The following is a 57,671-nucleotide window of genomic DNA, read 5'->3' on the forward strand; positions in this document are numbered from 1 at the left end:
GTTTCCCAAGCAAGTTTCACCAAGCTGATAGGTTTTATTCTCCTTGCGATGATGAACGATATAGCAGTATCTAAGCGTTATTCCGCACTCGCATTTATACGGACGGTTACCATACCCACCATCTAGTATCTCTTTTAGTTCCCAGTCGTTTAATTTTTCCCAAACCTCATCTATTGATACGTTGGAATGCAGCACAATTCCCTTTTTATGAGCGAGTTTCTCTAACCATTTACTTTTTTTACTTTGCTTCAAATAGCTCTGCAAAAAGATTAATTGATTGTCATCCAACAATTGAAATAATCGATTAACTTCCTTTTCAGTTAAAGGGGATGGCATTTCTCTCCCTCCATTCAAAGCTAGGTCTTAGTAACTAAATCGTACCATAAAATTACAATCTCTGCACTCACATCCTTCATGCGAAGGTAACTATGGTATAATATGATTACTACAGTTCCAAGTGAGGTGAAGCCGATGAAATGGGGAGAAATTACCGAACTGCATCCAAGCCGCTTTGTACTTGTCGAAGCAATCAAAGCAAGCTCCAGCAATTGCATACGTCAGTTAGAGGAAATGGCAGTCATTCAGGATTACGATAATCCGCAGGAAGCGTGGAGTGGCTATAAAGAGCTGCATAAGTTACATCCGTCTCGTGAGTTGTATGTATTCCATACGAGTAGAAAAGATATAGAAGTTGTTGAAGAGTTTTTCTCAGGAGTGCGGCAGCAACTATGAAGATAAGACTACAGAATGGTTTACCTATTGTATCCTTGACTTTAACTCGAAATGACCAAACTATCGTGCTGAACAATGTATTATTTGACACAGGCTGCGCGGCAACAGTATTCGATACCGATGCATTAGCTGCAATAGGTATCTACATTGATTTTATCAATGGACGTGCCAAGCGAATGTATGGGGTAGGAGGAACGAGTGAGGTTTGCTATGAACAGCAGATTTCTGAGTTTCGTATTGAAGAGGTCATTTTAGATGAATTTTCGATTCAGCTTGGTTCGATTCAAGAACCCTATGGATTTGATGGAATTGTAGGCATTGATTTTATGATAAGAGCCAAATGCAAAGTGAATTTCGAAACTATGACTATTGAGCTTGAAAAATAGACCAAGCGATACCATTCATCACTGGAAGACATCTATCGCTTGGACTATTTTGCGTTTGGCGCAGTAAACCTAATTGCAACGTTCCTTCTTATCAGCTTCAAGCTCCTTCAACGACAACCCAAATGTCGTCACCACCTGAATCTCACCATCTCGGCTCACTTTAATTTCTGACACCAGCTTTTTCAGAATGAGCTGCATTTCGTCAAACGAATCGAAGTCCAGATCTAGCAGCTCATCCAGCATATCCATTACTTGCTCGTATAGCTCGGTTAAATCTGACTTTTTCTGTTTCTCCTCATTAACCTCTGTCAGCCTCTTCTCCAGTTGAACAATTTCCTGCTCATAGATAGTCTTCTCCATGTTATACTGCTGTTCATCATGGAACCCGCCTGACAGCTTCTCACGACGCAATTCAAACAGACATTTGCGATTATCTGCAATTCGCTTATGGAGCTTCTTCAACTCGCCTTCAAGGTCTGACTGATTAATTTGAATGAGTTTTTTATGCTTTTCTAATAATTCCTCTGCTGAGGTTAAGCGTCTAAAAGCACTCGACAAGGTTTCAATCAGTTCATCGCGAAAAGGGTAATAGGGGAGCCAAAGATCGTTATTACATCCAGAATCTCCTTGTCTTCGTCTCCTTGAGCAAACCAGATACCGATATACTCTGCCGTCACGATCTGTTTTACGACTTTTCGATTTCGTGCTGACCATTGATGAGCCACAATGCGTACATTGCATCATACCGGCGAACACGTTGATTTTTTGCCTGCTCCCGCCTCGCTCACCACCCCCTCGTGCCAGTCGCAATGTTTGTGCTAATTGGAACGTACTTTCGGAAACAATCGGTTGATGCGTAATGATTTTATTGGCATAGCGCCACTCATTTTTCGGCTTTTGCACCAGTACTTTTTTACGCTCAGAGGTATCGTTCACATTCGTATAGACCTTTCTGGTTTCGTATTTTGAGGATTGATTTTTTCCGATGTAGGCCTCATTTTGAAGAATTCGCTGAATCGTCGTAATCCCCCATAGTCCGCCCTTCGGTGATGGAATACTTTTGCTGTTCAAATATTCAACAATCGCTTTTTCTCCGAATTTATTGGCAGTATAGAGCTGAAATATCGTGCGTATAACATTCGCTTGATATTCATCAGGCACTAGTACCTTTAAGCCATTTTTAATATCCTTGCTGTAACCGTACGGCGCTCGACTGCCGGTAAAGTTTCCTTTAAGAGCAGATTCCCGTTTGCCTCGACGGGAGCTGCGACTAATTTGTTCACTGACAGATTGATTTACACTTGATATGATTGAAAACAACATCTCGTCGTCACGGTCCGAGTCATAATGATCATCAATGGAAATAAGTCGAATATTTAAAGCATTAACCATTTTCCGCTTTAAGCTGATTGAATCTCCAATATCCCGAGCAAACCGTGAAAGTGCTGCAAATATTATGACCTGAAACGCACCGTGCTGCGCGTCTCTAACAACTTGTTGAATCGCTTGCCTCTCTGTAATGTTGGTTCCTGATTCTCGGTCTTCATAAATAAGCGCTTCACTTGTGATCCAACCCATATCCTCGGCATAATGCCTGCAAGCGGCAATCTGGTGCTCAGGACTATCTTTCTGACTATCTTTTGTCGTGCTGACTCTTACGTAGATCGCTGCTCTTATCATACACATTCAATCCCCTTATAAAAAGCAATCCCTCTGGCTAATGGATACACCAAAGGGATTGCAATTGTCATAGATTTAGGCTCTAATTGCTCTATTAGCAACTCGGGACGTCCCTGTGCCAAGATTTTCTCTTAACGTAATTGTTATTTTGATACGCATCTACTTGCTTCAGGACAACCTGTCTGGCGAGCTCATTGATTAATGCTTCTAGATCTCCCGTTCCAGATTGAAAATGAATACGGAACATTTTCTTGGCTTCCTTAGGCATGTGCTATCTCTCCCCATCGTCACTTTATATGCTATACCTATGTGTCAGCCATCTTGTACCATAACCTAAACCTTCACAATAAACGACGAAACAGAGGAGATAGAGTAGCCAGTGTGAATAGACACGCAAAAGGTCTGACCACAAGCAATTTATCGCTTGCTGGTCAGACCTTTTTTAATCTCAACATCTTTATTAATGTTTTCAAATACAATTCGTATAAATTCGTGGCACTCTTTTGGATATGCTGCATACAATTTCATACTCAATTGTGTTTAACCACCTAGCCCAATCTGAAGCGGTCACTCCATTCTCATCAGTTCCAAATAAGACCGCTTGATCTCCTATATGCAAATCGATTAGATGCGAAACATCAATCATCGTCTGATCCATGCATATTTTCCCAACAATTGGAGCGGCTTGTCCCGCTATGTCGACATATCCTAAGTCAGATAGCTTGCGATCTAAGCCATCTGCATAACCAATTGGCAAGACAGCTATGGTGGCATTTGATTTCGTTACATATGAACGATTATAGCTAATGGGCTCATATGCTGATATTTGCTTTAGGGAACTGATTGCCGAACGGACTCTCATTGCCTTTTCCAGCTTAGGCAAGGCAATGTCATTTCTCGCCAGCGATATAAAGCCATACATACCAATTCCGAGTCTAACCATGTCCAACTGATATTGAGGAAATCGCCAGATCGCTGCAGAATTGCAGCAATGTGCCATCTCATATTGTATTCCACTGTCTCTTAGAAACTTTAGCATGCTCATAAAACGTGAAAATTGCAATTCAGTAAATGATGGGTCTAAACCATCGGCATCTGCAAAATGCGTAAACACGCCTTCCAATACCGTAAATTCACAGCACTGTACCAAATGTGCGATAGCCCTTGCTTCATCGGGTGTTGTAGCACCAAGCCTAGACATTCCAGTATCCAGCTTCAAATGAATCGACAATCGTCCACAATTCTTTAACGCTGCGATTTCGAGCATTTGACCCAACGAAAACACGGTTACCGATACCCTCAACCTAGCCGCTGTTTCAATAGCGGAAGTTGGTGTATAGCCTAATACTAATATTGGTGCTTGAATGCCATGCTGACGTAATAGTGCTGCTTCGTCCAAAAAAGCAACACCTAAATGTGTCGCTCCTGCATCGAGTGCAACTCTTGCAACTTGAACAGCTCCGTGACCATAACCATCAGCCTTAACAACCGCCATCAAGTACGTTTCTTGCTTAAGTTTGGATGAAAATTGCTTAATATTGTGCTGCAAAGCAGATAATGAAACCTCAGCATAAGTAGGTCGAATATGGTGAGGTGTATTCAGCGTAATCATTATTCTATACTCCGAATGCATTCGGTGTATGAAGCAGCAGTTGCTCCGGTGCTGTATATTTTACTTGCATAGCTTCAGCTACACCAACAAAAGTTACATGCCCATCTGCTGTATTTAACCCTTTGCACAAGGCTGAATCTAATTTGAGTGCTTCTATTAATCCTTGATTTGCAATTTTCATCGCGTATGGCAGTGTCACATTAGAAAGTGCCATAGTCGAAGTGCGTGGCACCGCTCCTGGCATGTTCGCAACGGCATAATGCACTACGCCATGTTTCATATACGTTGGCTCGGTATGGGTTGTCACACGATCAATTGTTTCTATAGAACCTCCTTGATCAATCGCCACATCTACGATTACTGATCCAGCTGTCATCGAAGCAACCATTGCTTCTGTCACTAGCTTAGGGGCACGTTTCCCGGGTACTAATACCGCACCGATAAGCAAGTCTGCTTGCTTCACGGCTTTAGACAGCTCATACGGAGATGAAACCAATGTTTTCACACGACCATCGAACATCTCATCCAGCACTCTTAATCTAGCCGGATTAATATCAAGAATCGTTACGCTGGCTCCAGTTCCAACCGCTTTTCGAGCTGAATTAGTTCCAACAATTCCACCGCCAACAATGACAACCTCGGCAGGACTAACGCCCGGAACTCCTCCTAGCAGAACTCCTTTTCCACCATGCGGCTTTTCAAGAAATTGAGCCCCGACCTGAACAGCCATTCTTCCCGCAACCTCGCTCATTGGAGCGAGTAAAGGCAGCGAACCATCTTCAAGTTGAATCGTTTCAAAAGCTATAGCCCACACTCGATTTTCTACTAGAGCTTTAGTCAAGTCTGGCTCAGGTGCAAGATGCAAGTATGCAAAAATAATTAAATCTGGTCGAAAATAACGATATTCGGACGCAATCGGCTCTTTCACTTTCATTATCATGTCTGCTTTTGCCCATACTTCTGCTGGGTCATTGACGATCACTGCCCCTGCAGCCTCATACTCATCATTCGTAAAACCGCTGCCCAGCCCTCCATTCAACTCTACAAGCACTTGATGACCATGTTGACATAAGGCAGTTGCACCTGCAGGAGTGAGCGCTACTCGATTTTCATTGTTTTTGATTTCCTTGGGTACACCTATAATCATAATGTTTTCCTCCTTATTTGTTTCCTATCTATAGCTCCATTATATGTCATCATTATTAACATGTAATTGTGGCACAATTTAAAATAAAGCGGAGGCTTTTGTGGAACTCCACAAAAACCTCCACTAGAAAACCGCTTATCACTTGTGTTCACATTTCAAATATAAATAACACGTAACTTTGTCTGACATAGATTTCAGATCAATCCCGCTTATTTCCTGAATCCGTTGTACACGATAGCTAAGTGTATTGGGGTGAATATGAAGCTTCTTAATGACTTCTTTCGTTTGACAATCGTAATCAAGCAAAGCTTTCAGCGTTTTCAGCAATTCAGAAGCATGTTCTGCATCGTAGCTTCTTAGAGATTCAATGCCACTGTGAACATAATTGCCTTTACGAACAAATCGCGTAACCTCCGACAAAAAATGAATATACCCGAGATTTTCATAGTAATAAATGTTTGTAGAAGCGTTCGGATAGCTCTTCTTAATGATGATCGTATCATTGGCGCGTTGAAAAGCAACGGACGTCTGGTCATATTGAATGATCTTAGCTGCGCCAACCAATATTGCTGCATGATAACCAAGCGTGTGCAGCTGTCCTTCAAACGATTGCTGAAATGCTTGTAAATGCTTATCATCGATTTGATCAAGCAATAATACGATCATTCCGTTTACAATCGAATACATGCTTTTTTTTCTATCATGCAACTCAAGCCATCTCTTTACTTCCTTTCGCAATACGCCTTCTCCAATAACTTCCTCTAGTTGAATAACGACCACTGCACCATTTCCAGGCAATTGTACTTGAAGCTTGCTTGCTTCTGATTGAATAACAGCATTAGAAGAAAATTCTCCTTGAATCAAACGCAAAAAAAACTGTTCGCTTGCTGATTTCAAATTACGCTTAGCTGATTCCAACCGCAGAAGCTCTTTAGCTACTAATGCTGTTGCCAGCTCTAATTGATCATACCAGGCTTCAGACATGCTCTCTTTATTATCAACTAAGGCCCAAATATAGCCAAGCGGTCGCGCACCATGCTTAACCGCTATTGCAATCCGGCTCGTTATGGTTCCCCCATGCTCTACTTCTATATATGTTGCTTCACCTGTGTGATTTAATGCTTCAATTACTCCATTATTTTTCAACTTTTCTGTAACATGCTCCGGAACTCTTCTGCCCACAATCGTCGCAATACGCACTGGGTCTACACTCGTCACATGTGAACTATAGCCAAGCAGCCGATGTTCTAAATCTTCAATCGTAATCGGACACTGCAGCATGATGCCAATTTCATCAGCCAGCTGTTCCAAATCGTGATATGGAAGGTCGTTTTGTAATGCCATACTCATATTGAACCTCCTCCAAAAATCATTGAGTAACCTATCGAACAATAAGTAGGAGATAACCTATTATGATGAACCCCATAAAAAACGTAAAGCGATAATTATATCTTGAAAACTGAAACACGTCTTTATGCGTCAGCGACGCTAATATATTATTGACGGCAGACACTGGTGATATCGGATTGGATATAGACCAAGAGCCTAATAGTAAAATAGCCACAAAATAAGGACTAACACCAACCGATTCAGGTGAAATGGTCGAAGCTATGATCGTGACAAGGACAATCGGATGTAAGCCTAATGCAGCCGTGATGACGATAAGCAGCATCGTTGCAATAGAAAACGTAAAGGAAAGCGGCAAATTTATCATGGCAAGCAGCTCAACCAATCCAGTACCAAGGTTCATCGTCTTAATTGCACCGCTTATAAAGCCGGCTGATAGAAATAACGTAATTTCCTTTTGCATAGAGGGAAGTGTAACGGTTAAATGATTTTTTACACCTTGCTTAAAATTACTTAATTCACGAACTAAAGCACTCCACATAAAAGGAAATACGATTGCAGAAAAACAAATAATAACAACCATAGGATAAGAGATTGACTGCTCCAACAGCAAAACAATTGAAATCGTGAGCAGTAAGTACAATGCTAGTGAAATATAGGTATTTCGATAGTTTTTTTGAATAGGCTGTTTTTCCTCCTGCTCGATGCTGGCCTCCTCTTTAGTAAAAAGCAGCTTCCATTCCACCAGCACACTAACGACAATTGTAGCTGCTGCTAAAAATAACATCCATGGCAGAATCGTTGACCAAGATAAACCGAGCTGACTTGTCATCAACGCCATTCCTGCAAAATACGGTGACCATAGCATAGCCCCGCTAAAGCCACGGTTTAATGCGGTAGAGAGTAAGCGAAGATTACGAGCTGCAGGATGCACGGTTATCAAGTTATACATGATAGATATAGAACCAACATTGACAAAAATAGCAATTAACTGGGTCATCACTTGTACAACCGAAAAAAACGCCAATCTGCTTCTAAATCGTGATTGATAGAGCTGCTTCAATGATTCCGAATAGCGGGCAGCTCGTATCGGTATACCAAACAATGGGGCAAATACAAATAACGTTACAAGTGTGACATTTACATTGGCTGCAGCTGTCCACTCCGTAAAGCTAGCACCATTTACTACAAAAATTCCAACTCCACTTAACATAAATAGTAAAGAAAGCAGCAGAGGCAGTCCCTTTAACTTTCTCATATAGAGCGAAATTGTAACTAGCACCATAATACCCATCAGTAAATTTAAATACTCTATACCTGTCAAAGCATGAAGCAGGTATAGGAACGCTATAGCAAGAATCAGACCTTTTTCAAGCGCTCCTAATCGCGCCAACATATTACGCTCCTTCTTTCCACTATTGAGTTAGTTTTACGATCATACCATTTTTAGGATTAAGAAATTGTCCAGCTCGATATGCAGTTTTCCCATTGACCAAAACCGCTTCTATTCCTTTGCTGTATTGATGAGGATCAGTAAATGTAGCCATGTCCTTAATAAGCTCCGGATGGAATATTACGATATCTGCGTAATATCCCGTTTGCACTACACCTCGCTTATCAAGCTTTAGCTTTTGAGCAGGAAGAGCAGTCATTTTGTGGATCGCGGTTTCCAAGCTGAATACCGCTCTTTCCCTCCAGTACTTATTCAGGGCACGTGGAAACGTTCCATAACTGCGAGGGTGAGGCTTGGATTGAGACAATACACCATCCTTGGCAAGCGCCAAGCCGTCAGAAGCTATAATGGCTAGCTCACATGCAGCAGCTAGCTCAATATCATCTTCACTCATCACGAACAGAACCATGCCTATTGCTCCATCCTCTTCAACTAATAGGTCCAGCATAGCCTCCACTGGTTTCTTTCCGATTTCGAGTGCATACTGCTCGACATTCATCCCTTCAGCAAATCGGTTTTTCTCATACTTAACAGAAGCAATCATAACTCTATCCCAGCCTGCATTGCGTGCTGGGCTTAACCAGTTGGACGTACCCTGATCAATTTCCATCATCATTTGTTCTCGCAGCTCTAGATCTTGAATTTTTGCTTTACTCAATTCCCAGCCACCTTCCTGTACCCATGGAGGCAGCAAGTATCTCATATTGGTAGAGCTTGCTTCATAAGGATAAAAGTCAAAATGAACATCTGTTCCTTCAGCCCTTGCCTGCTTTATTTTATCAATTGCCTGTTTAATTTTTCCCCAGTTCCGCGTTCCTGTTGATTTTAAGTGTGAGATTTGCAGAGGAATGTTCGCTTCTCTGGCAACATACAGCGCCTCATCAATCGAATCAAGCAAATAATCTGACTCATTCCGCATATGTGTCGTATATATGCCCCCGTACTCCGCTGCAACTTTTGCAAGCTCCACGATCTCGTCTCGCTCGGAAAATACACCAGGATTGTATATTAATCCTGAAGACAACCCCAGCGCACCTTGCTGCATCGCTTCAGCAACAACCTCTCTCATTCGCTGCAGCTCAGTCTCACTAGGCTTACGGTTCTCATAACCCATAACCTGCGCTCTGACCGTACCATGTCCAATAAAACAGCCTACATTGATTGATATACCTTTGTTTGTGAACTCTGCTAAGTATTCTGCGTAATTGTTCCAGTGCCAATCTATTAAATGACTATACAGAAAAGAAGAGCTTGCTTTTATCTCATCCTTGTAAGTTCCACAGCAATCAACAACCGACAATCCACAATTTCCAACTACTTCAGTCGTTACCCCTTGCGATACTTTGCTCGCGCCCCGCGAATCAAGAAGCAGCGTTAAATCAGAATGAGTATGAATATCTATAAAACCTGGCGTGACAACCATGCCCGTTGCATCGATCGATTCTACTGCCTTGTATTCCCGAACCTTTTCGTGCTCAGCAGGATATATTGCAACGATTCGATCATCCTTAATAAATACATCTCCACGATAACCTGGCTGCCCGGTACCATCAATAATTACCCCTGAGTGAATATGTTTATCTGCCTGCATGCTTATGCCTCCTCGTATAAAAAACACTCAACAAAATGATTATCGCTCACTTGAATCCGATGTGGCACTTCCTCACGACATCTCTTAGTAACAAACGGGCAACGCGATTGATAAGCACAGCCTTTCGGTAAATCTAGCGGTGAGGGGGTTTCTCCTGAGCGGACAAACTCTTTTTTTTCTCCTCTCAAGGACGGGATAGCGGATAATAATTCTCTCGTATAGGGGTGCAGTGGAGTTTCATATAGTTGTTCCGTCGGTGCTTCTTCCACCATCCTTCCCATATACATAACCGCAATGCGATCAGATATATGCCGAACTACTCCGAGATCATGCGATATGAAAACATACGTTAACAGCTGCTGCTCTTGCAGTTCCTCGAGCAAATTTATAATTTGAGATTGAATCGATACATCAAGCGCAGAAACCGGTTCATCACAAACTATAATTTTAGGCTGTGCAGCTAATGCACGTGCAATGCCAATTCGTTGGCGCTGACCTCCGGAAAATTCGTGCGGGAAGCGATAATATTGCTCTGGATGTAACCCAACCCGCTCCAACAATTCGAAAGCACGATAGGTTCTTTCACTTTTAGAGCCTATCCTGTGAATATCAAGTGGCTCCTCTATCATTTCACCTACTCGCTTGCGTGGGTTTAAAGATGAATAAGGATCCTGAAAAATCATCTGCATTTCCTTGCGCAGCACCTTCATCTCTTTCGCTTTCAGTGTGCACAAATCAACGCCCTTATATAGAATTTGCCCTTCCGTAGGCTCGATAAGCCTCAATAACGCTCGTCCAGTGGTGCTTTTGCCGCAGCCAGACTCTCCTACGATCGCAAAGGTTTCTCCTTCATACAGCTTAAATGAGAGATCATTTATCGCTTTAACTACCTGGTTATTGCCCTTTACTTTTTTTCCTGTAGAAAAATATTTTTTTAAGCTCTTAATCTCAAGTATAACGCGCTGGGCTTCTGCTGACTCACTATTATGCGCCGAGCCATTTTTCATTAACGCTGTCATTTTGCTTCTCCTCCTTGAGCTTGATCTCGTTGTAATGCCAGCAACGCACCGAATGCGTTTCTGTTGCTTGAATTAAGGATGGGGCTGCCTCAATACATAGCTTCGTAGCATACTTGCATCTCCCTGCAAATCTGCAGCCTTGTGGCACATTAAACAACGTAGGAACAGTTCCAGGTATAGAACTCAGCTTGCCCTCTCGTTTTCCTTCAGCTTTGGGCATGGATTGTATTAACCCTTGCGTATAGGGATGCAGAGGATTTTGGAATAATGACTCTACTGTCGTTTCCTCAATTACCTGTCCCAAATACATGACAACCACTCTAGTGCATACCTCTGCTACTACACCTAAGTCATGTGTAATCAGCATAATGCTCATATCCATTTTCTTTTGCAGGTCACTAATAAGCTGCAAAATTTGGGCTTGGATCGTCACATCCAGCGCTGTAGTAGGCTCATCTGCAATTAACAGCTTGGGCTGACATGCCAAAGACATCGCAATCATGACTCTTTGTCTCATTCCACCTGACAACTGATGTGGATATTCATGTATTCGTTTGGAAGGATCAGCAATTCCAACTGCATTCAGCAGCTCAAGTACTTTTTGCTTTACCTCTTTTTTGCTGTATTTATGATTTCGACGTACAGCCTCTCCGATTTGATTGCCTATCGTATATACTGGATTAAGCGAGCTCAGCGTATCCTGAAAAATCATTGCGAGCTTGCTGCCTCTCATATTTCGCATTTCTTGCTTCGTCAAGTTCAGTAATTCGATATCCTCGAACATAATGCTCCCGTTATGTGAAACCAGCTTGTTCTCATCATACAATCGCATTAACGAGCGAGAGGTTACACTTTTACCGCAGCCTGATTCTCCAACAACACCTAAAATCTCGCCTTTATGAATCGAAAAGCTGACTCCGTCGACAGCTGTTACGGTTCCACGAGCCGTTTCAAACTGTGTTTTTAGCTCCATTACCTGCAGCAAAGGCTCCATAGCTGTTTGTGTCACCATTCTAACCTCTCCTCATCGTCACTTATTTTTTCCGTGGGGATCTAATAAATCACGCAACCCATCACCGGACAAATTCAGTCCCAAAACAGTCATCATCAGCAGTATTCCTGGAAATAAAACCATCCACCAACCATTATAGATATACATTTTCCCATCATATAAAATATTGCCCCAACTGGCAGTAGGGGCTGGTATACCTGCACCCAGGAAGCTTAAGGCTGCCTCTGAAATAATGGCATCTGCAAAAATAAACGTTCCTTGAATAATGACAGGAGTCCAGCAATTGGGAGCAATATGCTTGAACAGTACTCTAAAGTGGCTGGCGCCAATAGAATGCATAGCCTCCACATACGTTTGCTCCTTAGCGATTAACGCAACAGAACGCACTGCTCTTGCAACATTCGGCGTGTAAACGACACTAAGCGCAAAAATAACGTTTTGAACTTTCGGTCCCATTGCAGCCATTATTGCAATGGCAAGGAGAATGGCCGGGAAAGCCATCAAACCATCGCATATTCTCATCAACACATAATCAAGTCTCTTGAAATAGGAAGCGCACAGCCCGATAATCATGCCAAGTGTTCCCGTAATTAAAGCTACAGCAACCCCGACAAGCAAGGAAATTCTTGCTCCATACGCAGCTCGTGAAAAAATATCTCTGCCAAAATTATCGGTTCCAAACCAGTGCTCTGCCGATGGTGCTTGAAGCCTGTTCACAACATCGACATCCAAGGGATGATACGGCGTAAGTATCGGTGCGATTAAAGCAAATAAGCCAACAATCGAAATTACGATTGACCCGATAAGCGCTAATTTATTTCTGTAGAAATTTCTCAAAAAAAGGATTCGCCTCTCTTTGTTGTATGCAGTTTTAGCAGCATGCAATCGTCCCTCCGGAGACAAATCGTTTGCTTGTGCTTGAGATAAAACATCCATACGCTCGAACCTCCTTCTACCTGTTGTTTAATCGAACACGAGGATCCAATAATCCATAGAGCAAATCGATCAATAAGTTTATTGCCACGTACAAAGCAGCGATGACAAGCACGACGCCTTGAATCACTTCATAGTCGCGACGTTCAACTGAATTCACGATTAATTGGCCGATTCCTGGAATATTAAATACGGTCTCGGTTACCGTTGCGCCGCCAATAAGCAAGGCAAAGGACTGTCCTACCACCGTTAGAATAGGAATAGCTGCATTACGGAAACCATGCTTCAAAACAATAATGATTTCACTTACTCCTTTAGCTCTCGCAATCTCAATATAGCTTTGATTCAGCACCTCCAGCATCGTTGCCCTTGTCATGCGGACAATTAATGCAGCCTGCATGAAACCAAGGGAGATTGCTGGCAAAATCATAAACTGCAAATGACTAAAAAGACCGCTCTCCAAGGTTTTGTAACCAGATGCAGGCAGCCATTGCAACTCCACAGCAAATAACAAAATTAAAAATAAACCGATTAGAAAACTTGGAGTTGATATTCCTAAAAATGATACCCCCATAACTGCTTGATCTGTGATGGAGCCCTTCTTTTTGGCCGCAATAATGCCTAAGGGAATGGCTACAATCAACGCAATCAATTGTGCACATATAGTTAGCGACAATGTCGGACCAAAATGCTCTGAAATAGCTGTCGCTACAGACATTTTCATAAAGTAGGATTCACCTAGATTTCCAGTTATCACGCCACCGATCCATTGCACGAATCGAATAAGAATTGGCTTGTCCAGTCCCAGCTCAGCCTTCAGGTCATCAATCTGCTGTTGAGAGGCTTCAGGGCCCAGCATAATGCTTGCAGGATCACCAGGCGTGAGATGAATGATAAAAAACACTGTCGTGCCTACTATTAATAAGATTGGAATCAAGGATAGTAGTCGTTTCGCGATATATCCGATCATGGTGTTTCCCCTCTTTCACGAGCATTTTCATTGCTTTCAATGTATGCAAAGGCGTATTTTCCTATCTCAGCAATCTGCTCGAGCGCCACAGCCTGTGTGCTCTCGTAGTTGGCTAGAACAGTAATGGTATGCACACCTACATGAGTCGTTTGCAAAATGCCGGCATCATGCTGTATTCCAGCGATCCAACCTGTTTTATTAGCGAATTCCCAGTCAGGCAACTCAGTGGCAAGCTGCTTGCTGCGGCCTTGAAAATACCGAGGGAGCCCATCTCTATACAGCTGTTTCTGCATAATCGATATCATTTGCTGGCACGCATAGCTATGCAAAAATTTCCCTTCTGCGAGCATCGCCAGCATAGAGGCAACATCGTTTGCTGTAATGACATTGCGCAACTGTTGTCCCGTATAAAGCAGGCCAAGCCGATGTTCCAGCTTGCTATTTTTCATGCCCAGCACTTGCATGATTTCATTAATTCTATCGAGGCCTATCATATTGATTAATAGATTTGTTGCTGTATTATCGCTGGTGACAATCATCAATACGATAAGGTCATATATTGTAAATGTCGCGCCTGGATTTAGAAATTGAATAACACCTGATCCCATCGCAAGATCTGATTGTCGAATTAAGACACGCTCGTCCAGCTGTATTTTGTTGTTATAAACCTCTGCGTATGCAGCCGCCATAATAGGCAGCTTAATAATACTCGCAGCGTTAAAGACGACATTCTCATTAAGAGCAACCCTCTGTTTTGTAGCCACATTTTCAACAACGACTCCCCATACGCCATTATTTGCTGTGCAGGCAGTGATTTTCTCTAGCAACTGCTCTTTGTTCATATCGCATCTCCTTACTGCTCTCTAAACCTAGCAATCTTGTCTGAGAACAACTTCTGCAGCTCTCTTGTCACAGTTCCAGGCTTCCCATCCTTAATTGGAACATTTGCTACACTTAATACAGGACAGATTTCAATAATTGTATTGCTCGCAAACACTTCATCCATCGCCTGTAAATCCTCTAGTGTAAATTCTGCTTCTATCCATGGTATATTTGCTTGCTTTGCTAATTTCTTCGTTACTTGCCTTGTAATCCCATTCAAAATCAGATGGTTACTTGGATGGGTGTAAATGCTGCCATCTTTTACTCCATAAATATTGGAGGCGCTGCATTCGGTGACAATACCGTTCCGCACAAAGATTGCCTCTACCGCTCCCCTCTCCGCCGCCTTTTGCTTTGCAATCGTATTCGGCAATAAATTTAGCGACTTAATGTTGACACGAAGCCAGCGATCATCCGGCACAGCAATCGCATGTATGCCATTGTCCAACTGCTCGAAATTACGCTTTGCTTCACTACAATAAGCGATAAGCAATGGAGGGACTCCTTCTGGAAACGAATGTATTCGTGGATGGACTCCTCTTGTAACCTGTAAATATATTTTCCCCTCCTTATAATCAGCAGTTTCTACAAGCTCCTGCAGTTTGCTTAACATGACATCAACCGGTAAAGGTAATGCGATTTCAATTGACGACAAGCTGCCAAGCAATCGATTCAGGTGCTCCTCTATATGGAACAGCTTTCCATCATAGAAACGGATAACCTCGTATACGCCGTCACCAAATTGATACCCTCTATCTTCAATATCTATGTGTACTAGATCTCTAGGCAGAATTTCATCATTTCTTAAAACATATTGCATCGTATCAGCTCCTTATTTGTGTATCCGCCTATGCTATGCTAATAAGATCACGCTTTATTCTCAAGCAGACTTGAGAATAAAGCGTAATTCTTTACCGTCTATTCAGCTTTTTGTGCATTCCAGAATACAGGTCCTTCGAAGTACGTAAAACCCTGTACATTTTTATGCGCTGCTGTCATCGTATATTTATCACCGATTTTATAGACTGGAACTGTGTTCCAAAACTCTTGTTGAATCTCTTCAAACCATTTCTTAGAGTCCTCTTGATTCGTTGACTGACGAATATTATCAAGCAACTCATCGATCATTGGATTACTATGCCAGCCTGCCCATTGATTTCTCGAATCAAGGAACAAAATTTGCGTAGGATCAGTTTTAGAGGAAAAAGTCGTAATAAACATGTCCCATACTTCAGGTTTTGGCTGATTGCCTACTACAGTCCCCCAATCATATAACTGAAGGTCTACAACCATTCCAATTTCTTCGAGCAGTGCTTTTACAACAACACTGGAATTATACAAATCCTCATATTCACGGCTCGTCATCATTTTAATCGGTTCGCCGTTATACCCAGCTTCCGCAAGCAATTGCTTCGCTTTCTCCGGATCGTTCTGATTATAGTTTTCAAGCCCAGCTTCCGTATACCAATCTGTTTGCTCTGGAAGCATTAACCCGCCATCGGTACGATAAAATTGCTTGTTTCCATATGCACCCATCATAATTTTTTCTGCATCTAATGCAGCGGCAATAGCTAAACGTATTTTTTCATCTGAAAGTACACCCATCTTGTTGTTCATAATAAGCGGATTATATCCTGCAAAGCTGACGTATGAAGCAAGATTGCTATCTCCTTCAATTTGACCTAAATAATCCGGCGGCAATTCAACGGCAATATCGTACTGACCGCTCTTCAGACCAGCAATGCGCGTAGATGCATCTGTTACAAACTCCATCATTAGCGTCTCTGTTGGAGCTTCCTTCTTACCTGCTACACCAGATGCCTCTGTTGCAGAAGAAGCATATTCATCATAACGAACTAGACTAATATATTGATCCTGTTTCCACTCTTGGAACTTGTACGGTCCAGTACCGATATATTCCTCAATTAGTCCTTCACCTGCAGCTTCAATAATTTCTTTAGGCATAATGGCTGCGTATTGATTCGTATTAATCATGACCTGCAAAGCATTTCCAGACGGTTTATCCAGCACCAATTCAACAGTATATTCATCAACTTCGGTAAATGTTGCATCGCCAAAGGTCGCGGCACCTACCGTAGTCGATGCGATCCATCGGTTCATAGAAGCAACAACATCCTCAGCCTTCATTTCCTTGCCATTATGGAACTTGACCCCTTGTCTTAACTTAAACGTAAACGTTTTTGCATCCTCACTTACATCGAAGCTTTCAGCCAGCAAAGGTGTAACGCTGTAATTTTCATCTGCTGCTACCAGCGTTTCAAAAATCGGACGAGACACATCCTTTGTAATCCAGGCTGTCGTTTTGTGTGGATCTAGCGTCGTTGGTTGAGCATTAAAAGCAATTCTGAGCTCCTTTGCCACGGATTCTACATTGTTAGAAGCTTCAGGTGAAGCTGTGGGTAAACTGGCACCATTCGTATTGCCGGAATTTCCAGAATTCCCTGTTTTACTGCCGCATCCTGCAAGCAGAACAGCAAGCAAAGTCAAGCCCATTACTACCATTTTCGTCTTTCTAAACTTCATCATTATAACCCTCCATCCATTTTTGTCGGAATATTCCGACTTTTATTTATTTAATATCCCTTGGCTGGATCAACCGTGTTTTCAAGTGACATTCCCTGCTGATATCGAACTAAATTTTGCAGAAACTGTTCAAAAACACGGCTCCAATGCTTAGGAGAAGCAAAGGCATTATGCGGTGTCACGAATATTCGGGGGTTATTCCAGAAAAAATGTTTTTCCGGCAATGGCTCTTGCTGAAACACGTCAAGAATTGCGCCTCCTAGATGTTCCTTTGCAGCAAGCAACAGTGCATGCTCATCGACTGTACTGCCTCTGCCAACATTTATAAACAGAGCCCCTTTTTTTAATAGAGAAAAGCGATATTCATTCATATAGCAGAACGTCTCCTGAGATTCAGGAAGACAATTGACGACGTAGTCGGCATCAGCAACAACTTCACTGTATTGCTCATTAACAAAATAAGCATCAACCAGACTTGTATAGGATGAATCGTGCTGAGAACGCCCCATTGCCTTTACAATCATCCCCAGTGCTTTTGCTCGTTCCGCAATAGCTCGTCCAATATGACCGAAGCCTAAAATCGCGATTGTGCTTCCGCTTATTTCTTTTACTTCCCTGGTTTGCCATATCCGTTGCCGCTGCTGACTCCAAAACTCAAAATAGCCTTTAGCATAGGTTAAAATACCTGCAAGTACATACTCGCTTATTGGGATTGCGTTAATTCCTTTTACATTGGTAACGACAATGTTTCGCTTAGCCAGCGCTGGAAGCGGCAGCTTCTCTACCCCTACAGTCAGAGAATGCACCCACTTTAAGGATTTTGCTTCCTGTAACCAGCTCATATTATCGATTAATCCTCTTGTTAGCACCACATCAATCTCTGAAAGATCAACGTCCATTGGTGGCATTGCTTGTCCCGCAACCCAAGGCTCGACAATCACTTCCTTAGATAATGAAGCTATTCGATCAAGATACGGCTCTGCTTGCTCACAGCGTATATAAACAATTGGCTTACTCAAAGCTTTACCCCCTTTATTGATCCATTGCAATTGAATAAGCTGTTATCGAGTTCATCATATGCACTCTTACTAATGGTTCAATGCTATCGAACGCCTCTTCTTTAATATTCATTATGATTTGTCTATGCTCGTTTACACTTTCTAAAAGTCTAACTGGATAAAACATAATATTCAGCTCACGAATCGTTTCCAGAATAGCAGTCTGATCTTGAATGGATTGCAACAAGAAATCATTTTGGCAACGACTGTTCAGAACATTATGAAACTGTCTATCAAGCTTGCCTGCGTTCTGATATCGCTGCAATTCAATACAGGCATTCATCTCCTTATTGATGTTCTCCAGTTCCCGAATATCTTCATACGATAAGTTCGGAGCACTAAGACCCGCTGCGCTGCTATCCAATATACCGAGCACGTGCATTCGATTAATGCTTTCACTAAGTTCCATTGAAGCTACAATCACACCGCAATAAGGCTTGTTAATTAAAAAACCTTCTGATTCCAATTTTCGTATTGCTTCTCTTATTGGACTCTGACTTAATCCGGTTTGGCTGGCTATATGATCAACGATAAGCCGTTGACCAGACCGGTAGGACCCGTCAACAATTTGTTCATAAATAAACTGATACGCAATTTGCGCTTTACTTACTCCTTGTACGGTCATTACACTCACCCAAATTCTATAAAATATTTTATATATTATTTATATCAAGTTAATTTATATTACGCAATAAGGTATATTTATTGACAAATACGAAATAACACCTATTTTTTTGTGAAAATAAACAAAGCACAAACAATCGAATTAGCCATTCAACTAGAAAACTTCAATTTAATGTAACGTTTTATTACACGAATTTGAGTCTGATGGGGAGTTTCCAAAAAAGAAATATGTTCAACCTTTTCAATCGATCTGTGCAGACATATAAATTTTATAAAATTCGAAATTAATTTAAATGTAAATCATTTTCATATATCTAAGTTCTTGTTGAAGCCGAGTAATTTAAACATAAAAAAAGGAGCTTCACCCCAAATCTTGAATAGGTAAAATGATCAAACTTTACCAAAGAAAGATAGGAGGTGAACTCCAAAATTATATATTTAGCGTATTTCTAACTACATCTCCTTGGAGATGTGGTTGCGTACAGTTTTTTCACTAATGAAAAGCTGCTGAGCAATATCTCTTGTCGTCTTATCCTGCACGAGGAGTTCAAATACTTCGCGCTCGCGATGAGTTAAAAGAAACTTGCTTTTATGGTCGTTGTCCCTCAATGTGTTTCAGCCCTCCTTGCCAGGGTGTTATGGTTTACCAAGGTCAAGGGATACAGTCAACATATAATATGTCTAAGTCGAGATGTTTGTTACCTCTCAGACAAAAATAGGCGTAGGCCAATCATTGACGAAACACCCATTTCTTCGTACCAAGGAACTGAAGCACAACAATAAGAATGGTCGTTATCACTTTGCTCCACAGTTCCGACCAACCCACACTCTCCACCATAAGTAAAATGAGCAGGCTCGAAATCAGCAGCGTCAGCAGATTCCAGATGACAAATCGCAGCCTGACGGCGTGTGGGCGACGAATTGCTGAACGAAACGTCACAGCGCTATTCCATATGTAGCTGTTTAACATGCCTGCACCGTAGGCAGCGATGTTCGCCACTATATAAGGAACGGATAGCTGAAGCAGCAGCCAATAAACAGCTACATCCACTGCTGTATTCAGCCCCCCTATAGCAGCAAACAAAATAAACTGCAGCAGGCTTCTCTGTCCAGGCAATACTTTTCGCTCTTCCATTATGTTTCCTCTTGCTGGCCGCTCTGGAGCTTCACATGCGTATCCGCTACGGGCGATTGCTCGTCCTGTCTGATTGTTTCACGAACAATATATAGCGGTCTGTTTTTTGTTTCTTCATAAATTCGCCCGATATACTCTCCAATGACACCAAGCAGTATTAAAATAATCCCATTAAATAGCAAATTGATTGCGACAATACTCGCCCAGCCGACCTGAGTCGTATTCGTAAATAAACGCTGATATAGCACGATTAACAAATAAATAAAGCTGACAAATGAAATCGTAAACCCTATATAGCTTGCAATCCGCAGCGGCTTATACGAGAACGACGTTATCGCATCCAGCGCAAATTTGATCATCCGCTTCAGCGGATATTTTGTTACACCGGCAAAGCGTTCCTCACGTACGAACTCTACACTCGTTTGCTTGAATCCGATCCAGCTGATCAAGCCTCTCACAAAACGATTTTTCTCCTTAAGTCCCTTCAGCACATCACATACTTTTCGATCTATTAATCGGAAATCGCCCGTATCCGTTGGTATATCCACGCTGGTCAATGCGTTCAATGTACGATAGAACAGCTTCGCAGTAGCCTTCTTAAACCAAGTTTCGCCCTTGCGTTTAATTCGTTTACCGTAGACAACCTCATAGCCTTCCCGCCATTTTGCAATCATTTGCAGCATAATCTCAGGCGGGTCCTGCAGATCCGCATCTATTATAATAATGGCATCGCCACGCGCATAATCCATCCCAGCAGTGATTGCGATCTGATGACCAAAGTTTCGCGAGAAATCGATTAGAACGACTTCTTTGTGCTGCAACGACAGCTCTTGAATAATTACCGCAGAGCGATCCTTGCTGCCATCATTGACAAAAATCAGCTCATAACGATCACCAGTTGAGTCCATTACTTCTTTAAGTCGTGTAAACGTTGTTCCGATGACCTCCTCTTCGTTGTACATCGGGACGATAACGCTTATTAACGAGCCTGACATCGTTTGCCTCCTTTTATTCATCGTTTTCTAGAATACCCATGAAGGAAACCAGCGCAGCAGCATAATATAGCTCTCTGGGGCCGGCATACCCGACAGAACAGGGTAAAACATTACAAACAATACAACCGCAGCACTAATATAAGCATAGCGTACGTAGCGACTCCATCTGTACTTCTCCTCCAGCAGCTTAAATATATACAAAATGCTCACGATCATAAACGGCACCATTGCAAAATAATGGTACAGGAACGTTTCGCGCGGCACAAGCATCCACGGTACATATTGTGAAAAATAAGCGATACCAAGCATCCAAGCCATCTGATCGTTGCGCCTTATGCTAATAATTGTTGTAGCCAGCATCGTAAAAATTCCAATCCACCATATTAACGGATTACCCAATACCGCAATCGTAGAACGCATACCCTCCATCGGCGCAGAATCAAGGAAATACCATACAGGCCGTTTCATAAATGGCCATTCCCACCACGTCGAGGAAAACGGATGCGCAGATACAAGATTGCTATGATAGTTGAACATATTTACTTGATAGTCAATTAGCGCCTTAATGCTAAATCCACCTTCGAGCGGCTTAAGCACAGGGATATTCGCTAGCGCATAGATGCCGAAAGGAATCACGATATAAAACAATACGCATATCGCAATCGTAGAAATGGTATACGGTACGAATTTGCTCCGTATCGAACGCGCTTGTTCACTGAGCTCCAGTCCCCCAGCTTGCTCAGCATCTCCACTGCGCAGCAGGAAGCCTGCGCTTCGGTATTCCAGATAGCGGCGAATTAAGGAGATTACAAGCATAATTGCAAGTCCCGCTCCACCATATAGCACAATCCATTTGGAGGCTGTGCCTAAGCCGAAAAACATCCCCGCCAGTCCTAGCGGAATGAAGGTTTTCAGCAGCCGATCACGATAGAAATTCATAGCAAAATAACGATTCATACAATAGAACATCAGCATAATAAACAGCACTGCATACACATCAATCGTCGCGATCCTCGTCTGAGTAAAATGCATAAAATCAACCGCGTACAGCAGCATCGCACCTGCTGCATAGGAGGTTTTTCGCAAAATAGCTTTAGCCATCATATAAATAATAGGCAGCATCACTGCACCACACAGCGCACCAACTATGCGCCAGCCAAACGGGCTTAAGCCAAATAGCTGAATGCCAATGGCAATAAGCAGCTTGCCAAGCGGTGGATGTGTGCTTTCATAGGCTTTAAGCCCCTCCAAATGCTCATAAGCAGTTCGTGCATGATAAATTTCATCAAAATAGCTGCCAACCATATAAGTATGATGGTATGGGACTATCGTTTGTTCATCTATTAAATGTGCAGCGGCACCACGCGCAGCTCCTTGCGGCTCATGTACATCGGAAATGCGCAGTGGTAGCGGCGTCTCTGAGCCCTGCTCAAATATACCGATCTCATGCAGGCTGAAGCCTGTCGTTGCTGCTTGCAGCTTCATATATCGCGCAGTAATGGCAAGATCCGCTTCCTTCCATAAAAACACTGCAACATGATCATGATTGATCGTCTGTTCGCCATTCCAGTTTACCCCATCGTTTGAAAAAGAATAACGATACTCGCCACTGCCTACACCGCCGAAGCTAATAACGCGCTGCAGCGGCTTGGACTCGCCGAGATCAAACACAATATAATCATTATTCGTCGCAGGCTGCCAAACCGTTTTCGGACCATTCATACTTCCGAGATTGAAAAGTGCAAGCACGATGTAAACTGCCGTTACGGCACCGACAATCATCCAGTCTTTGCGAGTCATACCAATGTGACGCCACGGATCCAGCAGCTTCCCCTCAGTCTCCTTCACAGACAAGACAAGCTTTTGTGCGCTTTCCAGTTGCTCTGGCTTTTCACGAGTTTGCAGCCTTTTGATACGCTCCTTTACATAGACATCATGACCAACGTAGAGCAGAAGCAGCGTCATCACCACATTTGCAATAGAGCATAGAATGGCAACTCCATCATTAGGCACAAATGTCGTCGTATTGCTGAAGGCAAGCACAACATACAGATTGAGAGTGTTCGTCATCGTAAAGCCGTAGCTGATATACAGGAGGCGACGATCACCGCTTTGGATGAATGCCATAATAAGCAGCATAATCGCTGCAAACATATATCGCTCATGCATTTTCGTTACAAACATAAAAACAATGACGATCAGCGCAGCGCCGACAAAAAACAATGCGCGGTGCTTCGCCTTTGCCATCAGACCGATATAAGCCGCATACGCAACCGCAGCAAAAACAGCAAGCATACCGTAAACAGCCAGAGGCACGCCTGCAAATGTGTGATCATTCGAAACCCAATTGAAGTTCAGCAGCATATAGCTATTGAAGGCGTTCAACGTCGCATAGGAATAAGAGGACAACGTCCCCCGATACAAGTCAATGAGCTGAAGTAGGCCACCGCCCCTAAGAAACAACGGCAGCGAAAACAGCAAGAAGGTGCCAAAGCCCCATGCGGCACAAGTCGCAACGGCTTTCCAGCGTTTGCTGTACAGTAGGGCAAGCAAAACGACCGGCATAAAGATAAAGGCCTGCGGCTTCGTCAACGCCGCCAGTGCAAATACAAACGAGGCTTTGCTCATTTTCCCATCTATAAACAGCCCGATACTGACCACAATGAGAAGCGTGAAAATGGAATCGACCTGCCCCCAGACAGCACCGTCTAGAAGCACGACAGGATTAAACAAATAAAGCAGCATCAGTCCAAACGATATCGGGAAGGAGAGCTTTTTAATAGCCTGCTTGTATATGTAATAAGAAGCAATTATATCAATGAGGAGCGTCGGGAGCTTGTACAATACAAGAAATTCAGCTCCTCCATATGTAATCTGAAACACATGCTGCAAAGCAGCTATAACATACAGTACATAGATATAACCAGGAGGATAATCTAAAAAGAAATCACCATGATAAAGGTTCAGGAGACCTTCACGAAAGGCATAGTTGCCCCAATAATGAAATAAGGCCAAGTCATTCACATAGCCCTCATTCGTTGCAGCCAAATACAATCTGAGAAGAAAACCAACGCCAAGCGCTGCACCTATTAGAAGTACACGCTTTTCCAGCATGGATGTCTCATGAAGCTTGTAGTCTCGAAAAAACACATTATGGTTAAACAGTATGAATAATGAATATAACCCAATGGAAAAAAGAGGAATTAGAATTGAAATGCGAGGTACTGCCTCTGTCTCCTGCGCAAACGCCGGGAGTGCATACAGCATTAGTGCAACCAATAGCATGGATGTCGTTACGATTCTAGTCGATTGCGGCTGCATCAATGCAATGAGCCTTTGCTTCATGAATATGACTCCTTTTCATTATCTACTAGTTGAACACTCTAATACTATACCACGATTCACAAAAAATAAATAATGAATAGACGCATTCGGCTATCTTGTAAGAAATAGCGAATGCGTCTATATATTTTAGACCTGTTATAGCTTGATCGAGGTTGGAATAATGCCAGCCTGTCTGCAAGCTTTATAAATAATAACTACGAGCGGACCAAGAAATACGCCAATAAGTCCTACCAATTCCAGACCTACGTACAGACTGATCAGAACCGAAAGCGCACTAATGCCGACAGAATCACCTAATACTTTAGGCTCGACAATTCTTCTGAACACCGTTATGACTAGGAATAGAAGCAGCAAACCAACTGCTGTAAACACATCCCCTACAAACAAGCAATAGATCGCCCAAGGCACAAGCACAGAGCCGGTACCCAAAATTGGCATAATATCCACTATAATAATCAACAAGGCAATAGCAAGCGGATATCTAATATCCAAAACCAATAAGCCAACCAGTGAAATAATATAGGTTAAGGCACTTAAAATAAGTTGAGAACGTAAAAATCCGAAGATTGATCTTCTAAGACTTTCAATAACTGTACTTACTTTGTCTCTCGATTCTTCATGGAAAAACGAAAGCACCGATTCCTTTAGCGTATTCAAGCTAAAGCTAAACATATATACCGCTACAATAAATACGATAAAGAAAATAAACATGCTTGGAACACTCGACAGTATCCCACCTAGCTTGCCTGATAGCCCCATTGCTTGCTTAGTCAGCCAATCCAGCAAGGTCATGACATATTGCTCAATCGATTCTACCGTCTCAGGAGGTAAATTTTCATACGTTTTGCGAAGCTGTGTCAACCAATCATTTGCAATCAAGCTTAAATTGGAGAAGTAGCGAGGCAAACGTTCCACGAAGGCAATAACCTCATTCAATACCTTTAGTCCAATAAGAAACATCAGACCAAGCAGACCAACCGTAAACAGCGTACATGTTATGACGGCAGAGACAAGTCGATTAAAACGAAGCTTTTTCATAAAAAAACCGTTAATAGGCTCTAAAAAGATTGCAACAACAATAGCTAGCAAAAAAGGTGCGCCTGCCGTGAATGACAGGTACAGAAAGCCTAATGCTACTGCAATCGAGAGCATAGCGCGTACGGACAAAGGATCACTTCCCATTATTTAATCTTCTATTGCGCGTCGCGTTAGGAAATCTACGTCTTTATAGTACATATCCTTAACGAGTAGATTAGGACCACAGCAGGAAACCGCAGGGCAATGACAATTCACACTCTGTGCAAGCGGATGCTGAAGCCATTGCTCGAATATATCATCAAGTTTTGATTGATAAATGCTCCCGAACGAAGAAACATCTGAAAAATCAGTAACAAATACGTCACCTGTAAACAGATTTACATTTAATCGATTGCGTCCATCGGGATCATTTCGAACCGTTACATTTTTTTCAGAAGCTAACCGCTTGAGCAGCTTGCGCTCTTCCAGATCTGTGCTGCAATGATAGAAAGGCAGCGTACCAAACAGCATCCAGACGCTTTGGTCTCTTGTGGCAAGCAATCGCTCAATTGCCTTACGCATATCCTCCTTCGACAGCATCGGCAAATCCTTTGCGAAGGAGCTTGGGTACATTGGATGCACCTCATGTCGCTGACAGCCCATTTCCACAATCAGTTCATGAATACGAGAAATTTTTTCATGCGTTCGGTAATTAATCATCGATTCAGCCGATACTAGCACGCCCGCATCACTTAATCGTTTGGCATTGTCGATCATCCGATCATATAGCTTTTCAGCAACCTCTAATGGTACAGGATGCCCAGATTTGGCAAATCCAACCTCATGAAAATCTTTAGCCTCCGTATAATTGAATGAAATATGCATCACATCCAAGTAGTTCGCTATTTTCTCATAGCGCTCGTACGGCAGCGTCACATTCGAATTGATCTGTGAGCGAAGACCTCTGCTTCTTGCGTATTGCAGCAGCGGAACGATGTACTCATCAACCGTTTTCTGCATAAATGTCGGCTCTCCGCCTGTTATGCTGATCGTTTTCAGCTCCTTGATTTCTTCCAGACGCTGAATCATAAGCTCAAGCGGTATTTTAGTCGGTTCTTTGAGGACAAGCGTATCTCCTACTGCACAATGCTCACAGCGCATATTGCACAAATTGGAGACTGTCATTTCGACACTAGTTAAACGATGTCTTCCATACTGTTCAAGAGAATGTATCGTTTCCCACGGATCATAGCTTGGAGACAACGGAATTAAAGTTTTAGTCATTATCGTAATCGCACCTTATTATTCAATTATTACAAGTATATTGTATAGGCCCTGCTTAATAGAATCAATGCACTCTATTTTTTCAACAAGAAAAACCGCCTGTACGGCGGTTATTTCGCTAATGATATCGAATCATCATTAACCTTGATGATCATAATGCTTAGCTCCTTAGACATGTTAATCTCATACGGCACAGCCAAATTCTCACCGAACTCATTCGTGATTACTCTCACAATCGGACGGTGAGGATAGCTCGGATCAAAATCGACGACGACTGCTGTTTCACCAGTATGCAGGGTGACAGTAATGCCTATAGGATATATAACAACCTTATCTCTAAAATGCGCGAGCATCCATTGCTCATACAAGGTCCCGGAGCCAGCATATAGCCGTTCCAATGCCAAATGTGGCAGCATCGGGCTGCTGTATACGCGAGAAGTAGTCATCGCATCATAAGAGTCCACGATGCCAATCCATTTCGCATGCTCCAATATTTCATTGCCCTTCAGGGCACGCGGATATCCACTTCCATCAATACGCTCATGATGCTGTAGAGCGCAATGCGCAATAGACAGCGGGAAATTAGGCTCTTCCTTTAATATTTCAAAGCCTCTGGTCGTATGCTGCTTCATTTCCTCATATTCCTGAGCAGTCAGCACATCAGGCTTTTTTAATATATCTTCATCAACCTTCGTTTTCCCTATATCATGAAGAAGCGCACCTAGGCCAAGATGGATCGTTTCCTCACGAGAATAGCCGTGACTAATGCCTAACAACGTTGTATACACGCATACATTTAAGGAGTGCTGATACAAATATTTGTCAACTATCCCCATATTCATCAGCATGATCATTGCATCCTTATTGTTGGATAAATCATCAATTATAAGCCCCATCATTTCCTTTAAAGGCTTTGCTATAAATGGTCTTGTTGACCCTCGCTGATTCGTTACGGGTTCCATCATCACTGAAAAATTCCTTCGAATTTCCTTGACTGCGTGACGAAAGGTCTCTTCGCTAATAAGTGAATCATGTTGAATATCATCTGTACGAGGATCGTGAATATACACGTATTGAACATTGCATGCCTCAAGCCTAGCAATTAATCTAGCGGTCAGCTCCATGTTTTCCCCAAGGAGTACAATCCCATCTTCTGTGAAAATCTTTTTTGCCAGCTTCATCCCTGGCCGACACTGCTTTATGGTGAGCAGACGCATACTTCCGATCCCTTCTGTAGGCTAACTATATGTTACTTTCACTCTGTTATCGAGCGGTATCAAACCCTACTAAAATAACTTAAAATAAAGTTAAGGTTTTAGCAACAGATTTCAGATAGATTTATTAAACTTTCATAATATTAGTTTTTAATCCACCTTTTTATTTTGCAATCCGTAATATTTGCAGCACTTTTTAGCTCATATTCCATAATATTACGGATAAATTCTGGTAAAAAGAATTGAACCTCTTGATAATTAGCCAAACTTTTGTAGCCTACATTGAAAGTGAACATATCGATGCTTGCGACTCGATAGATTTTCTCGCGTTCCAATATCTCTCCATTCACGTGCACGGAAAGTATACGTTCAAGCGGTGGATTTTCCAACGAATAATATACCCTCAAGCCATCAACAGCAAGCGTGCCAAGCTGCTCTCCGCGAAATCCATAGCCTTTAGGCTTAAAATCCTGATATTCCCGAAGCAGCGATTGCTCCAGTGCCAGCAGCAGTTCATCCCCTTTAATGAGCATGAGGCAAGGATTAATCGGAGATGGACATATCGCATGCAGCTCTCCTGCTGTAACCGGACCTGTTGCAAGGCTGCCAAGCAGCTGACCAGAATTAACTATTCCGATCTCTGCGTCGCACCAATTTCTTAAGCCAATAGCCAGCAAATTTGCAAGCGGGGATTCCCGGTGATCGCTCACCTCAAGCGGTTCTCGCAATACAGTAATGACTCTGGAAAGCTTGCGCTCCGCATCTTTTCGTCCATCTGCTATAACACCCATAATCCCTGTATGCTCAGGGTGCGCAGTTGTTGGGATGACCTCCCCTGTTATCGCTATTTTATTCTGCTGCTCATCATAAGAGATTACGACCTTGCCAACATAGGAACCAAATTTCTCCGCAGCACACAGCAGCGTTCCACTGCGAAGCTTCGGTGGGTCAAACAGATGATGCGTATGCGAGCCCAAAATAATATCGATATGCTCGCATTCGTCGGCAATTTGCTCATCATAGACAATGCCTAGATGCGACATCAGTACAATGACATCGCAGGCAGAACGAATCCGTTCAACCTCTTGTTTAATTGCTTCAATCGGCTCCAGTGTTTCCCAGCCCATTAACCTGTAAAACTGTACAAAATGCGCCGTAGCTGCAACAAATCCAATCCGCAGCCCTGAACGCTCGATAATGGTGGACCGTGTCAGCCATTTCGGCATCGTCCCGTCTATTCGTTCAATATTACTGCATATGACCTGAAAAGAGCTCGAGCTATATACAGCATCAAGCTGCTCGATTGTGAAGGTCAGCCCTTCATTATTGCCAAGGGTAACGATATCGTAGTCAGTCCCCTGCAAAATATCGCGATGCAGAAAACCATCTGTACCCTCTGTTTCCATCCGAGCACGATCCATATGATCACCTAGATCGACCGCAATCACATGCTCCTTGCCGTGCCTGATGCGTCCCTCTTCAATAATTGAAGCGATTTTAGCCGCCTGCTCCAATCTGCTATGCAGATCATTACTATGAAAAATAACGACCTCCTTGGAAATTTCCGAGTGTTCGCTATATGCCATATCATTACCTCCACTACAACTGCGCTTCACCGTCTGACAATAAGCAGCTATCCACCTATCTGAGACATGCGCCGACTTGTTGGAACATGGCTTTGCTCGCCGTCCTTCAGCTTAGCCGCCATTTCATGATTTTCCGGCTTAACCGCCATCGCTTTCCAGTACATGTCTAGAAGTCCTTGTTCATCACCAAGTATTGGCTTCACGTTCAACTCTTCCTGCCAATACAAACAAGGCTTCAAATGTCCATCTGCCGTCAACCGCAATCGATTGCAGTTTTTGCAAAAATGGTCGCTAATCGGATGAATAAGTCCAAAGGAACCAACACCGCCATTAAATTCCCAGTTTTCAGATGGACCGTTCCCTTTTACCTCATCCTTTTCATGGATCTTATAGCCTTGTTCCTCTGCGATCTCCAGCACTCTTGATAACGGTAAATAATGATTTTTCCATCCTTCATCAGCATGTCCAATTGGCATATATTCAATAAATCGGACATGCAGCGGCTGCTCGTATGCAAGCTTCAGAAATTGCGAAATTTCATCCTCATTAACACCTTTTAACAACACACAATTCAACTTAATTGGAGAAAATCCTACTTCAGCAGCAGCCTCTATACCTGCCAATACACGCTTCAAGTCTCCATTGCGAGCAATGAACTTAAATCGGGTTGGATCAAGCGTATCTAGACTTATATTTACTCGAGTCAAGCCTGCAGCTTTAAGCTGCTTCGCCTGCTGGGCCAAAAATATGCCATTAGTCGTCAATGCGATATCATCGATGCCAGGAATAGCAGATAGTTTTGCAATCAATACGTGCAAATCAGGTCGGATCAGCGGCTCACCGCCTGTAATTCGAAGCTTCGTAATCCCAAGTTTCGCCCCTGCTCGAACAATCTCTTCAATCTCATCGTAAGATAGAAGCGACTCCGAAGCAGCAAACTCCACTCCTTCTTCGGGCATACAATATAAGCAGCGCAAATTACAGCGATCCGTAACCGATATTCGCAAATAATTATGTACTCTTCCGAATGAGTCCGTTAATGGCTGCATGCTGTCACTTCCCTTCTTATGATACTCTTAAGCATAACATTTTTCCGTTGATTATGGTATGCTATAACTACTTAAGATTACAATGATAAGTAGGTAGATTATGACATACATATGGAAACTTCAACTTTTTGCAGGTCTTGCCCAGCGCTTCGGACAAGCTGATATAACACTGGAGCTGGAACAAGAGAAGCTTTTGGCCAACGAACTGAAACAGCTGCTTATTGGGCAGTTTCCAGAGCAGGAGCGCATATTAAAAAGCTGTTTCGTTGCGGCGAATCAAGCCTATCGCAGAGACGATCAGCTAGTTTATGCAAGCGAAGAGCTAGCGCTGCTTCCTCCTGTTTCAGGTGGAGAAAGCAACACAGAACCCGAGCGGCACACAGAGTCACACTTTGATGTGTATTCCATTACCGATCAGCCGATCAACGTAGAGCAAGTGATGAATAAAGTGATAACTCCCGCTTGTGGCGCTACTTTGCTGTTTGTTGGCACGACTCGTGAATTTACGGAAGGCTTGCGAACCGTCTATCTACACTATGAGGCTTACATTCCGATGGCGCTTAAAATGATGCAGCAAATCGGTGAAGAAATTGCAGAACGGTGGGAAGGCGCTAAGGTCGCAATTACTCATCGGATCGGACAGGTCGATCTTGCAGAAATTAGTGTAGTGATCGCAGTTGCTACGGCTCGCCGAGCTGATTGCTATGAAGCAAGCCGCTACGCTATTGAGCGATTAAAGCAGATCGTACCGATATGGAAGAAAGAAATTTGGGAGGATGGTTCTGAATGGAAAGGTCATCAACTCGGCCCCTGGGACCCAACCGCACCAGCCTCTGATTACTAAACATGAGTATCGCTATATTATGAAGAAACTAAGAAACTAGAGGAAACTATCGATATGAAGGAACCACAACAATTGGAGACACGATATGGAAAGCAGATAAAGGTGCACACACTTGGCGTTCGTGCTCAAGAAAAGCTATCTCTTGCTTCATGTGCCATTATCGGCATGGGTGCTCTTGGTTCTGCTATAGCCGATCAGCTCGTTAGAGCCGGAATCGGCTATTTGCGCATCATAGACCGAGACTTTGTCGAGCTAAGCAATTTGCATCGGCAAACGCTATATGACGAACAAGATGCTGAACAGTTTATGCCGAAAGCTATAGCTGCTGCTCATAAGCTTCGACGTATTAATTCTACGGTTAACATTGATCCAGTTATTGCCGATGTACATGCCGCCAATATTGAACAGCTTCTGGATGAGGTCGATATTATCATTGATGGCAGCGACAATTTTACCGTTCGCTATCTAATCAATGACTACAGCGTTGCACATCGTAAACCATGGATATATGGCGCAGTTGTTGGCACAAGCGGCTCATCTGCCACATTTATTCCAAGTCTCACGCCTTGCTTTTGCTGTCTATTTCCCGAACCTCCTGAACTGGGTGCTGTTGACACATGCGATACAGCGGGTGTTATCGGACCTATTGTACAGATGATCGCATCCATACAAGCTACAGAGGCGTTAAAGCTCGCATCGGGTCAGCAAGAACATTGCAATAAGCAGCTAATACAATTGGACAGCTGGACTATGCAACTAATGAAGCTGGAGATCGCACAAGCACAGCAAGCAACCTGTGCTTGCTGTGGACAAGGCAACTATCAATGGCTGAAACAGCCAGAGGAGTTTAGCTCCACAAGCTTATGCGGCCGCGAGACGATTCAATTGACGTTAGCAAAACCGCTTTCCATGACGCTAGAGCAGCTGCAGGAGCATTTTTCCAGAGCCTATGAAGTGAAAGTTAATCGATACTTATTGAAGGTTAAATTCTCAGATCAGATTAACGTTATCTTCTTTCCGGACAATAGAATTATGATCCAAGGCACGGAAGATGTCGATTACGCCGCAACACTAACAAAGAAACTTGTAGAAATTTAACGAAATGTTGGTAATAAATCACATTTTTTGTTGCTGACACCTTATCTGTTTGTTAATATATATTTAAAGTATGGTTATTATTGCCTTTTGTCAGATTTCCAGTAATATTCCTAGCGAGGTGGACTATGCGTATCCATGTAACAGATATTATGGACAGCGATGTGCTAAAAAAAGACGTATTTAATAGCTATGGTCTTCACATTTTATCTAAAAATACCGTTCTGAACAGTAAGGAAATCAGTAAACTGGTTCAACATTCTATCGATTTTATTGAAATAGTTGACCGCAGTTTAACTAGCAACAGTAATATTGATTTTGATCAGTTGGAACGAACGCTTGAGTCAACAGCTACGCCAAAATGGTTACCGCATATGACACCCATTTATAATACCGTTGTCGACAATGTTAAGGATCTATTTGATACTGCACGAAAAAACAATAAAATCAATGCAGAGAAAGCGCTTACAGAGTTTGATCCGCTTATCAATAACCTATCCTTGGAACGTGATGTTGTTTCTTTATTGCTTCTCCTGAACAACTCTGACAGTTATACCTATCAGCATTCCGTTCAAGTTGGAATGCTTTCCTATTATATCGCCAACTGGATGGGGTTATCGGATGAAGAATCCATCAAGGTAGGCCACTCTGGCTTTCTTCACGATATCGGAAAATGCAAAATCGATCATGATATCCTGAACAAACCAGAAAAGCTGACAAAAGAAGAATTTGAGGAAGTCAAGCGTCATACCACATACGGCTATGAAATTATTAAAAACTCAACCGAAGATGAGAATATTGCTTTAGGTGCACTTGACCATCATGAACGTATGAATGGTTCAGGCTATCCTCACGGAAAAAAAGGCGAAGAAATATCGCTATATGGCAGAATTATAGCGATTGCTGATATTTACAGCGCGATGATCTCATCACGTGTATATCAAAAAGAACGCGACTTGCTCTTTGTTCTTAGAGAGCTGTACCGTTTAAGCTTTGACGAGCTTGACCCTGTTGTGACACATTCTTTTATCGCCCATATGATTCCGAATTTCATCGGAAAACGCGTAACACTTAACGATGGACGTACCGGCATTATTGTTATGACTCATCCAACCGAATACTTTAGTCCTCTAATTAAAGTAGATTCAGAGTTTATTGACTTGACGCAGGAGCGTTCTCTTGAAATTATGCATGTATATTTTTAATTGCTCATAGCAAACAAGCAGTGAACGTGTTCCTTAAACGGATTTGCTCACTGCTTTTTATATCTTTGATGTGATTTGCTGTTAGTCAATTACGATTGAATATAACCAGCTTCGTTTCACACATTTCCTCCATGGCATACTTGATGCCTTCCCTGCCTATGCCACTGCTTTTCCACCCACCATATGGCAAATGATCCAGCCGAAAGGTCGGAATATCGTTAATCATTACGCCACCTGCTTGAAGCTTATCTGCTGCATCTAGCGCTATTCCCAGTTGATTTGTGTAGATTCCTGCCTGCAAGCCATATTGCGATTGATTAACCAGCTCAATTCCCTGCTCGATGTTTGAAACGCGATTAATACAAACTAGCGGAGCAAATACCTCTTCTTGAATAACCTTAGCTGATTCGGGCACTTCCACCAAAACAGTTGGCTGCATCAAGCGACCTTCTGCAATTCCTCCTGCCAGCAACCCAGCTCCCTGCTGCATGGCCTCTTTCACCCAGGCCAGCGCTCTAGCTGCAGCTGCCGGATTAATAAGCGCAGAAAGATCTGTATGAGGATCGAGCGGATCACCGAGCACAAGCTGTCTCATTTCTTGCATAAAGTGTTCGATAAAGGATTCATAGATGTCCTCAACGACATAGATGCGCTGCAAGGAAATACATACCTGACCTTGATTGGAAAACGCACCCGCTACACATCTGGCAGCTACTTTAGCGACGTTAACATCACGATCAATAATGACTGCTGAATTGGAGCCAAGTTCAAGGGTTACACGCTTCAGACGCGCGCTGCTTCTTACCTGCTCGCCAACCTTGGGGCTGCCGGTGAAGGAGATATAGTTGACGCGCTCATCCTTAACAATATATTCTGCGATTTCCTTGCCTGGAGCAATTACAACATTCAACGCACCACTTGGCAAGCCCGCCTCATGAAACAAGCCTGCTATAAAGAAAGCAGATAATGGTGTCTGCTCGGCAGGCTTTAGCATAACACTGTTCCCCGCTGCAAATGCAGGGCCAAGCTTATGTGCTACAAGGTTCATAGGAAAATTAAAAGGTGTAATAGCTCCTACTACCCCAACTGGTTCTTTTTTTGTAAACGCAAGTCGATTCTCGCCGCCTGCTACACTGTCTGTCGGGATCGTCTCCCCATATATCCGTTTCGCTTCCTCGGCTGCCAGCTTGAAGGTCGTCGCTGTGCGATCCACCTCGACATACGCAGCCTTAATCGGCTTGGCAGACTCGGCTGCAATCAATCTTGCTGCCTCTTCCCGGCGCGCCATCAATAAGCTGCTTACCTCCTCGAGGATAAGGCTGCGTTCATATGCGGTAAGCATCCGCATTTTTTCCTTGGCTCGAACGGCACTGGTCAGGGCTTGATCTACCTGTTCTAATGAAGCACAGGCGATATCAGCGAGCTTGTCCCCTGAAAATGGTGAGAAAAGCTCAACTTCATAGCTTCCTTCCACCCACCCGCCGTTTATATATAGCTTTTGCTTCATAGCGTTCTCCTCCATCATGCACGACATCGCGGGATTATCGTAAATTGCCATGTTGCACTTCTTTCAGTAGAGCCTGATACTCATCCTCTTGCATATAATTAGTTATTCCACTCAACGCTTCTGCCAAATCACTCGAAACCATTCGATTCGCTCGATAGTATCCCGCAGCCTCGTATTTTGATAAAAACTCAACAACAACCGTTCCCTTCGACTCACCTGCTTCATGACGGACCAAGTCGATCTGTCTGATCCCCATTAATTGAAGCTTGCTTAACGCAAATCGATTCAGCTGCCATGGTGCAATATCGATAAATTTTCGCTTCAATGGGTCAAAGAATCGAATACCTTTAATGTCTGAATGATAAACAAGGAAACCAACTATTTTGGTTTGAGCATGAAGCTTCTTTAAAAAGGCAACCTCCATATTCCTGTCATCTTGACCGAGATTCGATGCACCTGCTGATGAGCCAGCTACATTCCGCTCATAGGTTTTGGGTAAGCTCCCTCTGTCATCCTTATATATTCGAAAGCCGTGCTGCTTATTATTGCTATTATTCATTTTCATCCATCCTATCTGCTTGCTTTCATACTTCTATCATATGTAATTCAATTCAAACGTACAAGGTAAAAAATGAATCATTTTCTTCAAATACATAAATATAAACAAACTGGTTAATTTAACGATGTATCCGATTGTCTTAAAAGGTTCGATGATACAAACAGAAGGGAGAATGGTGGCATGTATTTCTACAAGGAAGATTTAATTAATATGATCGTTCCTGACAAGCCAGATCCAGCTGCAGCCAAAGTCTTGCAGGAGACGCTTGGTGGCCAATTTGGTGAAATGCGCACAATGATGCAGTTTTTTTTCCAAAGCTCGAACTTTCGTGGGAAAGAAAAAAAATATCGTGACTTGCTTCGCGCAGTATTTCTTGAGGAAATTGCACATGTTGAACTCGTGCAAAATACGATCAATCAGCTGCTAAATGGCGCTGGAGATTCAAATGGTGTAGGCAATGCTGGTATTGACGGCGCGCCACTGAACGATGCGATTAAAGACGCGAACCCTCACCATTTTATTATGGGTGCACAAAGCTCCCTGCCTGTCGATGCTGGTGGCAATCCGTGGAATGGTTCCTGGGTGTATTGTCATGGCAACCTGGTTGCGGACATGCTGAACAATGTCGTGCTCGAATCTACTGGTGTACTGCAAAAAACAAGAATATATGAGATGAGCACAAACAAAGCGCTGCGTGAAACATTAGGATTCCTCATTGTTCGCGATAATGCCCATCAAAATGCTTTTGCCAAAGCGCTAGAAACTCTTGGCGTTGAATGGGGTAAAGTATTCCCTGTACCAAATTACGATATCAATAAATATCCGGAGTGCAAAAAGTTTGTTGATATGGGCTTCCACAATGCGTTGTTTAACTTCCGTCTAGATCAAGACTTGCTTGGTGAAATTTTCAACGGTCAAACACCTAGCCGCAATGGGGGCGATCTTAACATTATGCAGCCGCCTGTAGGTTATCCTGTTCCTCAGATGCCAGAAATGCCGAACGAGCATAGCCCTGGACTTTACGATTTGAATAACTAAACTAAAGGGAGACATAAAACAATGGGTATTTTAAGCGGTAATCCAAAAGAACAACCACTGCATTACGGTGAAGTCTATACACTTTGGATGAGTTCATGGGGTGCTAAGGGCTCTGTTTCCTGTTATGAGCTTTACCTTAATCACGCAGGGGACAAGGACCTTAAAAAAATCATTAATGATCTTCTAGATCAAAAGAAGCTTGAAATTAAAGAAATCGACGCAATTCTTTTGGAAAATGGTATTGCTCCACCTCCTGTACTGCCTGAGCGTCCTTCTGTTGAGCTGGACGATATTCCTGTCGGAGCTCGTTTTACAGACCCTGAAATCGCTGCTAAATTATCAGTCGAAGCATCCGCTTCACTTGTCGGTTGCAGCACAGCAATGGGTCAATCCATTCGTGAGGATATCGGTGCACTGTACGGCAAGTACCATTTGACAATGACAGCTCTAGGTTTGCGTATCCTCGAAATGAGCAAAGAAAAAGGCTGGCTTATGCCTCCTCCATTACATGTTCAAGGCAGCGAGGATGCTTAGTGCATAGCCGTACATCGTGATAGCTACTTACAATTGTTCATAAGCATAATCAATGGAACATCGAGGGAAACGAGCCAATACTGGGCTTCATTTCCCTTTTTGTTATACGCTCATAAGAAGCACTTTTCCTTTAACGCCTTCAGCAGCTTCAACGGCATCAATCGCGCTTATGAATTCAGTTAACTCAAATTTCGCTTGGACATCCATTACACGCAACTTATTATGATCGACTAAGGCAAACAAATGATGAAAGACGTCATGCCATTTGCTTAATGAGACAGCGTGATTCCAATTTCTTAGATGAAATATAGTAGCATCAAGCTTTCCCTTATTAATAAGATCTGCCCAGTTAAGCTGTTGCCCCGATAATAAACCGATGGATAAAAATTTCCCATTAGGTTGTACACAGGAAGCAAGAGCCTCCCCTGCTATACCTCCGACAGAATCAATCGCAGCATATGCACCTGCACCTTTTGTTAATTCCATCACGGTATCATAAAGGGGAGCATTGGATGTATTGATGACATACGAGGCACCCGTGCTAAGCAGTCCCTTCGTGTAGTGTTCGTTACGCGTAACAGCAATTAAACGGAATCCAAGCAGCTTTGCCAATTGCGCATAAATATGCCCTATTGCCGAGCCGCCTGCATTGATTATCAAAACATCATTCGGTGTTAATCGGAGTATCTCTGTGCAGGTGACCCATGCCGTTACCGGGTTAATATACAGCTGTGCTGCCGTTGCATCATCAATACCATTAGGTACTGGTACAGCAAAATTAGCTGAGGTCTTAACATAATCTTGCCACGTTCCTTCACCCCGCAAAGGCAAAACACGTTTACCAATCACGCCTTTTGAAACTAAGCGACCAACATCTTCTACCACGCCCACCCCTTCGTAGCCAGGAATATTCGGCAGTGTAATGCGATGAGCATAAGACCCTCTTATTGGGATCAGATCAGATGGATTGATTGGCCTGGCTATCATGCGTACTAGCACTTCATGTTCCTTTGGTGGCTCGATCTGCCTATTCTCCAGTTTCAATACATCCCTCGGATTGCCGAATTTGGAGAATGTAACACATTTTGCGTTCAACATATTACGCTCCTTTATGATGGAACAGTATCTTCATATCACTATGTTAACTGTAACAGTGACATATAAAAAAAGACAAGGGTTTCCCCTTGTCTTAATCCGTTTCGCATCTTATATGATTGAGTTTCTATTACCCGATAGAACCTTCCATTTCGAATTTGATTAGGCGGTTCATCTCAACCGCGTATTCCATTGGAAGCTCCTTCGTAAATGGCTCGATAAAGCCCATTACGATCATTTGCGTAGCTTCGTCTTCAGAAAGACCACGGCTCATGAGATAGAACAGCTGCTCTTCGGATACTTTAGAAACCGTCGCTTCATGCTCCAAGATAATGTTATCGTTCAAGATTTCATTATATGGAATAGTATCGGAAGTAGACTCGTTGTCCAGAATCAACGTATCACATTTGATGTTGGACTTCGCACCATCGGAGTTGCGTCCGAAGTGAGCTAGACCACGATAAGATACTTTACCGCCATGCTTAGAGATTGATTTGGAGATGATTGTAGAGCTCGTGTCAGGCGCTAGGTGAGTCATTTTTGCACCAGCATCCTGAAGCTGACCTTTACCCGCTACAGCAATTGATAGCACTGTACCTTTCGCTCCACGTCCGCGAAGCACAACTGCTGGGTATTTCATCGTTAGCTTGGAACCGATGTTGCCATCAACCCATTCCATCGATGCATTCTCATCAGCAACCGCACGTTTTGTAACCAGGTTGTAGATGTTTGGCGCCCAGTTTTGAATCGTTGTATAGCGAACTGTTGAATCCTTGCGGCAAATAATTTCAACAACTGCAGAGTGCAGGGAATTCGTGCTGTAAACCGGCGCTGTACAGCCTTCTACGTAATGCACAGATGCACCTTCATCTGCAATAATTAGCGTACGCTCGAATTGACCCATATTTTCAGAGTTAATACGGAAGTAAGCCTGCAATGGAATTTCACATCTTACGCCTTTTGGTACATAGATGAATGAACCACCAGACCAAACCGCGCTGTTTAGTGCAGCGAATTTATTGTCTGCAGGAGGTACAATTGTACCAAAGTATTCTTTGAAGATCTCAGGATGCTCGCGAAGCGCAGTATCCGTATCTGTGAAGATAACCCCTTGCTTTTCAAGGTCTTCCTGCATATTGTGATAAACAACTTCGGATTCATACTGTGCAGAAACTCCAGCAAGGAACTTTTGCTCTGCTTCAGGAATACCAAGCTTATCGAATGTTTCTTTAATTTCTTGCGGAACTTCTTCCCATGTTTTACCTTGTTTTTCAGAAGGCTTAACATAGTATTGAATATCATTGAAATCAAGCTCGCTCAAATCTCCGCCCCAAGTAGGCATCGGCATTTTGTTGAACTGTTCAAGTGATTTCAAACGGAACTCAAGCATCCATTCCGGCTCATTTTTCATTGATGAAATTGTGCGTACAATTTCTTCCGTTAGACCTTTACCCGACTGAAAAATCGCTTTATGCTCGTCACGGAAGCCATATTTGTACTCACCTAAATCCGGCATTGACTTTGCCATGATCTGTCACACTCCTTTTTAACTGCCTTAAAATTTATACGTTAATGCGTCTGTGGCTCGATTCCTTTTTTCAGTGCGTTCCACGCAAGCGTAGCACACTTAATGCGAGCAGGGAACTTATTCACGCCAGATAGCGCCTCAATGTCCTCTAGCTCATCAAATTCCACCTCTTCACCCTGCATTAATGCCGAAAAGCGTTCAGCAAGCGACAACGCCTCTTCATACGTTCGGCCCTTAACCGCCTCCGTCATCATTGATGCAGAGCTCATGCTTATGGAGCAGCCTTCTCCTGTGAAGCGCGCATCTGTTACAACGCCGTTATCCACCTGCAACTGTAAGGAAATGCGATCACCGCATGTCGGATTGTTAAGCTGAACCGTTACAGATTCGTCTTGCAATTCTCCACGGTTGCGCGGGTTTTTATAATGATCCATAATGACACGACGATACAAATCATTCAATTCCATAGCCGAAGAACTCCTTTGTTTGATTCAGTGCATCGGCCAACTGATCGATTTCATCCGTTGTGTTGTATATATAAAAGCTTGCGCGTGCGGTAGCTGACACATTCAACCAGCGCATTAACGGCTGACAGCAATGGTGTCCTGCACGAATCGCAATGCCTTTCGTATCTAATACGGTAGCCACATCGTGTGGATGCACATCATCAAGATTAAACGTTACAAGACCTGTACGATTTTCTCGTGGTCCGTAGATCGACAAACCACCAATATTGGATAAAACATCAAGCGCATAGTTTGTCAATTGTCTAGCATGCTCGTCTACTGCATCCATGCCGATTTCTTCGAGAAAATCAATCGCGGCGCCTAAGCCAACAGCACCAGCGATAATAGGCGTTCCTCCTTCAAATCGATAAGGAACATCCTTCCACGTAGAGTCATACAGTTCTACAAAATCAATCATTTCACCGCCATATTCAATCGGCTCCATATTTTCAAGAAGCTGACGTCTGCCATATAATGCGCCAATTCCTGTTGGACCGCACATCTTATGACCAGACAAGGCATAGAAGTCAACGTCAAGATCCTGCACATCTACTTTCATATGCGGTGTGCTTTGTGCTCCATCTACTACCATTACTGCGCCATTACGGTGAGCGATAGCAGCAAGCTCCTTAATCGGATTAACGCAGCCAAGCACGTTGGACACATAGGTGACAGATACGATTTTCGTATTCGGTGTAATGACTGTCTCAGCATCTGCAATCGTAATTGTACCATCTGGCTGAAGCGGAATATACTTCAATGTCGCTCCAGTTGCCTTTGCAACCTGCTGCCAAGGAATTAAGTTACTGTGATGCTCCATTGGGGTAATGACAATCTCATCCCCCTCACGGCAAACACTGCGCGCATAGCTTGAAGCAACAAGATTCAGCGCGGTTGTTGTACCGCGTGTAAACACAATTTGCTCTGGAGATGGCGCATTGATAAACTTGGCAACCTTCTCGCGAGCTCCTTCATACGCATCTGTTGCACGAGAGCCTAATGAATGGACTCCGCGATGCACATTGGCATGATCTAGCTCATAATAATTTCTCACCGCATCAATGACGGAACGCGGCTTCTGAGAAGATGCCGCGCTGTCAAGATAAACGAGCGGATGCCCGTTTATCTCTTGATGCAATATCGGAAATTGTTCCCGTATCGCATTTATATTCATCCCTCAAGCTTCCTTTCAAGAAGTTGGTTCAATTGATCGCGTACAGCTTCAACTGGTACTTCATCAACGACTGGCGCCAAGAAGCCATGAATAATTAAACGTTCTGCATCTGGCTTCGTAATCCCGCGAGACATTAGATAGTACACCTGCTCAGGATTAACCTGACCAACGCTGGCAGCATGACCTGCAGTAACGTCATCCTCATCAATTAGAAGAATTGGATTGGCGTCGCCGCGTGCTTTTGAGCTTAGCATAAGCACTTTCTCAGCTTGAACACCGTTCGCTTTTGTTGCACCGTGCTCAATTTTGGTAATGCCATTGATAATCGCTGATGCAGAATCACGCATAACTGCACGTGTAATCATATTGCTATCAGAGCTTTTACCGAAATGAACAGCTTGTGTAGTCAAGCTCATTTGTTGCTTGTGTTGACCAACACTGATCACTTTCGTATCGGAGGTAGAACCATGGCCAACAAGTACTGATTTTGTATCAGAAACCGTATTGCCGTCGTTCAAATCACCGATAATCCATTCAATACGTCCGTCTTTTTCCACAACAGCACGACGAAGAGATAGATCAACACCGCTCTCGCCTAATGCATGTACGGAGCCGAAACGCACCAATGCACCTGGTTTAACAAACACTTCTACGATTGCAGGGTGTGTGAACTCTGCTGTAACGGAATCTTTAGCTGTAACGACAGAATCAACATAGGTTACACGGCTATTGTCCTCTGCCACAATCAAAATATGTGGTGCGAACGTTGCTTCCGCTTTGTCATTGTACAGAATCGCTTGAAGTGGCAGTTCAACTTCAACATTTTTTGGCACGTATACGAATACGCCGCCATTCCACAGTGCTGCATTGAGCGCTGTAAGTTTATTCTCATCAAGCTTAATAGCTTGGAACAAGTATTTTTCAACAAGCTCGCTATGCTCCTTAGCAGCTGTTTCCAAATCAGTGAAAATAACGCCTTTATCAGCAAGCTCTTTGGAAAGCTGTGACCATACGACACCTGTGTTTTTTTGTACAAGCAAGTTTTCAGTACCTTCTGCAATTAGCTCTTGTACCGTTTGCGGCAGCTCAGTTAATGAGCTTACTGCTGTTGTTGCTTCATATTGACCAACCGCCGTAAGATTCCAGCGCTCAATTTTAACCTTTTCAGGCTTAGGCCACGGCAAAGTTGCAGATAACTCAGCCGCTTGACCACGTTGCGCTACAAGCCAGCTAGGCTCGCCTTTGCTATGTGCTAGCGCCTCCGCGGATTGACGATCGGTCGGAGTTGTTAATTGTGTACTCATTTGTTAATGCCTCCTTCTCCGATTAGGCCTGGCCAACCGTTTCATCTGTAATGCCAAGTTCCTCTTTAACCCAGTCATAGCCATCCTTCTCTAGACGTTGTGCAAGCTCAGGACCGCCAGATTTCACGATGCGACCTTGCATCATAACATGAACGTAGTCTGGTGTAATGTAATCAAGAAGACGTTGGTAATGCGTAATGATCAGGAAGCCGCGATCTTCAGAACGCATTGCATTAACTCCGTTAGCAACAATGCGCAACGCATCGATATCAAGACCAGAGTCAATCTCGTCAAGAATAACCAATTTAGGATCAAGAAGCATCATTTGAAGAATTTCGTTACGTTTTTTCTCACCACCGGAGAAGCCTTCGTTCAAGTAACGATGTGCAAACTCAGGATTCATTTCCAGATCCTTCATTTTAGCTTCCATTTGACGAATGAATTTAATAAGAGAAATTTCATTGCCTTCCTCGCGACGTGCATTGATTGCAGAACGCAAGAAGTCAGAATTTGTTACACCCGGAATTTCGGATGGATATTGCATAGCAAGGAACATACCAGCACGGGCACGCTCATCAACTTCCATTTCCAATACATCTTCACCGTCAAGCGATACTGCACCAGCTGTTACTTCATATTTAGGATGACCCATTAATGCAGAAGCTAGCGTAGATTTACCAGTACCATTCGGTCCCATAATCGCATGGATCTCGCCGCCTTTGATTTCAAGGTTAATTCCTTTAAGAATTTCTTTTCCTTCGATTTCTGCTTTAAGTCCATCGATGATAAATTTCGTCGACATAATATACTATCCCTCCACGGTTATCTACAACTTTGAATGTTGATTCTCAATGATTCTCAATAATTATTATAATTTAATTTTTGTTATAAATCAATCATAACACGTTAACAAACACGTTTATTACCATACCTTTTTATATCGATAGCGCCTGCTTCAGCTTCTCATACTGTTTTCTGAATTCCTCGTCACTTAATACGGGTACAAATTTGCGTTCTGGCAGATGCTCCTCGATACTAACCCAGGATTTGCAGCCGCGGTAAGCATCCTGCATCGTCGTCATAAGAGGCTCGTCCAATCGATAAACACGCAGCACAATAAGATGAAGTGGCTGCGTTTTCTTCCACTTCAATCTTTCCTCTGCAAACTGCTCTGTCCAAATATGCAGCTCTGAAACCGCATGGAGCTTTTCAAGATCATGAATTAGAATGTCCTCAACAACTTCTGCATATCCTTGAAGCTTCATATGCGATTGATCAGGCGACCATTCGTTCATCGTGCCAGCGATTCTCCCCTGGTAAGGCTCCTTCAGCAGATGCTCCTTCTGATGCTCATAAGCAGGCATTAAATAAAACTGGTGGGAGCTTAGCTCAAAATGTTTAGTCTCCTCAACAATCCCGCCTTTTCTTAGCACGAAAATAAGCTCGCCCTTTAATAGCGAATCGACGGTTACTGCCCATTCCTTAAATGCAACGGTTTCTTGATTCAGCACAAGCTTCACTCCTTTACAAAGGTAATAAATGTAATGATTCATTTCTATAAATGATATATTTTCTAATTCCGAGGTTTTTTCAAGGAATTAAGAAATTTTATATTCCATGCGGTATCATTATCTATTATACTATAAGTTATGGTGTATGAACGATACTGATTTGGAGGTGGGCGATATGTCTACATATCATCCTTTAACAGAGCAAGAAGCGATCAACATTGCTCGCAATATTGAACAGTTTTTCCCTGCGGACGCCTCTTTAAGCTGTAAGGAAATTGGCGATGGCAACTTGAATCTTGTGTTCCACATTACAGATTCCGTTAGTGGAAAAAGTCTTATCATGAAACAGGCTCTTCCTTACGCTAAAGTAGTCGGCGAGTCCTGGCCACTAACACTGGATCGTGCACGAATCGAAAGTGAAAAGTTAATGCTTGAAGGCAAGCTTGCACCCGGACTTGTTCCACAAGTCTACCAATATGATCCTGTATTATCTTTAACAGTAATGGAGGATTTGAGCGATCATGTCATTATGCGCCGCGGGTTGATCGAAGGAAATGAGTACCCGCTTTTCGCTGGACATATTTCCACCTTTTTAGCCAATACACTGTTTTTCACTTCCGATCTTGGCATGAATCAGCAGGAGAAGAAGCTGCAAGTAAAAAACTTTATTAACCCTGAACTGTGTAAAATAACCGAGGATCTCATTTTTGATGATCCTTATACCGTATCGGATAACAACAATATTGAAGCAGCAATCGAGGATGCTGCAGCGGCACTGCGCAGCAACGATGCGCTGCATCTTGAAGTTGCAATCTTGCGCGAAAAGTTTTTGACGAAAGCTGAAGCCCTGCTGCATGGCGATCTTCATACGGGCAGTATTTTTATTAAAAAGGACTCAACAAAGGTAATTGATCCTGAGTTTGCATTCTATGGCCCGATGGGCTTTGATATTGGCGCCATTATCGCCAATCTTCTATTGAATTATGCTGGACAAGCGTTCTGGACGAAGGATGATGCTGATCGTGAAGCGTTCCGCAATGAGCTGTTGAATACGATCGTATCAATATGGGAGCAGTTCCATGACAAATTCCTGGCTTTATGGGAAGCTCACGGTGTAGATCGTCTTGCTAATGAAGCTAAGGGCTATAAGGAATACTATATGAAGCATGTGCTGCAGGATACTATTGGTTTCGCTGGAGCAAAAATGATTCGTCGCATTGTTGGACTAGCTCATGTTGCAGATATTGATCGCATCGAGGATGCTGCTATACGCAATGCTGCACAACGTCAGGCACTAAACATTGGAACAGAGCTAATTGTTCGCAATCGATCCATTCAATCGATCTACGAGCTTATCGATATTGTAAAAAGCAACTAGAATACGGAGAAAAGAGGAATTATAAACAATGAGTGAAGCTTATGTAGGCTTGGAATCAGTCAAATGGAATAACGGTCAAGTGGACTTGCTGGATCAACGACTGCTTCCTGAAGAGATTGTATATTTGCCGCTGACAACGAAAGAAGATGTATGGGAAGCAATTCGTCACTTGAAGGTACGCGGTGCTCCAGCTATTGGAATTGCTGCTGCTTATGGGGTTGTTGTAGCAAGCCAAGCTGCTGAAACGATTGAAGCGTGGCAGAAAGCTGTTATTGAATCTGCACAGTATCTAGCCACTTCACGCCCAACTGCTGTAAACCTGTTCTGGGCGCTTGACCGAATGAAAGCAGCTGCAGAGCAAATTATTGCACAAGGCTTCTCTCTTGAGGATAGTAAAAAGGCTCTTGAAAATGAAGCCATTGCGATTCAACAGCAGGATGAAGAAACGAATCGTGCAATTGGCGAGTATGCTTTGTCACTATTTAAAGAGGATATGGGCGTACTTACACATTGCAACGCTGGCGGGCTCGCAACTGCAAAGTATGGTACTGCTCTTGCGCCGTTCTACTTGGCTAAGGAACGCGGCATGAAGCTGCGTGTATTCGCAGACGAAACTCGTCCTGTGCTGCAGGGTGCACGCTTGACAGCTTTCGAGCTGCATCAAGCTGGTGTTGATGTTACGCTAATTTGCGATAATATGGCTGGTATGGTCATGTCCAAGGGCTGGATCGATGCTGTGATTGTAGGTACAGACCGCGTTGCTGCCAATGGCGATGTAGCGAATAAAATCGGAACGTACAGTGTCGCTGTGCTTGCAAAAGCTCATGGCATCCCATTCTATGTTGCATGCCCGCTTTCAACCATTGATTTGAACACGCCAACTGGATCAGAAATTCCGATTGAAGAGCGTCCTGATGAAGAAATTACAGAAGGCTTTGGGAAGCGTACTGCTCCTCAAGGTGTTAAAGTATTCAACCCTGCATTCGATATTACGCCTAACGAGTATGTTGCAGGCATCATTACGGAAAAAGGAATCGTAACAGCTCCTTATGAGGAAAATCTTCGCAAGCTGTTCGAAAACTAAACTATTCGATCTATGTAAACATGCTGGTAGCTACGTGTGACACGCGGCTTGCCAGCATGTTTTTTATCTGCCTTTTTATCTGCCTATAACATTAGCTCTAAAGCGTCAATCCCACGCATGCCTACGGTTACCCCTAAGCGCTCTGCTTCATGTGTAACCGATTCAAGCGGCGCGTGAAGCAGTTCATCTAACGTTCTAACGCCAACCGCTCTTGCTGCAATGATTTGACGATCCTTTAACTTGTCATTAAGGAGTGCCACATCTAACGCACCACACATAATATAGCCTTTATCAGAAGAAATTGATAACAACGATGTTTTGGGAAGCTTAACCTCTGTTCCTATTACTGTTGCACCGCTTGGCAACGTAATCGGTATCATCTTGATCATTTGCAGTTCACCTCATATCGCGTTTTATACACGATATGCATGACAGAAGGCGGATGTGTACGAAGCAAACGCCCTTACTGAGGGTAGAGCCAACTTCATGATTAGATTATTTATTTTCGTAAATAATGTAGCTTTCATCCAAAATGACCTTCTGGTACACTTTTTCTTTCAGCTCTATAATCAGCTTTTCCTGATTCAAAACAACATCCATGCCGACAGTCTCTGCAACTGATCGTAGCGGCAAATACGTTGTGTTATACTTTCCAATCGAATCGACTGGCGTTCAATTGCTGCCCTTTAGTTTGAACGTAGTGCCACGATTTAGATTCGACATACATTCACAGGAAAACGAGTTAAAAACTAGAAAAATAAGCATTTCATCCTAGAAATCAAAACAACAATATCATAAGTCATAGGACTTTTGAAATACCTTCAATCATGTTATAGTAGAGTTATCTTATTACGCGGAGGAATTGAAAGATGAGCAAGACATCGTATGTCTATAATGTACAGTTTCTAATTGAGGATGAACATCATGCATCCGCGTTAGCACAACTTCTCAATAAAATTAATGCAGCAGGTTTTATAGACTATAAAGTAATTTCTGGCATCGAACTTGGAACTGAAATAGATACACGACTTATGAAAGCAAGTTCAAAATCATCTGTCCCTACTCAGTTGCCTGATCAAAAAGACAATACGCCTAAAGCTTCAGAAGCAGCAGTACAGCAAGGTAATCAATTGTCGCTAGGCATGGAATTATTCCGCCAATGCAAAGACCAAAACAAGCTCATCCGACTAATTGTCAATCGTGGACTCGGAATTGTCATAAGCATACCGTGCCGTGTTATTAATATTGATGAAAATGACTCATTAATAACGGTTTATCATGTAGACGAAAAGCAAGTTTATACCTTTAGATTGAACGAAATTGAAGACTTTATTGAATCATAAACAATGACAAAAAAGACTGAGACGCTTTCCGAATAGGGATGGCAACTCAGTCTTTTTGTATGTTATATGGAATATAATAATCGCTGAAAGTACTCACTTGGAACGGGCGGGCTTTTGAGATAGCCCTGAATTTCATCACACTGTAGTGTGCGTAGAAACTCCATTTGCTCTTCCGTTTCTACACCTTCTGCTATAACTTGAAGATTTAATTTGTGCGCCATAGCAATAATGGCAGATACAATTTCCGCATGACTTTTTTCATGTAATATATCGGTTACAAATGAGCGGTCAATTTTCAAGCGATTGATCGGCAGCGACTTTAAGTAATGAAAGGAGCTATAGCCAGTACCAAAATCATCAACACTGATGCCTACACCAAGCTCGCTTATTGCAACCAGCTTATTGTTCATTTCGTTAATATCGATGCTCATTGATTCGGTAATTTCTATGTCCAGATACTGCGCTGGAAGCCCAGTTTCCTCTAAAATTTTTGAAATTTGCAAAGACATATCATTGCGTATAAACTGACGAATTGATAGGTTTACAGCTACTGGAACAATCGGTAAGCCTTCATCTAGCCATTCCTTGTTTTGACGGCAAGCTTCTCGGATAACCCACTCACCGATTTGTACGATCAGTCCACTTTCCTCTGCAAGAGGAATGAAATGAATGGGAGATAACATCCCTTTTGTCGGATGGTTCCAACGAATCAGAGCTTCTACACCAACAATCTGTCCTTGAATCAAATCATACTGAGGCTGATAATACAGCTCAAACTCATGCTTCTGAATGGCGCGATGAATTTCATGCTGCAGCTTTAATCGCTCGTAGGAAGAATTATTCCATTCCTCCGAATAGATTAATATATTGTCGCCCGCTGTTTCCTTAACCTTTACTAAGGCCATGTCAGCCTTTTTGAACAAAGAATATCCATCGTCAGCAGGATCAAGATTAACTGCAATCCCCATACTTGCGCTCATATGTACAGGCACACCCTTGAGATCATAGGGCTCGGTAATAACATCCAAAATATGCTCTGCCCGTTCCAGAAGCTGATCAATATGCTCAATATGATTAAGCAGCAGAGCAAAGGAGTCGCCTTCCATTCGGGCTGCAAAATCATGCTCAGATAGCAGACGATTCAAGCGGTCTGCCATTTGCAGCAGCATTAGATCCGCATATTCACGTCCGAAGGATGCATTAATAAGTTTAAAGTTGTCCAGATCGATGTAGCAGACTCCAAGCATAAAATGATCTTCCTTGGCTCGAAGCAACCATTCATCAAAACGTATTTGAAATAATGTACGATTCGGCAGACCGGTCATATCATCGTAATAAGCCATGTAGCGAATTCGTTCCAAGTTCCGCTTATGATCACTCAAATCATTACTAATAATTAGAGAGCCTATCACGCGTCCAGACTGAACAACCGGCTCACAGCTGATTTGCAGCTCCAACGGAAAAGAAGATCGATGTAGAACGTGAATATTTAACGTTTCGATCTGTCCTCTTCTTACCTTGTCAAGCGCTTCAGATAGCGCCTCTCGGCTAGATGACTCGATGATGTCCATAATTGGCTCTCCGATCAGATCCTGACGCTGCTCATAACCAAGCATTTTGGCAGTTGTATCGTTCAGCTCAACTATTTTTCCGTCATGATTAATCAGAGTAAGTGCGACCGCATTGGATTGGAATAGTGTATCAACAATGGATTCATGAAAATTAGCCGGTGCTGCGCTTTTCTTTGTTCGCAATACGATAAAGATAGCTGTTGCGATTAGAACTAATCCGACTGTTCCCAGCATAACGCGATACATGAAGGATTGTACGACAAATAAAGCAATAAACATCCAAGCTAGGGAGAAAACGGTAAGAAAACCTGCTACGATCGTAGGTTCAAACCCATTAAATTGATTTCGCTTGAACAACCTAATCCCTCGATTCATCTCGCCAAATATTATAATTCTTTGCACGTAGAAGTTGTCACGTTTAACACAATTATAATCGAAATATGTCTTTTGTCATAGAAAAAAATGTTAGTTGTCTTTAAATTTTAATATTCTTGTAATAACGATAATCCAGCCAGTTATCATGAGTACGCCGCCTATTGGTGTTATCGCACCTAGTACTGTAGCACCAGTTAGCGCCATAATATATAAGCTGCCGCTAAAAATACAAGTTCCAATCGTAATGAGCAATGCGCCAACTGCTAATTTTTTCTCACTTGATGCTGCTGAATTCCCTATCAACTTCGATGCAAGCGCGATGATCATAATTCCTAAAGCACTGTACATCTGATATCGTACGCCTGTTTCAAAGTTTTGAAGCATTCGTTCTGACACCATTTCCTTGAGCCCGTGTGCGCCAAATGCGCCAAATGCGATTGCCAGTGCTGCTCCTATTGCACCAATTGCAAAATACTTTCTAAACATGGTCATCATTCCTTTTTTTGTAGTATACTTTTTTTGTAGTATAATAAGTAAAAATAGATAGAAGGAGTCATTATGGAACATTCAAATTCATCAAAACCTAACTCGCCACAAGAGCCTCATACTAATGCTGAGCTCAACGCTGGCAATGAAAGCTCGAACACAGCCACTCATCATACACAACCCGCAAAACCATTAAAGCTAAGAGGACGTTATACACCTAAAAATGCTGCTCCCGCTCCAGGTCAATCATCTGGCAATCCGTTGCAGGGTGGACAATCTGCTGCTGGTCAATCGTACTATGAGGAGCAACCGTCCTATCAAGGATACTCTCAGCAAGGTCCAAACGATCCGTTCAATCCTGAGCAGCCAGGCAAGCTCAAGCACTCGGGACTTGGCATTGCAAGCTTTATCATGTCCATTCTTTCTTTGCTTGCTATTGTAATTGGATTTATCGTTATTTTTGCAAGCATTATTGATATGAACGAAAGCGACCTTGCATTGCTGCAAGACCCCGCATATATCGAAAGCATAATGAATGGCACCGCAATGCCTTCATTCTTTATCTCGATTCTAATCGGCGGTTTGCTCATGATGGGCTCGGCAGTTATTTCCTTTATAGGTTTCATTCTTGGCTGCATCAGCTTATTTATGAAGCAGCGTCGTAAAATTTTCGGTATCCTTGGAACGATATTTAACGGTTTGATGTGCTTTGGAGGTTTTATTTTTATGCTTCTGTCCTTCGCTAGCGCATTTGCAATCTAATATAAATTAGACAGAACACAGCTTGATTCATTTTTAGAATCAGCTGTGTTCTTTTATGATTAGTTCACGACAAATTGCGTTTTCGAATGACCGTCCAATGTTTTTGTTACCTCTAGACAAGCAGGCAATGCACTCTTCAGCTCTTGGACATGTGAGATGACTCCAATCATGCGGCCTGCCCGCTGCAGCTCTACTAGCGTTTGGATTGCCTTTTGAAGAGATTCCTCATCCAGCGACCCAAAGCCCTCGTCAATAAACATCATTTCTATCGAAACGCCACCCTGATGTGCCTGTATCACATCGGTCATGCCAAGTGCAAGACATAACGCAGCATTGAACTTTTCGCCACCAGAGAGCGTTTTAACATCACGGTTCTGACCCGTATACGCATCATAAACATCGAGCCCCAGTCCACTTTGCTTTCCATGCGTCTCCAAACGGTCACTTCTCTTCAGCTCAAACTGACCGTTGGACAGCTTTCCTAATCGCACATTGGCCATCACCAGAATTTGCTCCAAATAATCAATTAAAATATATCGTTCGAATGATAGCTTAAGCGGATTATCTCCCTTCATCGTTGTAAACAGGTCGCTCAGCAGTGAAAGCTTCTCCTCCAAATGCTGCAGTTGACCGCTATAGCCTTCAATACGTTCTATAAATCGTACAATATCCGCGAAACAGCGTTTCTGTTCAGCTTCCTGTTCAAGGAGCTGCTCGAACTCAAGCTGACTGCTTTCAAATTGCTGCTGCAGCGGCTCGATATCGAGTGCGGCAGGCTGTTGCGCTACTGATTGCTGAAGCAAATCAATTTCATGAAGCAGTCGATTGTGCTGCTGCTCAAACTGCTCGATCACAGATCGCAGCTGCTTTAAGTGCTCTAAGCTTTGCTTAGCAGCCTGATAGTGCGCATGATCTGCAAATCCAGCTTCCTCCAGCTGAGCTCGAAGCTTTATCTTGCTGGAATCCAGCTCGCTCTGCAAGCGAGTGATCTGTTTCTGCTGCTCTTCAAGTTGTGCTGCTACCGTTGTGTGCTGCGTCACAGCGTTCTGATACGCATCACTTGCTTCCTTCCACTTGAGCTGCAGCTGTTCAACCTGTTGACGCAGCTCTTGAAGCTTGACTTGCAGCTTGCTGCTATCCTGAAGCTGCTGTGGAACACGCTCAGTTAGCTGACTGCTGGCTGATGTGTTAGTGGCATGCTGAATCTGAATTTGCTGCAGCTTGGTCAGCAGGCTCTCTCTTTCCTTTTCTTGCTGCTGAACACGTTGCTCCAGCTCGGCATGTTCTTGCTTATGCTGTCGCGCAAGCTCTATTGCTGCTTGCAGCTCGACTGACTGATCCTTCACTTTCTTCCATTCCATTCGCAGCAAGCCTTGGGCTTGCTCCAGCTTGGAGCGTACAAGCTTCATATCGTCATACGGGGCAAATGTAATGGCAACCCCTTGCTCATCCATAATCGTTTCCTGCTGCTCCAGTTGAGCAATCAGCAGTTGAAGCTTGGCTTGCTGATCAGCCTCGACTCGCTGCTGGGCTTGCAGCTTCTGCATGTGGACAGTTTTAGCTGTCTCAAGCTGCTCTTTAGTTGGCATGGACGCAGCTCGCGATGCCTTATTCGGATGCTGCTCGCTGCCGCATACAGGGCACGGCTGCCCATCATGCAAATGTATCGCCAGCTCGCTGGCCTGACCTTCCAGCCATTGCTGCTCAAGCTGCCGCACGGCCTCATATGCCCGGTCCACCTCTGATGAAACGGTATGGCTATTCTGATGGAGAGCAATAAGATCTGATGTCTCGTTTACTAGCGTACTGATTTCGGTGCCCTGCTTCTGTATCGTCCTTAGCTGCGCTTGCAGCTCTGCAAATTTAACAGCATCCTGCTCATTGTTCTCAAGAAGCGCAGCTAATTGTAGTCTGCGATCCTTTGCAAGCTGCAGCTCCTGCTCCCTTGACGCAAGATCCTTTTGAAGCCGCTGAAGCTCATTTTCCAGCTCTGTTCTCTGCTGTTGCAGCTGCTGAAGCTGTTTCACAATCGGAACCAGACTTTCCAGCTCATGCAACTCCAGCTGCATCGCAGATCGTTGTGGTTCTAGCGCCTGTTGCGCCTCCCATTGAAGCTGAGCCTCCTGAAGCTCTTGCTGATGCTTGTGCTTGCGCTCTGTCAAGAGCTGCAGCCGCTCGCCAGCTTCACGTGCTTGGCGCTCTGCTTGCTGCCATCTTTCTTCAAAGGGCTCAACAAAACGAGCCTTTTCACCTTCTGTCAGCTTAATTTTGGAGGCCTCGATCTGATGCTCCTGCTCCTTAAGCTGCTTGAGCTGCGTTTTTTTCTCCTCCAGCTGAACCAGCTTGCTGTTATGCTGCTCAGCCTCCTGCAACGCTTTCCGAGAGATGGACAGCTTGTCTGCAAGCTCAATCTTCTTCTGCTCCAGCTGTCGCTGCAATACTTCATAAGCTTTCTGTTCTTCTGACAAACCTTGCAGCACCTGATAGCTGTTTTGCTGCTCCTGCTCATAGACTTCAGCAAGTAAACTGCCCGCCCTTAATGGAATCTGCTCTGCAATCTGCTGCAGAAGCTGTCGCTGCGCCTGCTGCTGATCCCTAAGCTGCTCCTGCAGCTGCTTCGTTCGCTGTCCGATCAGCTGCTCTAGACGGTCAAATTTTTCAGTCTGAAATATTTTGCGTAAAATTTCTTCCTTGTTGTCTGTGCTTGATGTTAGCAATTTGCGAAATTCACCCTGCGGAAGCATAACAATTTGACTGAATTGATCCTTGGTTAATCCAATGATTTCTGCCAGGCGCTGATCTACATCGCGAATAATAAAACGATCTACAGCAGGAACCTCGCCATCATCCGTGATTTCGAACAGTTCGATCTTCTCGCCTGTTTCACTTTTGTTGTTTCCCTTGCGATGCTTCATCTGTCTGAAGATACGATACTGCTTGTCCTTTACTGCAAAAACAAGCTCGACTGAGGTATGAATGGCTTCATCTGCAAAATGACTCCGCAGCATGCGTGTTTCGGCGCGATCCTCCCCGCTCGCCTCTCCATACAGCGCAAAGCAAATCGCATCAAAAATGGTTGTTTTCCCTGCGCCAGTATTGCCGGAAATGACAAACAGTCGATGATCGCCGAGCTTGCGAAAGTCGATCATTTCGCGTTCTCGGTAAGGGCCAAAGGCCGTGAGCGTCAGCTGTATTGGTCTCATGCTACTCCCCAGCCTCCTTTACTAGCTGCTCATAGGCCTGTGCGAACAGCTCTTCTTTCTCTTTCGAAAGCTCTATGCCGCGCACCTCCTGATAGAAAGCACGAAACAACTCAAGCGGCATTAGCTCTTGCTTCGTCACACTGATCGCATCAGCATCGATTTGACTCGTTGGACGATGCGCCATACGATCCACATGCATCGCATTGGGATATACCGCGCGAATTTTTTCCATTGGGAACAGCACAGGATTTTCATCGGTCAATGTGACATACACATAATCCTCATTACGACGGTGTCGTTCTATCTCAGCCATCGTGCCTGTTACTCTGCGCATGTCTCTTCTTGCTGCAAGCAGTACTTTCTCAATCTCGATACCGCTTGTCCCTAGCTCAACAATAAGATAGCCCTTCTGGTGCTTTTCTTCTGAAATCGAATATTTAAGCGGCGAGCCTGCATAGCGAATATGCTCTGCTCCTACGTAATGTGCTTGATGCAGATGCCCTAGCGCCACATAATTGAATATCTTCAATAGCTCCGCGCTTACATGCTCAGCTCCGCCAATTGCAAGCGGACGCTCCGAATCACTTGTATTGCTTGCAGCCTCTCCGTACGCTGTAACAAAGGCATGTCCAATAAGCACATGACGAGCAGTCGGATCCCAACGCTCCACAATATGCTGCACAATCGCTTCCATTGCTTCTTGATGGGAGCGGATATTGTCATTCCCGAGCAGATGTCTTATCATCGCAGGGTCTGCATATGGCACAAGATAAAAATGCACCTCTCCCGCTTCATCATTCAACACAACAGGCTCTATCGGATAACGGAGCTGTCCGCTCATATACAGCTTGTTTCGTTCCATTAGCTTTACCGCAAAATCAATACGATCGGGGCTGTCATGATTGCCAGCAATCGCGAGGACAGGCACCTCCAGCTCCAGCACCAAACGCTCTAGCGTTCGATTAAGCAACTCTACTGCTTCAGTAGGCGGTATAGCTCGATCATACAAATCACCAGCGATGATGACGACATCCGGCTGCTCCCGCTTCACATCCTCTATAAACTGCTCAAGCACATAAGCTTGCTCCTCAGTCATATAAACACCTTGCACAAGCTTTCCTAGATGCCAGTCCGCCGTGTGAAATATTTTCATCCTCTCACCCCTTCAACCTACCATTGGTTCTATACTATAAGTTTACCATCATGGAAACGCCAGTTCTATATGCGATCATGACGCTATTGTTTCAATTCTCATCACAGAACTAACATTTTCTATATAAAAAAGCTTAGAAATGATGGAAGATTGCTAGCCTACATGATATGATTGCCTTGAATTGTACGATTTGCAAAGTGAAGCTGACTCTATGAAAAATTCAAGATAATTACATCAGCTCTCTTGCAATAATGTACACGCGATCATTCGTGTGAATACGCAAAGTAAATGCTTGTAGAAAAGAATAAAGGAGCGCTGCTCAAATGAGTACGAAGCAATTATTCAACAATGACTGGTTATTCAAAAAACAACCGCTAGGTACAAGTTTTGAAGCTGCTCGTTCAGCTGAAGGCTGGACGGCCGTTACTCTCCCGCATGATTGGCTGATTTATGACAGCAACAAGCTATATGAAAATGGTGAGGGCTGGTATCGCAAAACACTTCATGTTGATGAAATGAACGAGGGCGAGCACTTCTCATTATATTTTGAAGGCGTCTACATGGATAGCACGCTGTACGTCAATGGACAATACGCTGGCGAATGGAAATATGGATACTCCAGCTTCGAAATTGATATTACGCCTTACGTTATAGCTGGGGAAAACGACATTATTGTAAGAGTCGTTCATCAATCTCCAAATTCACGCTGGTATTCCGGCGCAGGCATCTATCGTTCGGTGTGGCTAATGAAGAAAACTGCCACTCACCTGCCTACACATGGGGTGTATATTGCAACAAAGCCTGCTAATGATCACTGGATCGTTGAAGTCGATACGGAAGTCAGGCTGGCGGCAGCAGACACGGCAAATGCGGCTGATTATCGCATCGAGCAAACAATAATGGATGCCCAAGGAGCTGAAATAACTTCTCTGACTTCACCTGTAAAGTATGCAGCATCTGACAGTATAACAGTTGTTCACAGCGAGCTGAAAGTCCAGCAGCCGAAGCTGTGGAAGCTCGGAGAAGGCAATCTATATACATTAGAGACGCGTCTCTATTATAAGCAGCAGCTAATTCAGAGAGAGACTGAACGTTTTGGCTTCCGTTCCTTGCGCTTTACGACGCACAACGGCTTCTTCTTAAATAATGAGTATGTTAAAATTTTCGGAGCGTGTCAGCATCATGACCTTGGTGCACTAGGCTCGGCAGTTAATCGCAAGGCGCTGCGTCGCCAAATCGAGCTGCTTCAGGAAATGGGTGTAAATGCAATTCGCACCGCACACAACATGCCAGCCGTTGAGCTGATGGAGCTGGCGGATGAGATGGGCGTCTTGATCTGTTCAGAGGCATTTGATATGTGGGAACGCCCGAAAACAACATACGACTATGCACGCTTCTACCGCGATTGGTGGCAAAAGGACATCACGAGCTGGGTCAGACGCGACCGCAATCATCCGAGTCTTATTATGTGGAGTATCGGCAACGAGATCTATGATACTCATGCAGATGAGCGGGGTCAGGTTATTACTCGCGAATTAATGGAGCTTGTTGAACAGCTTGATTACAAGCGCAATGCAGTTGTCACAATCGGCTCTAATTACATGCCTTGGGAAAACGCCCAAAAATGTGCGGATATCGTAAAGGTCGCCGGCTACAACTACGGTGAGAAATACTACGATCAGCACCATGAGCTGCATCCGGATTGGATAATATATGGAAGTGAAACAGCCTCTGTTGTACAGAGCCGCGGCGTCTATCACTTTCCACTCGCTCAGGCCGTGCTTGCAGATGACGACGAGCA

Annotated in this window: 49 protein-coding genes and 3 pseudogenes (2 of these 52 only partly in view); 12 read left to right on the top strand and 40 right to left on the bottom strand. The window is 43.4% G+C overall.

What is annotated here, in order from left to right:
• Window positions 1-336 carry the 5' portion of a hypothetical protein gene (locus ACFP56_RS08215; RefSeq protein ID WP_379233145.1) on the bottom strand. Its footprint begins 546 nt before the window's first position, so only the first 336 of its 882 coding nucleotides appear in the window; the start codon lies at window positions 334-336; the stop codon falls past the left edge of the window.
• A gap of 102 nt (window positions 337-438) precedes the next feature.
• Between ACFP56_RS08215 and ACFP56_RS08220 the strand changes: the two genes are divergently transcribed.
• Entirely contained in the window at window positions 439-732 is a 294-nt protein-coding gene (locus ACFP56_RS08220; RefSeq protein ID WP_379233147.1) for a hypothetical protein, read from the top strand.
• A complete protein-coding gene (locus ACFP56_RS08225; RefSeq protein ID WP_379233149.1) occupies window positions 729-1,118 on the top strand; it encodes a hypothetical protein in 390 nt (129 codons plus the stop codon). The genes ACFP56_RS08220 and ACFP56_RS08225 overlap by 4 nt, the downstream gene beginning before the upstream one ends.
• Before the next feature lie 69 nt (window positions 1,119-1,187).
• On the opposite strand, the gene ACFP56_RS08230 is transcribed toward ACFP56_RS08225, so the two are convergent.
• The 24 genes and pseudogenes from ACFP56_RS08230 to moaA form a co-directional block, all read right to left on the bottom strand.
• A complete protein-coding gene (locus ACFP56_RS08230; protein WP_379233151.1) occupies window positions 1,188-2,804 on the bottom strand; it encodes a recombinase family protein in 1,617 nt (538 codons plus the stop codon).
• A 463-nt stretch (window positions 2,805-3,267) separates the two neighbouring features.
• Window positions 3,268-4,410 carry an alanine racemase gene (gene alr / locus ACFP56_RS08235; RefSeq protein ID WP_379233153.1) on the bottom strand — a complete coding sequence of 381 codons (1,143 nt, stop codon included), beginning with the start codon at window positions 4,408-4,410 and terminating at the stop codon, window positions 3,268-3,270.
• 4 nt (window positions 4,411-4,414) lie between these two features.
• Window positions 4,415-5,557 (bottom strand): alanine dehydrogenase, encoded by a 1,143-nt coding sequence (gene ald, locus ACFP56_RS08240; RefSeq protein ID WP_379233156.1) that lies wholly within the window; start codon window positions 5,555-5,557, stop codon window positions 4,415-4,417.
• A 138-nt stretch (window positions 5,558-5,695) separates the two neighbouring features.
• Window positions 5,696-6,907: a PucR family transcriptional regulator gene (locus ACFP56_RS08245; RefSeq protein ID WP_379233158.1), complete on the bottom strand. Its 1,212-nt coding sequence runs from the start codon at window positions 6,905-6,907 to the stop codon at window positions 5,696-5,698.
• A gap of 31 nt (window positions 6,908-6,938) precedes the next feature.
• Window positions 6,939-8,300 (bottom strand): hypothetical protein, encoded by a 1,362-nt coding sequence (locus ACFP56_RS08250; protein WP_379233160.1) that lies wholly within the window; start codon window positions 8,298-8,300, stop codon window positions 6,939-6,941.
• A 19-nt stretch (window positions 8,301-8,319) separates the two neighbouring features.
• Window positions 8,320-9,948, bottom strand: coding sequence for an N-acyl-D-amino-acid deacylase family protein (locus tag ACFP56_RS08255; RefSeq protein ID WP_379233162.1), 1,629 nt, complete (start codon window positions 9,946-9,948; stop codon window positions 8,320-8,322).
• 2 nt (window positions 9,949-9,950) lie between these two features.
• Complete coding sequence (locus ACFP56_RS08260) at window positions 9,951-10,967, bottom strand: ABC transporter ATP-binding protein (protein ID WP_379233164.1); 1,017 nt, start codon at window positions 10,965-10,967, stop codon at window positions 9,951-9,953.
• On the bottom strand, window positions 10,933-11,979 hold the full coding sequence (locus ACFP56_RS08265; RefSeq protein ID WP_379233166.1) for an ABC transporter ATP-binding protein: 1,047 nt from the start codon (window positions 11,977-11,979) through the stop codon (window positions 10,933-10,935). The genes ACFP56_RS08260 and ACFP56_RS08265 overlap by 35 nt, the downstream gene beginning before the upstream one ends.
• 18 nt (window positions 11,980-11,997) lie before the next feature.
• A complete protein-coding gene (locus tag ACFP56_RS08270) occupies window positions 11,998-12,915 on the bottom strand; it encodes an ABC transporter permease (protein WP_379233168.1) in 918 nt (305 codons plus the stop codon).
• 16 nt (window positions 12,916-12,931) lie between these two features.
• Window positions 12,932-13,882 carry an ABC transporter permease gene (locus tag ACFP56_RS08275; protein WP_379233170.1) on the bottom strand — a complete coding sequence of 317 codons (951 nt, stop codon included), beginning with the start codon at window positions 13,880-13,882 and terminating at the stop codon, window positions 12,932-12,934.
• Entirely contained in the window at window positions 13,879-14,724 is an 846-nt protein-coding gene (locus ACFP56_RS08280) for a serine hydrolase (protein WP_379233172.1), read from the bottom strand. Before ACFP56_RS08280 ends, ACFP56_RS08275 begins: the two co-directional genes overlap by 4 nt.
• A gap of 11 nt (window positions 14,725-14,735) precedes the next feature.
• Window positions 14,736-15,584, bottom strand: a complete 849-nt coding sequence (dat, locus tag ACFP56_RS08285) for a D-amino-acid transaminase (protein WP_379233174.1) — start codon at window positions 15,582-15,584, stop codon at window positions 14,736-14,738.
• 98 nt (window positions 15,585-15,682) lie between these two features.
• Window positions 15,683-17,311: an ABC transporter substrate-binding protein gene (locus ACFP56_RS08290; RefSeq protein WP_379233176.1), complete on the bottom strand. Its 1,629-nt coding sequence runs from the start codon at window positions 17,309-17,311 to the stop codon at window positions 15,683-15,685.
• A gap of 47 nt (window positions 17,312-17,358) precedes the next feature.
• Entirely contained in the window at window positions 17,359-18,327 is a 969-nt protein-coding gene (locus ACFP56_RS08295; protein ID WP_379233178.1) for a D-2-hydroxyacid dehydrogenase, read from the bottom strand.
• Between the two features lie 13 nt (window positions 18,328-18,340).
• Complete coding sequence (locus ACFP56_RS08300; RefSeq protein ID WP_379233180.1) at window positions 18,341-18,991, bottom strand: GntR family transcriptional regulator; 651 nt, start codon at window positions 18,989-18,991, stop codon at window positions 18,341-18,343.
• Between the two features lie 455 nt (window positions 18,992-19,446).
• Window positions 19,447-19,599: pseudogene (locus ACFP56_RS08305) on the bottom strand (LuxR C-terminal-related transcriptional regulator); the annotation flags it as partial.
• Window positions 19,600-19,720: 121 nt separating this feature from the next.
• Complete coding sequence (locus ACFP56_RS08310) at window positions 19,721-20,125, bottom strand: GtrA family protein (RefSeq protein ID WP_379233182.1); 405 nt, start codon at window positions 20,123-20,125, stop codon at window positions 19,721-19,723.
• Entirely contained in the window at window positions 20,125-21,120 is a 996-nt protein-coding gene (locus tag ACFP56_RS08315; protein WP_379233184.1) for a glycosyltransferase family 2 protein, read from the bottom strand. Before ACFP56_RS08315 ends, ACFP56_RS08310 begins: the two co-directional genes overlap by 1 nt.
• A 27-nt stretch (window positions 21,121-21,147) precedes the next feature.
• Window positions 21,148-24,465: a phospholipid carrier-dependent glycosyltransferase gene (locus ACFP56_RS08320; protein ID WP_379233186.1), complete on the bottom strand. Its 3,318-nt coding sequence runs from the start codon at window positions 24,463-24,465 to the stop codon at window positions 21,148-21,150.
• Window positions 24,466-24,600: 135 nt separating this feature from the next.
• On the bottom strand, window positions 24,601-25,647 hold the full coding sequence (gene ytvI / locus ACFP56_RS08325) for a sporulation integral membrane protein YtvI (RefSeq protein WP_379233189.1): 1,047 nt from the start codon (window positions 25,645-25,647) through the stop codon (window positions 24,601-24,603).
• A gap of 3 nt (window positions 25,648-25,650) precedes the next feature.
• Window positions 25,651-26,766, bottom strand: a complete 1,116-nt coding sequence (gene yfkAB / locus ACFP56_RS08330; RefSeq protein WP_379233191.1) for a radical SAM/CxCxxxxC motif protein YfkAB — start codon at window positions 26,764-26,766, stop codon at window positions 25,651-25,653.
• Between the two features lie 110 nt (window positions 26,767-26,876).
• Window positions 26,877-27,947 carry an HD-GYP domain-containing protein gene (locus ACFP56_RS08335; RefSeq protein ID WP_379233193.1) on the bottom strand — a complete coding sequence of 357 codons (1,071 nt, stop codon included), beginning with the start codon at window positions 27,945-27,947 and terminating at the stop codon, window positions 26,877-26,879.
• Between the two features lie 176 nt (window positions 27,948-28,123).
• Window positions 28,124-29,566: a bifunctional metallophosphatase/5'-nucleotidase gene (locus ACFP56_RS08340; RefSeq protein ID WP_379233195.1), complete on the bottom strand. Its 1,443-nt coding sequence runs from the start codon at window positions 29,564-29,566 to the stop codon at window positions 28,124-28,126.
• A gap of 47 nt (window positions 29,567-29,613) precedes the next feature.
• Window positions 29,614-30,615: a GTP 3',8-cyclase MoaA gene (moaA, locus tag ACFP56_RS08345; protein WP_379233197.1), complete on the bottom strand. Its 1,002-nt coding sequence runs from the start codon at window positions 30,613-30,615 to the stop codon at window positions 29,614-29,616.
• A 100-nt stretch (window positions 30,616-30,715) separates the two neighbouring features.
• Here moaA and ACFP56_RS08350 point away from each other — a divergent pair, with 100 nt between their 5' ends.
• The 3 genes from ACFP56_RS08350 to ACFP56_RS08360 all read left to right on the top strand — a co-directional run bounded on the left by ACFP56_RS08350 (window position 30,716) and on the right by ACFP56_RS08360 (window position 33,759).
• Window positions 30,716-31,459: a molybdenum cofactor biosynthesis protein MoaE gene (locus tag ACFP56_RS08350; protein WP_379233199.1), complete on the top strand. Its 744-nt coding sequence runs from the start codon at window positions 30,716-30,718 to the stop codon at window positions 31,457-31,459.
• A 54-nt stretch (window positions 31,460-31,513) separates the two neighbouring features.
• The gene (locus ACFP56_RS08355; protein ID WP_379233201.1) at window positions 31,514-32,557 is read left to right on the top strand and encodes a ThiF family adenylyltransferase; all 1,044 of its coding nucleotides are present in this window, start codon (window positions 31,514-31,516) and stop codon (window positions 32,555-32,557) included.
• A 125-nt stretch (window positions 32,558-32,682) separates the two neighbouring features.
• Complete coding sequence (locus ACFP56_RS08360; RefSeq protein ID WP_379233204.1) at window positions 32,683-33,759, top strand: HD-GYP domain-containing protein; 1,077 nt, start codon at window positions 32,683-32,685, stop codon at window positions 33,757-33,759.
• A gap of 85 nt (window positions 33,760-33,844) precedes the next feature.
• Here ACFP56_RS08360 and ACFP56_RS08365 read toward each other — a convergent pair whose 3' ends face one another.
• Both ACFP56_RS08365 and ACFP56_RS08370 read right to left on the bottom strand, forming a co-directional pair.
• Complete coding sequence (locus ACFP56_RS08365) at window positions 33,845-35,266, bottom strand: aldehyde dehydrogenase family protein (protein WP_379233206.1); 1,422 nt, start codon at window positions 35,264-35,266, stop codon at window positions 33,845-33,847.
• A 34-nt stretch (window positions 35,267-35,300) separates the two neighbouring features.
• Entirely contained in the window at window positions 35,301-35,825 is a 525-nt protein-coding gene (locus ACFP56_RS08370; RefSeq protein ID WP_379233208.1) for a hypothetical protein, read from the bottom strand.
• Between the two features lie 180 nt (window positions 35,826-36,005).
• Between ACFP56_RS08370 and ACFP56_RS08375 the strand changes: the two genes are divergently transcribed.
• Together ACFP56_RS08375 and ACFP56_RS08380 are read left to right on the top strand one after the other, a co-directional pair.
• Complete coding sequence (locus tag ACFP56_RS08375; RefSeq protein ID WP_379233210.1) at window positions 36,006-36,863, top strand: manganese catalase family protein; 858 nt, start codon at window positions 36,006-36,008, stop codon at window positions 36,861-36,863.
• A 21-nt stretch (window positions 36,864-36,884) separates the two neighbouring features.
• The gene (locus tag ACFP56_RS08380; RefSeq protein WP_379233212.1) at window positions 36,885-37,397 is read left to right on the top strand and encodes a DUF3231 family protein; all 513 of its coding nucleotides are present in this window, start codon (window positions 36,885-36,887) and stop codon (window positions 37,395-37,397) included.
• A gap of 102 nt (window positions 37,398-37,499) precedes the next feature.
• On the opposite strand, the gene ACFP56_RS08385 is transcribed toward ACFP56_RS08380, so the two are convergent.
• The 7 genes from ACFP56_RS08385 to ACFP56_RS08415 all read right to left on the bottom strand — a co-directional run bounded on the left by ACFP56_RS08385 (window position 37,500) and on the right by ACFP56_RS08415 (window position 44,515).
• The gene (locus tag ACFP56_RS08385) at window positions 37,500-38,495 is read right to left on the bottom strand and encodes a zinc-dependent alcohol dehydrogenase family protein (protein WP_379233214.1); all 996 of its coding nucleotides are present in this window, start codon (window positions 38,493-38,495) and stop codon (window positions 37,500-37,502) included.
• A 127-nt stretch (window positions 38,496-38,622) separates the two neighbouring features.
• Window positions 38,623-40,020 (bottom strand): Fe-S cluster assembly protein SufB, encoded by a 1,398-nt coding sequence (sufB, locus tag ACFP56_RS08390; protein WP_379233216.1) that lies wholly within the window; start codon window positions 40,018-40,020, stop codon window positions 38,623-38,625.
• A gap of 41 nt (window positions 40,021-40,061) precedes the next feature.
• Window positions 40,062-40,487 carry a Fe-S cluster assembly sulfur transfer protein SufU gene (gene sufU, locus ACFP56_RS08395; RefSeq protein ID WP_379233218.1) on the bottom strand — a complete coding sequence of 142 codons (426 nt, stop codon included), beginning with the start codon at window positions 40,485-40,487 and terminating at the stop codon, window positions 40,062-40,064.
• Window positions 40,474-41,700 (bottom strand): cysteine desulfurase, encoded by a 1,227-nt coding sequence (locus ACFP56_RS08400; protein ID WP_379233220.1) that lies wholly within the window; start codon window positions 41,698-41,700, stop codon window positions 40,474-40,476. Before ACFP56_RS08400 ends, sufU begins: the two co-directional genes overlap by 14 nt.
• Window positions 41,697-43,004, bottom strand: a complete 1,308-nt coding sequence (sufD, locus tag ACFP56_RS08405; protein WP_379233222.1) for a Fe-S cluster assembly protein SufD — start codon at window positions 43,002-43,004, stop codon at window positions 41,697-41,699. Before sufD ends, ACFP56_RS08400 begins: the two co-directional genes overlap by 4 nt.
• Window positions 43,005-43,026: 22 nt before the next feature.
• Window positions 43,027-43,806 carry a Fe-S cluster assembly ATPase SufC gene (gene sufC / locus ACFP56_RS08410; protein ID WP_379233224.1) on the bottom strand — a complete coding sequence of 260 codons (780 nt, stop codon included), beginning with the start codon at window positions 43,804-43,806 and terminating at the stop codon, window positions 43,027-43,029.
• Between the two features lie 133 nt (window positions 43,807-43,939).
• Complete coding sequence (locus ACFP56_RS08415; RefSeq protein ID WP_379233226.1) at window positions 43,940-44,515, bottom strand: DUF1802 family protein; 576 nt, start codon at window positions 44,513-44,515, stop codon at window positions 43,940-43,942.
• Window positions 44,516-44,690: 175 nt separating this feature from the next.
• On the opposite strand from ACFP56_RS08415, the gene mtnK reads away from it, so the two are divergent.
• On the top strand, window positions 44,691-45,893 hold the full coding sequence (gene mtnK / locus ACFP56_RS08420) for an S-methyl-5-thioribose kinase (protein ID WP_379233229.1): 1,203 nt from the start codon (window positions 44,691-44,693) through the stop codon (window positions 45,891-45,893).
• A 28-nt stretch (window positions 45,894-45,921) separates the two neighbouring features.
• Window positions 45,922-46,977 carry an S-methyl-5-thioribose-1-phosphate isomerase gene (gene mtnA, locus ACFP56_RS08425; RefSeq protein WP_379233231.1) on the top strand — a complete coding sequence of 352 codons (1,056 nt, stop codon included), beginning with the start codon at window positions 45,922-45,924 and terminating at the stop codon, window positions 46,975-46,977.
• Window positions 46,978-47,060: 83 nt separating this feature from the next.
• Here the strand turns inward: mtnA and ACFP56_RS08430 are convergent, their stop codons facing one another.
• Entirely contained in the window at window positions 47,061-47,366 is a 306-nt protein-coding gene (locus ACFP56_RS08430) for a YunC family protein (protein WP_379233233.1), read from the bottom strand.
• 480 nt (window positions 47,367-47,846) lie between these two features.
• Between ACFP56_RS08430 and ACFP56_RS08435 the strand changes: the two genes are divergently transcribed.
• Entirely contained in the window at window positions 47,847-48,320 is a 474-nt protein-coding gene (locus tag ACFP56_RS08435; protein WP_379233236.1) for a hypothetical protein, read from the top strand.
• Window positions 48,321-48,382: 62 nt separating this feature from the next.
• Here the strand turns inward: ACFP56_RS08435 and ACFP56_RS08440 are convergent, their stop codons facing one another.
• Together ACFP56_RS08440 and ACFP56_RS08445 are read right to left on the bottom strand one after the other, a co-directional pair.
• Complete coding sequence (locus ACFP56_RS08440) at window positions 48,383-50,293, bottom strand: putative bifunctional diguanylate cyclase/phosphodiesterase (RefSeq protein ID WP_379233238.1); 1,911 nt, start codon at window positions 50,291-50,293, stop codon at window positions 48,383-48,385.
• Between the two features lie 63 nt (window positions 50,294-50,356).
• Entirely contained in the window at window positions 50,357-50,752 is a 396-nt protein-coding gene (locus ACFP56_RS08445; protein WP_379233240.1) for a DUF423 domain-containing protein, read from the bottom strand.
• A gap of 72 nt (window positions 50,753-50,824) precedes the next feature.
• Here ACFP56_RS08445 and ACFP56_RS08450 point away from each other — a divergent pair, with 72 nt between their 5' ends.
• Window positions 50,825-51,514: a hypothetical protein gene (locus ACFP56_RS08450; RefSeq protein ID WP_379233242.1), complete on the top strand. Its 690-nt coding sequence runs from the start codon at window positions 50,825-50,827 to the stop codon at window positions 51,512-51,514.
• Window positions 51,515-51,573: 59 nt separating this feature from the next.
• Here ACFP56_RS08450 and ACFP56_RS21770 read toward each other — a convergent pair.
• From ACFP56_RS21770 to ACFP56_RS08460, 3 genes and pseudogenes are all read right to left on the bottom strand, one after another.
• Window positions 51,574-52,110 (bottom strand): annotated as a pseudogene (locus ACFP56_RS21770) (SbcC/MukB-like Walker B domain-containing protein); the annotation flags it as partial.
• Window positions 52,111-54,129: 2,019 nt separating this feature from the next.
• Window positions 54,130-54,717 (bottom strand): annotated as a pseudogene (locus ACFP56_RS21775) (AAA family ATPase); the annotation flags it as partial.
• 1 nt (window position 54,718) lies between these two features.
• On the bottom strand, window positions 54,719-55,870 hold the full coding sequence (locus tag ACFP56_RS08460; RefSeq protein ID WP_379233246.1) for an exonuclease SbcCD subunit D: 1,152 nt from the start codon (window positions 55,868-55,870) through the stop codon (window positions 54,719-54,721).
• Between the two features lie 323 nt (window positions 55,871-56,193).
• Here ACFP56_RS08460 and ACFP56_RS08465 point away from each other — a divergent pair, with 323 nt between their 5' ends.
• Window positions 56,194-57,671: the 5' portion of a sugar-binding domain-containing protein gene (locus ACFP56_RS08465; protein WP_379233248.1), read on the top strand. Its footprint extends 1,996 nt past the window's final position; 1,478 of the gene's 3,474 nt are visible here — the first part of the coding sequence; it begins with the start codon at window positions 56,194-56,196; its stop codon lies beyond the right edge, outside the window.

The organism is Paenibacillus septentrionalis (assembly GCF_042659865.1).
Taxonomy (GTDB): domain Bacteria; phylum Bacillota; class Bacilli; order Paenibacillales; family Paenibacillaceae; genus Pristimantibacillus; species Pristimantibacillus septentrionalis.

What these genes read in the sequence shown, in the direction of transcription:
- ACFP56_RS08245 (WP_379233158.1), bottom strand. Translation starts at nt 6,907, where the DNA reads ATGAGTATGGCATTACAAAACGACCTTCCATATCACGATTTGGAACAG.
- ACFP56_RS08315 (WP_379233184.1), bottom strand. Translation starts at nt 21,120, where the DNA reads ATGTCAGGCTCGTTAATAAGCGTTATCGTCCCGATGTACAACGAAGAG.
- ACFP56_RS08230 (WP_379233151.1), bottom strand. Translation starts at nt 2,804, where the DNA reads ATGTGTATGATAAGAGCAGCGATCTACGTAAGAGTCAGCACGACAAAA.
- ACFP56_RS08300 (WP_379233180.1), bottom strand. Translation starts at nt 18,991, where the DNA reads ATGACCGTACAAGGAGTAAGTAAAGCGCAAATTGCGTATCAGTTTATT.
- ACFP56_RS08400 (WP_379233220.1), bottom strand. Translation starts at nt 41,700, where the DNA reads ATGAATATAAATGCGATACGGGAACAATTTCCGATATTGCATCAAGAG.
- ACFP56_RS08365 (WP_379233206.1), bottom strand. Translation starts at nt 35,266, where the DNA reads ATGAAGCAAAAGCTATATATAAACGGCGGGTGGGTGGAAGGAAGCTAT.
- ACFP56_RS08225 (WP_379233149.1), top strand. Translation starts at nt 729, where the DNA reads ATGAAGATAAGACTACAGAATGGTTTACCTATTGTATCCTTGACTTTA.
- ACFP56_RS08290 (WP_379233176.1), bottom strand. Translation starts at nt 17,311, where the DNA reads ATGATGAAGTTTAGAAAGACGAAAATGGTAGTAATGGGCTTGACTTTG.
- ACFP56_RS08260 (WP_379233164.1), bottom strand. Translation starts at nt 10,967, where the DNA reads ATGACAGCGTTAATGAAAAATGGCTCGGCGCATAATAGTGAGTCAGCA.
- ACFP56_RS08270 (WP_379233168.1), bottom strand. Translation starts at nt 12,915, where the DNA reads ATGGATGTTTTATCTCAAGCACAAGCAAACGATTTGTCTCCGGAGGGA.
- ACFP56_RS08430 (WP_379233233.1), bottom strand. Translation starts at nt 47,366, where the DNA reads ATGATCAAGATGATACCGATTACGTTGCCAAGCGGTGCAACAGTAATA.
- mtnA (WP_379233231.1), top strand. Translation starts at nt 45,922, where the DNA reads ATGAGTGAAGCTTATGTAGGCTTGGAATCAGTCAAATGGAATAACGGT.
- ACFP56_RS08320 (WP_379233186.1), bottom strand. Translation starts at nt 24,465, where the DNA reads ATGAAGCAAAGGCTCATTGCATTGATGCAGCCGCAATCGACTAGAATC.
- ACFP56_RS08255 (WP_379233162.1), bottom strand. Translation starts at nt 9,948, where the DNA reads ATGCAGGCAGATAAACATATTCACTCAGGGGTAATTATTGATGGTACC.
- ACFP56_RS08280 (WP_379233172.1), bottom strand. Translation starts at nt 14,724, where the DNA reads ATGAACAAAGAGCAGTTGCTAGAGAAAATCACTGCCTGCACAGCAAAT.
- ACFP56_RS08350 (WP_379233199.1), top strand. Translation starts at nt 30,716, where the DNA reads ATGACATACATATGGAAACTTCAACTTTTTGCAGGTCTTGCCCAGCGC.
- ACFP56_RS08335 (WP_379233193.1), bottom strand. Translation starts at nt 27,947, where the DNA reads ATGAAGCTGGCAAAAAAGATTTTCACAGAAGATGGGATTGTACTCCTT.
- ACFP56_RS08265 (WP_379233166.1), bottom strand. Translation starts at nt 11,979, where the DNA reads ATGGTGACACAAACAGCTATGGAGCCTTTGCTGCAGGTAATGGAGCTA.
- ACFP56_RS08220 (WP_379233147.1), top strand. Translation starts at nt 439, where the DNA reads ATGATTACTACAGTTCCAAGTGAGGTGAAGCCGATGAAATGGGGAGAA.
- dat (WP_379233174.1), bottom strand. Translation starts at nt 15,584, where the DNA reads ATGCAATATGTTTTAAGAAATGATGAAATTCTGCCTAGAGATCTAGTA.
- sufD (WP_379233222.1), bottom strand. Translation starts at nt 43,004, where the DNA reads ATGAGTACACAATTAACAACTCCGACCGATCGTCAATCCGCGGAGGCG.
- sufU (WP_379233218.1), bottom strand. Translation starts at nt 40,487, where the DNA reads ATGGAATTGAATGATTTGTATCGTCGTGTCATTATGGATCATTATAAA.
- mtnK (WP_379233229.1), top strand. Translation starts at nt 44,691, where the DNA reads ATGTCTACATATCATCCTTTAACAGAGCAAGAAGCGATCAACATTGCT.
- sufB (WP_379233216.1), bottom strand. Translation starts at nt 40,020, where the DNA reads ATGGCAAAGTCAATGCCGGATTTAGGTGAGTACAAATATGGCTTCCGT.
- ACFP56_RS08385 (WP_379233214.1), bottom strand. Translation starts at nt 38,495, where the DNA reads ATGTTGAACGCAAAATGTGTTACATTCTCCAAATTCGGCAATCCGAGG.
- ald (WP_379233156.1), bottom strand. Translation starts at nt 5,557, where the DNA reads ATGATTATAGGTGTACCCAAGGAAATCAAAAACAATGAAAATCGAGTA.
- ACFP56_RS08355 (WP_379233201.1), top strand. Translation starts at nt 31,514, where the DNA reads ATGAAGGAACCACAACAATTGGAGACACGATATGGAAAGCAGATAAAG.
- ACFP56_RS08370 (WP_379233208.1), bottom strand. Translation starts at nt 35,825, where the DNA reads ATGAATAATAGCAATAATAAGCAGCACGGCTTTCGAATATATAAGGAT.
- ACFP56_RS08375 (WP_379233210.1), top strand. Translation starts at nt 36,006, where the DNA reads ATGTATTTCTACAAGGAAGATTTAATTAATATGATCGTTCCTGACAAG.
- ACFP56_RS08380 (WP_379233212.1), top strand. Translation starts at nt 36,885, where the DNA reads ATGGGTATTTTAAGCGGTAATCCAAAAGAACAACCACTGCATTACGGT.
- ACFP56_RS08450 (WP_379233242.1), top strand. Translation starts at nt 50,825, where the DNA reads ATGGAACATTCAAATTCATCAAAACCTAACTCGCCACAAGAGCCTCAT.
- ACFP56_RS08460 (WP_379233246.1), bottom strand. Translation starts at nt 55,870, where the DNA reads ATGAAAATATTTCACACGGCGGACTGGCATCTAGGAAAGCTTGTGCAA.
- ACFP56_RS08435 (WP_379233236.1), top strand. Translation starts at nt 47,847, where the DNA reads ATGAGCAAGACATCGTATGTCTATAATGTACAGTTTCTAATTGAGGAT.
- ACFP56_RS08250 (WP_379233160.1), bottom strand. Translation starts at nt 8,300, where the DNA reads ATGTTGGCGCGATTAGGAGCGCTTGAAAAAGGTCTGATTCTTGCTATA.
- sufC (WP_379233224.1), bottom strand. Translation starts at nt 43,806, where the DNA reads ATGTCGACGAAATTTATCATCGATGGACTTAAAGCAGAAATCGAAGGA.
- ACFP56_RS08275 (WP_379233170.1), bottom strand. Translation starts at nt 13,882, where the DNA reads ATGATCGGATATATCGCGAAACGACTACTATCCTTGATTCCAATCTTA.
- ACFP56_RS08445 (WP_379233240.1), bottom strand. Translation starts at nt 50,752, where the DNA reads ATGTTTAGAAAGTATTTTGCAATTGGTGCAATAGGAGCAGCACTGGCA.
- ACFP56_RS08340 (WP_379233195.1), bottom strand. Translation starts at nt 29,566, where the DNA reads ATGGCATATAGCGAACACTCGGAAATTTCCAAGGAGGTCGTTATTTTT.
- yfkAB (WP_379233191.1), bottom strand. Translation starts at nt 26,766, where the DNA reads ATGACTAAAACTTTAATTCCGTTGTCTCCAAGCTATGATCCGTGGGAA.
- ACFP56_RS08360 (WP_379233204.1), top strand. Translation starts at nt 32,683, where the DNA reads ATGCGTATCCATGTAACAGATATTATGGACAGCGATGTGCTAAAAAAA.
- moaA (WP_379233197.1), bottom strand. Translation starts at nt 30,615, where the DNA reads ATGCAGCCATTAACGGACTCATTCGGAAGAGTACATAATTATTTGCGA.
- ACFP56_RS08310 (WP_379233182.1), bottom strand. Translation starts at nt 20,125, where the DNA reads ATGGAAGAGCGAAAAGTATTGCCTGGACAGAGAAGCCTGCTGCAGTTT.
- ytvI (WP_379233189.1), bottom strand. Translation starts at nt 25,647, where the DNA reads ATGGGAAGTGATCCTTTGTCCGTACGCGCTATGCTCTCGATTGCAGTA.
- alr (WP_379233153.1), bottom strand. Translation starts at nt 4,410, where the DNA reads ATGATTACGCTGAATACACCTCACCATATTCGACCTACTTATGCTGAG.